This window comes from Cyanobacteria bacterium FACHB-DQ100, assembly GCA_014695195.1.
GTDB lineage: Bacteria > Cyanobacteriota > Cyanobacteriia > Leptolyngbyales > Leptolyngbyaceae > Leptolyngbya.
This window is the reverse complement of sequence record JACJNW010000025.1, coordinates 1-57671: the sequence shown is the minus strand read 5'-3', so window position 1 is coordinate 57671 and position 57671 is coordinate 1. Positions and strand designations below refer to the sequence as shown.

At 48.4% G+C, this 57671-nt stretch carries 54 protein-coding genes, 3 tRNA genes and 1 pseudogene (1 of these 58 running past the window's edge); 35 read left to right on the top strand and 23 right to left on the bottom strand.

Annotation, left to right across the window (positions count from 1 at the left end; all coding sequences use genetic code 11):
* Positions 1-595 carry the 3' portion of a metalloregulator ArsR/SmtB family transcription factor gene (locus H6F51_10170; protein ID MBD1822856.1) on the top strand. 278 nt of this gene lie to the left of the window's left edge, so the window shows 595 of its 873 coding nt (coding positions 279-873); its start codon lies beyond the left edge, outside the window; the stop codon is at positions 593-595.
* A gap of 316 nt (positions 596-911) precedes the next feature.
* On the opposite strand, the gene H6F51_10165 is transcribed toward H6F51_10170, so the two are convergent.
* From H6F51_10165 to H6F51_10155, 3 genes are all read right to left on the bottom strand, one after another.
* A complete protein-coding gene (locus tag H6F51_10165; GenBank protein MBD1822855.1) occupies positions 912-1655 on the bottom strand; it encodes a hypothetical protein in 744 nt (247 codons plus the stop codon).
* A gap of 106 nt (positions 1656-1761) precedes the next feature.
* Positions 1762-1953 (bottom strand): hypothetical protein, encoded by a 192-nt coding sequence (locus tag H6F51_10160; protein MBD1822854.1) that lies wholly within the window; start codon positions 1951-1953, stop codon positions 1762-1764.
* Between the two features lie 14 nt (positions 1954-1967).
* A complete protein-coding gene (locus tag H6F51_10155) occupies positions 1968-2447 on the bottom strand; it encodes a hypothetical protein (GenBank protein MBD1822853.1) in 480 nt (159 codons plus the stop codon).
* A 787-nt stretch (positions 2448-3234) separates the two neighbouring features.
* Between H6F51_10155 and H6F51_10150 the strand changes: the two genes are divergently transcribed.
* The 4 genes and pseudogenes from H6F51_10150 (at position 3235) to H6F51_10135 (ending at position 6897) form a co-directional block, all read left to right on the top strand.
* Positions 3235-5103 (top strand): Mu transposase C-terminal domain-containing protein, encoded by a 1869-nt coding sequence (locus H6F51_10150; GenBank protein ID MBD1822852.1) that lies wholly within the window; start codon positions 3235-3237, stop codon positions 5101-5103.
* A 3-nt stretch (positions 5104-5106) separates the two neighbouring features.
* A complete protein-coding gene (locus tag H6F51_10145) occupies positions 5107-5955 on the top strand; it encodes an ATP-binding protein (GenBank protein MBD1822851.1) in 849 nt (282 codons plus the stop codon).
* Positions 5956-6002: 47 nt separating this feature from the next.
* Positions 6003-6532 (top strand): annotated as a pseudogene (locus H6F51_10140) (TniQ family protein).
* Between the two features lie 44 nt (positions 6533-6576).
* On the top strand, positions 6577-6897 hold the full coding sequence (locus H6F51_10135; protein MBD1822850.1) for a restriction endonuclease: 321 nt from the start codon (positions 6577-6579) through the stop codon (positions 6895-6897).
* Positions 6898-6900: 3 nt separating this feature from the next.
* Here H6F51_10135 and H6F51_10130 read toward each other — a convergent pair whose 3' ends face one another.
* Both H6F51_10130 and H6F51_10125 read right to left on the bottom strand, forming a co-directional pair.
* Complete coding sequence (locus tag H6F51_10130) at positions 6901-7560, bottom strand: PD-(D/E)XK nuclease family protein (GenBank protein MBD1822849.1); 660 nt, start codon at positions 7558-7560, stop codon at positions 6901-6903.
* Positions 7561-7695: 135 nt separating this feature from the next.
* Positions 7696-7947 (bottom strand): hypothetical protein, encoded by a 252-nt coding sequence (locus tag H6F51_10125; GenBank protein ID MBD1822848.1) that lies wholly within the window; start codon positions 7945-7947, stop codon positions 7696-7698.
* A gap of 203 nt (positions 7948-8150) precedes the next feature.
* On the opposite strand from H6F51_10125, the gene H6F51_10120 reads away from it, so the two are divergent.
* Positions 8151-10082: a hypothetical protein gene (locus H6F51_10120; GenBank protein MBD1822847.1), complete on the top strand. Its 1932-nt coding sequence runs from the start codon at positions 8151-8153 to the stop codon at positions 10080-10082.
* Positions 10083-10167: 85 nt separating this feature from the next.
* The gene (locus H6F51_10115) at positions 10168-10557 is read left to right on the top strand and encodes a hypothetical protein (GenBank protein ID MBD1822846.1); all 390 of its coding nucleotides are present in this window, start codon (positions 10168-10170) and stop codon (positions 10555-10557) included.
* 820 nt (positions 10558-11377) lie between these two features.
* Here H6F51_10115 and H6F51_10110 read toward each other — a convergent pair.
* Positions 11378-11450 (bottom strand) — tRNA-Thr (locus tag H6F51_10110).
* 191 nt (positions 11451-11641) lie between these two features.
* Between H6F51_10110 and H6F51_10105 the strand changes: the two genes are divergently transcribed.
* The gene (locus H6F51_10105; protein MBD1822845.1) at positions 11642-12382 is read left to right on the top strand and encodes a hypothetical protein; all 741 of its coding nucleotides are present in this window, start codon (positions 11642-11644) and stop codon (positions 12380-12382) included.
* Between the two features lies 1 nt (position 12383).
* Here H6F51_10105 and H6F51_10100 read toward each other — a convergent pair whose 3' ends face one another.
* Complete coding sequence (locus H6F51_10100; GenBank protein MBD1822844.1) at positions 12384-13850, bottom strand: hypothetical protein; 1467 nt, start codon at positions 13848-13850, stop codon at positions 12384-12386.
* 112 nt (positions 13851-13962) lie between these two features.
* Here H6F51_10100 and H6F51_10095 point away from each other — a divergent pair, with 112 nt between their 5' ends.
* Positions 13963-15012, top strand: a complete 1050-nt coding sequence (locus H6F51_10095; protein MBD1822843.1) for a WD40 repeat domain-containing protein — start codon at positions 13963-13965, stop codon at positions 15010-15012.
* 99 nt (positions 15013-15111) lie between these two features.
* Positions 15112-15732: a fasciclin domain-containing protein gene (locus tag H6F51_10090; GenBank protein ID MBD1822842.1), complete on the top strand. Its 621-nt coding sequence runs from the start codon at positions 15112-15114 to the stop codon at positions 15730-15732.
* Between the two features lie 83 nt (positions 15733-15815).
* Here H6F51_10090 and H6F51_10085 read toward each other — a convergent pair whose 3' ends face one another.
* Both H6F51_10085 and H6F51_10080 read right to left on the bottom strand, forming a co-directional pair.
* On the bottom strand, positions 15816-16355 hold the full coding sequence (locus tag H6F51_10085) for an SH3 domain-containing protein (protein ID MBD1822841.1): 540 nt from the start codon (positions 16353-16355) through the stop codon (positions 15816-15818).
* A gap of 120 nt (positions 16356-16475) precedes the next feature.
* Positions 16476-16546: transfer RNA gene (locus H6F51_10080), tRNA-Gly, on the bottom strand.
* Positions 16547-16694: 148 nt separating this feature from the next.
* On the opposite strand from H6F51_10080, the gene rplI reads away from it, so the two are divergent.
* The 11 genes from rplI (at position 16695) to H6F51_10025 (ending at position 30839) form a co-directional block, all read left to right on the top strand.
* Positions 16695-17153: a 50S ribosomal protein L9 gene (gene rplI / locus H6F51_10075; GenBank protein MBD1822840.1), complete on the top strand. Its 459-nt coding sequence runs from the start codon at positions 16695-16697 to the stop codon at positions 17151-17153.
* A 111-nt stretch (positions 17154-17264) separates the two neighbouring features.
* Positions 17265-18626: a replicative DNA helicase gene (gene dnaB, locus H6F51_10070; protein ID MBD1822839.1), complete on the top strand. Its 1362-nt coding sequence runs from the start codon at positions 17265-17267 to the stop codon at positions 18624-18626.
* Between the two features lie 74 nt (positions 18627-18700).
* Positions 18701-19462, top strand: coding sequence for a M48 family metallopeptidase (locus H6F51_10065; GenBank protein MBD1822838.1), 762 nt, complete (start codon positions 18701-18703; stop codon positions 19460-19462).
* A 68-nt stretch (positions 19463-19530) separates the two neighbouring features.
* Positions 19531-19731 (top strand): hypothetical protein, encoded by a 201-nt coding sequence (locus H6F51_10060; GenBank protein ID MBD1822837.1) that lies wholly within the window; start codon positions 19531-19533, stop codon positions 19729-19731.
* A gap of 329 nt (positions 19732-20060) precedes the next feature.
* Entirely contained in the window at positions 20061-21149 is a 1089-nt protein-coding gene (locus H6F51_10055; GenBank protein ID MBD1822836.1) for a glycosyltransferase, read from the top strand.
* Positions 21150-21205: 56 nt separating this feature from the next.
* Positions 21206-23422: a polysaccharide biosynthesis tyrosine autokinase gene (locus H6F51_10050; protein ID MBD1822835.1), complete on the top strand. Its 2217-nt coding sequence runs from the start codon at positions 21206-21208 to the stop codon at positions 23420-23422.
* A gap of 658 nt (positions 23423-24080) precedes the next feature.
* Entirely contained in the window at positions 24081-25031 is a 951-nt protein-coding gene (locus H6F51_10045; GenBank protein ID MBD1822834.1) for a sugar transferase, read from the top strand.
* 19 nt (positions 25032-25050) lie between these two features.
* The gene (locus tag H6F51_10040) at positions 25051-26883 is read left to right on the top strand and encodes an ABC transporter ATP-binding protein (protein ID MBD1822833.1); all 1833 of its coding nucleotides are present in this window, start codon (positions 25051-25053) and stop codon (positions 26881-26883) included.
* Between the two features lie 11 nt (positions 26884-26894).
* Entirely contained in the window at positions 26895-28058 is a 1164-nt protein-coding gene (locus tag H6F51_10035; protein MBD1822832.1) for a glycosyltransferase family 4 protein, read from the top strand.
* A 17-nt stretch (positions 28059-28075) separates the two neighbouring features.
* Positions 28076-29215 (top strand): glycosyltransferase family 4 protein, encoded by a 1140-nt coding sequence (locus tag H6F51_10030; protein MBD1822831.1) that lies wholly within the window; start codon positions 28076-28078, stop codon positions 29213-29215.
* A 196-nt stretch (positions 29216-29411) separates the two neighbouring features.
* Entirely contained in the window at positions 29412-30839 is a 1428-nt protein-coding gene (locus tag H6F51_10025; GenBank protein MBD1822830.1) for an O-antigen ligase domain-containing protein, read from the top strand.
* Here the strand turns inward: H6F51_10025 and H6F51_10020 are convergent.
* Complete coding sequence (locus H6F51_10020; protein ID MBD1822829.1) at positions 30820-31971, bottom strand: alanine--glyoxylate aminotransferase family protein; 1152 nt, start codon at positions 31969-31971, stop codon at positions 30820-30822. The genes H6F51_10025 and H6F51_10020 overlap by 20 nt on opposite strands.
* 170 nt (positions 31972-32141) lie before the next feature.
* Between H6F51_10020 and H6F51_10015 the strand changes: the two genes are divergently transcribed.
* Entirely contained in the window at positions 32142-32402 is a 261-nt protein-coding gene (locus tag H6F51_10015) for a ParB N-terminal domain-containing protein (protein MBD1822828.1), read from the top strand.
* Between the two features lie 82 nt (positions 32403-32484).
* Positions 32485-32961, top strand: a complete 477-nt coding sequence (locus tag H6F51_10010; protein MBD1822827.1) for a DNA starvation/stationary phase protection protein — start codon at positions 32485-32487, stop codon at positions 32959-32961.
* Positions 32962-33013: 52 nt separating this feature from the next.
* Here H6F51_10010 and H6F51_10005 read toward each other — a convergent pair whose 3' ends face one another.
* A complete protein-coding gene (locus tag H6F51_10005; GenBank protein MBD1822826.1) occupies positions 33014-33658 on the bottom strand; it encodes a response regulator transcription factor in 645 nt (214 codons plus the stop codon).
* A 66-nt stretch (positions 33659-33724) separates the two neighbouring features.
* On the bottom strand, positions 33725-34162 hold the full coding sequence (locus H6F51_10000; protein ID MBD1822825.1) for a dTDP-4-dehydrorhamnose 3,5-epimerase: 438 nt from the start codon (positions 34160-34162) through the stop codon (positions 33725-33727).
* Between the two features lie 202 nt (positions 34163-34364).
* Here H6F51_10000 and H6F51_09995 point away from each other — a divergent pair, with 202 nt between their 5' ends.
* From H6F51_09995 to H6F51_09975, 5 genes are all read left to right on the top strand, one after another.
* Positions 34365-35237, top strand: a complete 873-nt coding sequence (locus H6F51_09995; protein MBD1822824.1) for a hypothetical protein — start codon at positions 34365-34367, stop codon at positions 35235-35237.
* Positions 35234-35629, top strand: a complete 396-nt coding sequence (locus H6F51_09990; GenBank protein ID MBD1822823.1) for a hypothetical protein — start codon at positions 35234-35236, stop codon at positions 35627-35629. Before H6F51_09995 ends, H6F51_09990 begins: the two co-directional genes overlap by 4 nt.
* 7 nt (positions 35630-35636) lie before the next feature.
* Complete coding sequence (locus tag H6F51_09985; protein ID MBD1822822.1) at positions 35637-36059, top strand: hypothetical protein; 423 nt, start codon at positions 35637-35639, stop codon at positions 36057-36059.
* Positions 36056-37012, top strand: coding sequence for a hypothetical protein (locus H6F51_09980; protein MBD1822821.1), 957 nt, complete (start codon positions 36056-36058; stop codon positions 37010-37012). Before H6F51_09985 ends, H6F51_09980 begins: the two co-directional genes overlap by 4 nt.
* 128 nt (positions 37013-37140) lie before the next feature.
* Positions 37141-37377 (top strand): Calvin cycle protein CP12, encoded by a 237-nt coding sequence (locus H6F51_09975; GenBank protein MBD1822820.1) that lies wholly within the window; start codon positions 37141-37143, stop codon positions 37375-37377.
* A 245-nt stretch (positions 37378-37622) separates the two neighbouring features.
* Here the strand turns inward: H6F51_09975 and H6F51_09970 are convergent, their stop codons facing one another.
* Both H6F51_09970 and H6F51_09965 read right to left on the bottom strand, forming a co-directional pair.
* Positions 37623-40817, bottom strand: a complete 3195-nt coding sequence (locus H6F51_09970) for an MFS transporter (GenBank protein MBD1822819.1) — start codon at positions 40815-40817, stop codon at positions 37623-37625.
* Positions 40818-41002: 185 nt separating this feature from the next.
* The gene (locus H6F51_09965; protein MBD1822818.1) at positions 41003-42340 is read right to left on the bottom strand and encodes a UDP-N-acetylmuramoyl-tripeptide--D-alanyl-D-alanine ligase; all 1338 of its coding nucleotides are present in this window, start codon (positions 42338-42340) and stop codon (positions 41003-41005) included.
* 137 nt (positions 42341-42477) lie between these two features.
* Between H6F51_09965 and H6F51_09960 the strand changes: the two genes are divergently transcribed.
* Positions 42478-42558, top strand: a tRNA-Leu gene (locus H6F51_09960).
* 505 nt (positions 42559-43063) lie between these two features.
* Here H6F51_09960 and H6F51_09955 read toward each other — a convergent pair.
* Positions 43064-43528 carry a DoxX family protein gene (locus H6F51_09955; GenBank protein MBD1822817.1) on the bottom strand — a complete coding sequence of 155 codons (465 nt, stop codon included), beginning with the start codon at positions 43526-43528 and terminating at the stop codon, positions 43064-43066.
* 244 nt (positions 43529-43772) lie between these two features.
* Between H6F51_09955 and H6F51_09950 the strand changes: the two genes are divergently transcribed.
* Complete coding sequence (locus H6F51_09950; GenBank protein MBD1822816.1) at positions 43773-44129, top strand: DUF1257 domain-containing protein; 357 nt, start codon at positions 43773-43775, stop codon at positions 44127-44129.
* A 66-nt stretch (positions 44130-44195) separates the two neighbouring features.
* Here H6F51_09950 and H6F51_09945 read toward each other — a convergent pair whose 3' ends face one another.
* Complete coding sequence (locus H6F51_09945; GenBank protein MBD1822815.1) at positions 44196-44936, bottom strand: hypothetical protein; 741 nt, start codon at positions 44934-44936, stop codon at positions 44196-44198.
* Between the two features lie 151 nt (positions 44937-45087).
* Here H6F51_09945 and clpP point away from each other — a divergent pair, with 151 nt between their 5' ends.
* Entirely contained in the window at positions 45088-45693 is a 606-nt protein-coding gene (gene clpP, locus H6F51_09940; GenBank protein MBD1822814.1) for an ATP-dependent Clp endopeptidase proteolytic subunit ClpP, read from the top strand.
* Between the two features lie 58 nt (positions 45694-45751).
* Here the strand turns inward: clpP and H6F51_09935 are convergent, their stop codons facing one another.
* Positions 45752-47230: an amidophosphoribosyltransferase gene (locus tag H6F51_09935; GenBank protein ID MBD1822813.1), complete on the bottom strand. Its 1479-nt coding sequence runs from the start codon at positions 47228-47230 to the stop codon at positions 45752-45754.
* A 104-nt stretch (positions 47231-47334) separates the two neighbouring features.
* Positions 47335-49668, bottom strand: a complete 2334-nt coding sequence (gene purL / locus H6F51_09930; protein ID MBD1822812.1) for a phosphoribosylformylglycinamidine synthase subunit PurL — start codon at positions 49666-49668, stop codon at positions 47335-47337.
* Positions 49669-49837: 169 nt separating this feature from the next.
* Between purL and H6F51_09925 the strand changes: the two genes are divergently transcribed.
* Positions 49838-50794: an asparaginase gene (locus H6F51_09925; protein MBD1822811.1), complete on the top strand. Its 957-nt coding sequence runs from the start codon at positions 49838-49840 to the stop codon at positions 50792-50794.
* An 87-nt stretch (positions 50795-50881) separates the two neighbouring features.
* Complete coding sequence (locus H6F51_09920) at positions 50882-52771, top strand: ABC transporter ATP-binding protein (protein ID MBD1822810.1); 1890 nt, start codon at positions 50882-50884, stop codon at positions 52769-52771.
* Here H6F51_09920 and H6F51_09915 read toward each other — a convergent pair.
* From H6F51_09915 to H6F51_09900, 4 genes are all read right to left on the bottom strand, one after another.
* On the bottom strand, positions 52768-53319 hold the full coding sequence (locus H6F51_09915) for a Uma2 family endonuclease (protein ID MBD1822809.1): 552 nt from the start codon (positions 53317-53319) through the stop codon (positions 52768-52770). The genes H6F51_09920 and H6F51_09915 overlap by 4 nt on opposite strands.
* A 3-nt stretch (positions 53320-53322) precedes the next feature.
* Entirely contained in the window at positions 53323-53691 is a 369-nt protein-coding gene (locus H6F51_09910; GenBank protein ID MBD1822808.1) for a 2Fe-2S iron-sulfur cluster binding domain-containing protein, read from the bottom strand.
* 79 nt (positions 53692-53770) lie between these two features.
* Positions 53771-55429, bottom strand: coding sequence for a hypothetical protein (locus H6F51_09905; protein ID MBD1822807.1), 1659 nt, complete (start codon positions 55427-55429; stop codon positions 53771-53773).
* 75 nt (positions 55430-55504) lie between these two features.
* The gene (locus H6F51_09900) at positions 55505-55693 is read right to left on the bottom strand and encodes a helix-turn-helix domain-containing protein (protein MBD1822806.1); all 189 of its coding nucleotides are present in this window, start codon (positions 55691-55693) and stop codon (positions 55505-55507) included.
* 202 nt (positions 55694-55895) lie between these two features.
* On the opposite strand from H6F51_09900, the gene H6F51_09895 reads away from it, so the two are divergent.
* Positions 55896-56111, top strand: a complete 216-nt coding sequence (locus H6F51_09895; protein MBD1822805.1) for a hypothetical protein — start codon at positions 55896-55898, stop codon at positions 56109-56111.
* Positions 56112-56310: 199 nt separating this feature from the next.
* A complete protein-coding gene (locus H6F51_09890; GenBank protein MBD1822804.1) occupies positions 56311-57372 on the top strand; it encodes a fatty acid desaturase in 1062 nt (353 codons plus the stop codon).
* Positions 57373-57418: 46 nt separating this feature from the next.
* Here H6F51_09890 and H6F51_09885 read toward each other — a convergent pair.
* A partial coding sequence (locus H6F51_09885) for a hypothetical protein (protein MBD1822803.1) occupies positions 57419-57671 on the bottom strand: 253 nt, incomplete at its 5' end.

Here is a 57671-nt window from a genome sequence, read left to right as displayed (position 1 = left end):
AATTCGGCAGCCCGCTTCTCAACAGGAGCAAGCTTATCAACGGCTAGAGCTAGAAGTCGAAACGATTCCATCGCGGGAAAAATTTATGTTTGAGAATTTTTTACCTTCAGTCCAAACCTTTTTGAGCAATTGGTTTGGGCGAGTTGCATTGCCAGTCGGGTTTGAGCGATTTACTCAGAAAGCCATTCAAGCTATCTTTCTTGCTCAGAATGAGTCGCGCCGCTTGCAGCATCAGTATGTTGGCACCGAGCAGCTTCTAGTGGGCTTGCTGTCAGAAGAAACGGGCATTGCGGCTCAGGTTCTTAGCGCCGCAGGAGTTAGGTTGGATGCTGTGAAGCCTGTGATCGAGCTCCAAATTGGGCGCGGTCATAGCACTCGGAATGAGGTTCCCTTTACGCCGAGAGCGAAAACCACTCTGAATATTGCCCTCAACCAATCCCGTGAGTTGGAACACTCTTATATTAGCACCGAACATCTGCTCCTGGGTATTTTGGTCGAAGGGCAAGGATTGGGTGCGATCGTTTTAGAGCAGTTAGGCTTTAGTTGCACACTGCTAGAACAACAGGTGCGAACTGCTTTAGATCAAGCGAATTGATCGAATCGCATTGAAGTCACTGTTTCAATTTGTCTCTGTCCAGCAGACCATTCTGTCGCTTTATCCCTTGTGTCATGGTTCAACTCCGACAGCGATTCCTTCAGCCCTCTTGGTTGCTCTTGGTCACCTACGTTATCCTGCTACATCTTGCCTAGATTATGACTTGGTTACTGTTTATCAGACTCAAAACCACTGTATTTCCACAGCTAAACCAAGAGGCAGTTGCAGCAGTCTGGTGGTTTATGGCACATTTTGTTGTCTGGCTTCCACCAGTCTTTGCTTATATCTATTGGATTGAGCGCAAAAATCCGCTTGTCTATCTGCTCCCCGCTTTCAACACGAGACATTGGGGAATTGCAGGGACTTGGGAATGATTGAACTTTGACCAAACCTCAGCTTCCCACAGTTCTTGAGCAGTTAGCGGAAGTACACCGAGTCCCATGCGAATCGTGAGTTGCTGCTTCCAATACAGATAGCCTGCCTTGAAACCTTGCGTCAGCACATGCTGATAGCGAAGTTCTTGAAGTTGGTCTCTTCGCCCCTTCAAGGCTTCGTAATGCTCGACTAACCAAGCGATCGCCCGCTCGATCTGATCATGAGTTTGGGCCTTTCCGGGTGCGATCGTGTAGGTTATGAATAATACAATCTCTTTCGGTTGCCAGAGTCCTTGCTCGGTCAACTCACGAGTCACTCGTTGCTCACTAAAGAGCAAAAACTGAAGCTCAGGAATCGTGGTTGCTTGCGCTAATTCTTCTAGTTCTTGCTGCCGATCAGAATCTTTAGCAAAGGAGCGAAAATGAATGCGAAGGCCTTCACCTTGCGGGAGTCCTCGTAAACCTTCCTCTAGTCGTCTCAAGACCGCTTCAATTTGGTCAAAGGACATCAGCGGATGAATGCCCGTGAACCGAAAGCCAAAGCGCAAGCAGTAGCGATCGCCCTCACGCAGCAGAAATCCGCCAATCTCCTCTTCTGGCGTAACGATGCGAAACGGACATTCTAGATGGGATTCATTTTCAAACGGCTTAAAGGCGAGTTTTTCAATGCTGAGTTTTTGGGGCATGGGACGCTCCTGACAATAAGCGTTGATACGGTCGAAACTTGCACGTCCATTGAGGGACGGACACAAATTTGTTGAGCAATTTCCAGTTCTTGTCTCCGGTCAAAATCTACCAGCTTGCAGATCCCCAAAGGGCAAACAAAGCAACCCAAGTGAGTCCCCCACCAAGCAGTAGTTCAAAGACCAGATAAGAGACTCCGATGCTGATACCAATCGGGAAAAGCTGACCAACGGGAATCGGACCAAAGCTAGGGGTATGACCCAAGCTGGGATTGATACGACGAAACTTCTTGTCTGACATAACTTTGCAAAGCTCTATCGAGTTGTTGTCGTGGTTGCAGTTGTAGAGAGGAACAAGGTAGACATCCCTTCAACCAAAACAACCACCATCAGCACCGCGAAAGCATTCCAGGCAAAGGGCTGCCAGTTCTCACCGTGTCTTGCTTTTTCTAGTGCTAGTAACACAAATGCGGCTCCCAGAGTGAACGCACTAATTCTAAGAAAGCCAAAGATCAGGGTGATCATAGCGCTATCGATGTACATACCAAAAATCTGAGTAGTGTACTTCTCAGCCGTATCAAAGATCGCTGCCTGTGCAGGAGTGACGATAAGGGCAAATAAGCTAATTCCAGAGATCGCACATAACCACTTCCAGCATTGGGCAAGCTGAAGTAGTTCTGGTAGCAACCGCATTGCCAACGGTGCTAAAAGAACATAGGCAGCAACGAGATTGAATGCGATTAGCGCAAAGCGCAACTCCGAAGGAACCGCACATCCTGGAACTTTTGTCGCCATGATGCTCGTCACTATTAGCAGCACTGTGGATAGCACAATGATTGAACGGGAGGATATCGAAAGTAGTTTTGAAGAACTGCGCGATCCTTCAGAGCTTCGCGGAGCGAATCGATCCTTAGACGAGTTCTTGTGAGTATGGGAATGATTGAAAGGCATCTGATGTTTTGTAATTTGTGCAGGTCGATCTGAGCCAAAGTTCTGCCATCTCAAGTGATGCAAGATGACATAGAACCGCCACAAATTAAGCAGAAAGTCTGACCGAGTTTAGCGAATCAGATCGATGTGATCCCTCATTTGTTACTTTGGGAGAAGCAAAAGCTGAAAGCTCTGCTGTACCTGCGTTTTGCTCTTTTGTCATTTTCGAGCCGTCAAAATAGGGCACTCGCGCTGTAGCTGTGTTTCAGAGTTTGTTTCAGCGAGAGTGACAAATGAGGGATGATCATGCTCATCCGCGAAAACCTCAACATCGATGTTTATCACTAGAACTGAGCGGTGAACCAATCTCGTTCAGTTGCATCAAGCTGTGATGCGATGAGCTGCAAGATCGGTCACTGTGGTGATCAGTTGAATTTGAAACGAAGATCGTGAGCCTGATTATCTAGCGAAGGTTTACAAACAAACGTACTCAAGGCAGACGCTAATGAGGATAATTTTGAAAATGCGGCTTTGCGATCGCTCTGACCAATCTTCTCTCCATTTCTCGTAAGTTTTATGTCGCATTATCTAGCCATCTTGAAGAAATAGTGGTACTTTTTTACCATTCAAGCCAGAAATGCGACAATCCCCTATGGATAAAAGTCAAGTTTCATTAGATGCCGACTCACAAACTTTCGATGAAATTCTGCTGAGCGATCGTGCCTTCGATACAGACCTATTCCCAATCTTGATCGAGTCTTCAGATCCCCATAAATTACGGTTTCGGCTCATCGAGTGGTTGGCGCAGTCACCTAGCCGAAAAGTGAAGACGGAGCGGAAACAAGCGATCGCCAAAACTCTGAATGTATCGCCTCGTCAGGTAGAGCGATTACTCAACCAATACAACGAGGATCGGCTGCGCGAAACCGTTGGGATTGAGCGCTCCGACAAAGGGCAACATCGAATTCATGAGTATTGGGTGGACTACATTCGGCAAGTTTACGAGCAAAGCCTGAAGGATAAGCATCGGCTCAAGCCTGCTGATGTCGTGCGCGAAGTCCAGCGGCATGCTGTGATCGATTTGCGACATGAAGAAGGTGACTATCCCCACCCAGCAACTATTTATCGAATATTGAAGCCCTTGGTTGAACGCCAGAAACGGACACAGAAAATTCGCAATCCAGGGTCTGGTTCCTGGGTAGCGGTGGAAACGCGGGATGGGAAGTTGCTAAAAGCGGATTTCAGCAATCAGATTATCCAGTGCGATCACACGAAACTTGATATTCGGATTGTCGACAAGGCGGGCAAAGTTCTTCCCTGGAGACCTTGGCTGACCACCGTTGTCGATACCTTCTCAAGCTGCGTCATTGGCTACCACCTGTGGCACAAACAGCCAGGAGCACATGAAGTGGCGCTAACGCTCAGGCATGCAATCTTGCCTAAGCAGTACCCACTCGAGTATGAGCTTGAAGAAGTTTTGGGTCAGTCGAATATTTATGGCGCACCGCTCCAATACTTCTTCACTGATGGAGGCAAGGATTTGAGCCGATCTAAGCTCATCCAATCCATCGGGAAAAAGTTGGGATTTCAGTGTGAACTCCGCGATCGTCCGATTCAGGGGGGAATTCAAGAGCGGCTCTTCAAAACGATCAACACCAAAGTCTTAGCTCCCCTACCAGGCTACATCTCCAAGGAGGAGGATGGGGCAGAACGTGCGGAGAAGGAAGCGTGCCTTACCTTTGAGGATATCGACCTAATCTTAGCCGTGTACTTCTTCCGCGACTATAATCACGAGCCCTATCCGAAAGATCCACTTGATACCCGCTTTGTGCGCTGGTTTAAAGGTATGGGAAAGAAACTGCCTGAGCCGTTGAATGAACGTGACTTAGACCCCTGCTTAATGAAAGCGGAGCAACGTGTGGTGCAGGCGCATGGGTCTGTCTACTTTGAAAACCTGACTTACCGCTGTGAAGAGCTGCGATCGCTGCAAGGCGAATATGTGACGTTACAGTATGACCCTGACCACATTTTGACCTTGTATGTATATCGCCAAGAGACGGGTGACGAGGCAGGAGAGTTTATTGGCTATGCCCATGCAATTAATATGGACGCGCAAGATTTGAGCCTGGAGGAACTCAAGCATCTGAACAAAGTCCGCAGTCATGCCAAGCGAGAACATTCAAACTACGATGCACTCTTAGCGCTGGATCAGCGGCAAAAACTTGTCGAGCAACGTAAGCAGGAGAAAAGAGAACGGCAGCGCACTGAGCAGAAAAAACTGAGAGGAAAGAGCAAGCAGAACTCGAAAGTCGTTGAATTACGGAAAGAACGAGCAGGCAAATCTGCTAGCCCCACTGAATTGATCGATCTGTTGCCAGAAAGGGTGACTTCCGAGCAGATGAAACCTCCGTCTCCTGTTTCTCCTTCGCAACCTGTTGAACCTGCTGCTTCGACACCTCCACCTGAAGAACGGCATTCAATCGTGATCCCCAAAAATCAATCATTGAAAAGGATTTGGTAGGATATGGCACAATCCCAGCTTGCAACCCAAGTTCCGGTCGAGATTCTTGCTCCTCAGCTTGATTTGACTGATGTCCTAGTCAAAACGGCAGCGATCGAGGAGCTATTCCAGACGGCTTTTATTCCGACCGATCGCGCTTCGCAATATTTCCGATGGCTCGATGAATTGCGATTACTGAAACAGTGCGGACGGGTCATTGGAGCGAGGGAGGTCGGCAAGAGTCGATCGTCCACACATTACCGCCAAGAAGATAGAAAACGAGTTTCCTGTGTTAAAGCTTGGTCAAATTCAAGCTCTAAGCGGCTGTTTTCACAAATTCTCAAAGATATTAACCATGCGGCTCCGAGGGGAAGACGACAAGATTTACGCGCTCGATTAGCTGGATGCTTGGAGCCGTTTGGGATCGAGCTTTTGATCATTGATAATGCCGATAATCTACAACGGGAAGCCTTGATTGACCTGAAGCAGCTTCATGAGGAATCAGGCGTGCCGATCGTTCTCATTGGTAGGCAGGATCTAGACAGTACATTGCAGAATTTCGACTTGTTGCCCTGCTTTCCCTCCCTGTTTGAATTCGATCGACTAGACTATGAAGACTTCCAGAAAACACTGCGGACGATCGAGCATGACATTCTGGCGCTTCCGCAAGCTTCTAACTTGTCAGAAGGCAAGCTATTTGAGATTTTGGCAGCCAGCACCCAAGCTCACATGGGCAGTTTGATCAAGATTTTGACGAGGGCGGTATTGCATTCGCTCAAGAAAGGGCATGGGAAGGTGGATGAGGCAATTCTGTCCAACATCGCCAACCGTTATGGCAAACCCTATATCCCGCCAGAGGCGAGAAGAAACTAGGAGTTAAGCGAGGATTGAGATGAATATTTTGTAAGGAAAAATCTGTCATGAGTCAGCCTGACGAGAATGCGCCTCGGCTCGGTTATGTGGAACCCTTGAAGTATGAAAGTATCAGTCACTACCTAGGACGGTTGAGGCACTTCAAGGCGAATCATCTGCCTTCAGCTTATGCATTAGGGCAAGCGGCGGGTATTGGTGCAGTGACAGCCCGTTGGGAAAAGCTCTACTTTAACCCGTTTCCACTGAAGAAGAGTTGGGCGCGATCTCCCGCCTCATCGGTTTAGATCCTTCGCGCTTCCAAGCGATGTTGCCTCACCAGGGAATGACGTTGCAGCCTCGCCCCATTCGACTATGTGGAGCCTGTTATGCTGAAGTACCCTGTCATCGGATGGTGTGGCAGCACAAGGATATAGTTGCCGTTTGCACACGTCACAACTTGCGATTGTTAGAGCGATGCCCCAGTTGTAAGCGCCCCTTCCAGATTCCAGCATTATGGACAGATGGGAGATGTCATCACTGTGGGCTGCGCTTTACAGCAATGGTCAAATATCAGGAGAGAGGCAAGAAAGATGGTTGAGCACAGCGATCGCAGCGAAATAGCGCTTCTTTGTAAAAACGGGCGTGAATGAATACAAACTAGGACGGGATGTGATCTACATTCAAGCCAAACACTGGAAAAGCTCAGTGGGTCGAGAAAAAATTCAAGCCTTTCAAGGAGCTTTAGCAGGTGTCGGTGCTCGCAAAGGTGTTTTCATCACCACTTCCACCTACACTCAGCAGGCAATTACCTACGCATTCCAACTGCGAGACAGCAAAATCATCCTGATCGATGGACAGAAATTAGCCCAACTGATGATCGAACATGATGTCGGTGTCAATATCAAGGAAACATTGCACATCAAGCGGATTGACGAAGACTTCTTCTCGAATGTCGATTTCTAGCCATTAGAAAAGGTCATGGGTTTCCATACCCTGATTGGGTGCATTCTCTACTCGCTCTGGACAGCAACACGATGGAATATCGCAGAAACGGCATTCGTGCAAGCTCGGAACCTTACGAGTTGGGGTCGGATTGCTGAGAGTTGAGATCGCAGCCCGAAATTGCGTTCTGAAATCCTCATTTACCTGAACTGCCTGAATTTCCACAATTTCATCCCGGTAAATCAATCGACCTTGTAGGGGTAATCCTTGACAGGGAGCTAAGCTTACGGGAAGCAACAGCAAGTAAATCAGCATCTGGTAGAAATCTGCGTTCTTCCGTTGCCCAGTCTTGCAATCTTCAACCCAAGCTTCACCGCCTTTAATCGCCACAATATCTGGTTTCCCTGCAACTCTAATCAGATGATCCCTGCCTAAGACTTCAAATCGATTCTCTCCTTCAACATAAACGGTGTACCCTGCCGCATCTAGAAGGTTTATGCGATCGTTCACTAAAGTCCGATGGTTAGCGTTCCATTTTGCAGAGTCAAAATTTGTCTTGAGCTTTTCATACTTAAAGTGCGTCCGAAACCAGATTGACCAAACACACTGCGTTTCATCTGCCATTAATCGTGACAGCCAAGTGACCCAAATCGAGGGGATGGCTTTCTGTTCATAGATACTCACGGCTTCTCATTCAAGTGGATTACATCTCGTTGTCAGCGATTCGCAAAGGATTGCTGTTTCGCAAACGTAGGCTATGTGTAAAAGTACACTTGAACTAAATAAACTGACAAGAAAAGCTTGCCATATGGCAAGCTCCTATTTTTCCTGCCTTCGCCGCTGTTTCGTGTGATACATCTGTCGCAACGTCTTCAAATATTCTGGTTCAGATTCGATTGTCACCCAAATATGATGAGCGAGTGCCAGCTTCTGCTGATGCTTTTCACTCGGAAATCTGCGGTGCTCTCCCTGAGAAAACCAGTGATTGACAGTAGTGAGTGAGCAGTCGCAGATGAACGCCAGCTCCTCCCGTGAGACATCCCAAATCCGCAAAAACTCCTCAAGTTCCATCAATTCGTCGTGCGCCCATTGCAGATAAAGCTGTAACGCACACCAGTGTGTATGAGAGGGGATTCGGGGAGCAAGTGCCATATTAATTAGATTGCCATCCTGACAATTCTTCGGTATGATACCTCTACAAGAAATAGTACGCAAAAACTATTTCAGAGTGCTTCACATTTATCAGCAACCTACTCAATGGAGTCGTGCGATCAATGAGCCTCAAAACGATTCACTGTCGCCTAATCGCTTCCGAGCCTGTACGCCGTCATCTCTGGCAGCTTATGACTAACAGCAATACCCCGCTTGTAAACGACCTGCTCCAACGAGTCAGCCAGCATGAGGATTTTGAGACTTGGCAGCGCAGGAGCACTGTCGCCTATAGCTCTGTTAAAGAGCTTTGCGACTCGCTCAAGGCAGTCTACCCAGGTCAGCCTGGACGCTTCTATGCTTCTGCCAACCAGATGGTGACCTACACCTACCAATCCTGGCTGGCGCTCCAGCAAACCCGTCACCGCCGTCTGGATGGCAAACGGCGTTGGCTAAATGTAGTCAAGAGTGATGCAGAACTGCTTGAACTTAGCGGTTCCACGCTTGAGGCCATTCGGCATCAGGCGCGAGCGATTCTGGACCAGGTCAAGGCAGAAGATATAGATCCACCCAATTCACCTGCAAAGAAGCGCAAGCGGGCACAAGGGCAAACCCAATCCGCCAATGAGGGCAGCCTCATGGATCGATTGTTTAAGGCTTATGACGCTACAGACGATATTTTGTCCCGATGTGCCATTGCCTATCTCCTCAAAAATGACTGTGAGGTTCCCACCACTGAAGAGGATTCAGAAAAGTTTGCCCACCGCACTCATCGTAAACAGAAGGAGATTGAGCAGCTGGAAGCCCAACTCCAGGCTCGTCTCCCAAAGGGGCGAGATTTAGCAGGGGAAACCTTTCTAGAAACATTGACGATTGCGACACAACAACTGTCTGAAACAGTTGCTCAAGCACAGGAGTGGCAAGCTAAACTGCTAACCCGCCCTGCGTCTCTCCCTTATCCCATCATTTACGGCAGTGCGACCGATGTTTATTGGGGCAAGACAGCAACAGGGAGAATCACTGTCACCTTTAATGGAATGAACCAGTATCTCAGTGCAGCTGATCCTGACATCAAGCAGTGGTTCAAGATCGATAAAGAGTATCCATTTCGTTTATCTTGCGATCAACGGCAACTGCCTTTCTTCCAACGCTTCTTAGAAGACTGTCAGGCTTATCAAGCGAATAAAGATACTTATCCGGCAGGCTTACTCACCCTCAGTTCAGCCTTTCTAGGCTGGAGAGAAGGCGAAGGCAAGGGTGACCCTTGGAACGTGAACCATCTTGTCCTTTTTTGCACCTTCGATACTCGTCTAATGACCGCAGAAGGCACGCTAGAAGTCCAGCAGGAGAAGGTTGCGAAAGCCCGTAAGAAACTGACCTATGCCAACCCAGATCCTCGCAATCATTCGACGCTCGATCGCTTGCAGAACTTACCCGAACGCCCTAGCCGGACTCCCCGTGTAGGCAATCCCGAAATTCTAGTTGGAATCAGTATTGGGTTGGCTGACCCGATTACAGTGGCGGTTGTCAACGGCAGAACTGGAGAGATACTCACCTATCGTACCCCTCGTGCACTGCTCGGTGAGCAATACCACTTGCTGAACCGTCACCGCAACCAGCAGCAGCAAAACCGCTTGCAACGCCACAAAAATCAACAACGTGGAGCCGCATCCCAACCCTCAGAATCAGAACTGGGGCAATATGTAGATCGGCTGTTAGCAAAGGCGGTCATTGAACTTGCTCAAACTTATCAAGCAGGCAGCATTGTAGTACCCAACCTGAAGCACATGCGAGAGCTGCTCGACAGTGAGATTCAAGCAAGAGCGGAACAGAAGTGCCCAGGATCAATTGCAGCTCAAAAGCAATACGCTAAAGCGTATCGTCAGGCGATACATCAATGGGGGTACAACAGACTGATTGAAGCTATCTGTAGTCAAGCCACTCAACTGGGTATCACCGTTGAAGTCGGATTTCAGCCACTCAAAGGTAGCCCTCAAGAGCTGGCAAAAGATATTGCGATCTCGGCTTACCATGCTCGTGCGATCACGGCAAAATAGTCTGACCTTACAGTACTTCCGAACCAAGACAAGTTAAGATGTGAATCAACAGCGCCGCAGTTCAAGCTCTCTCAGCCGCTGAACTGTGAAAAATGAGGGTCAGTTTGGTCGTTGTGAGACGACTGTACTTTCCGACCCTGGTGGCTGTCCGCTCACTAACTGCCATCCTGGTGTAGATTTCGATTTGAGATTTGTATGGGGATGGGAAAGCTGTAGTTGTGGAGTTCGTTCTTCAACTGTAGCGCAGGTGCGCACCCAGCAGAAGTGGGTCAAGCCTTCACAATGTGGGGGTACAGGGGCGTTATTGCATCAAGCGATTGATGTCGATGATGTGACTGAAGTGGCGGCTACTGAATCGCCTCCGAGCAAGGAGGAGTCCTCCAATTCTTTTTGGCAAACCGCAGCAAGGGCAAAATTGCTGGGAGGTTCGCCAAAATTCCAAGCTTCCCTGCTGGCAAAGCTTTCATTCAACTGAAGATTGCCGGAGTAAGCTTTCACAAAAGTCAAAAGAGTACTTTTTAGCCAGGTTTGCCAAAAGCAAACTTAGAAAGCTTGCAGGAGAAGGATTCTAGTGCTGGGAGTCGCAATCGCCCTCTCAGTAATGGGTAGGCTGAAAGTGCGTCGGACATTTCTATTCTCCTTGTACTGGCTAAAGTCGCAATCGCCCTCTCAGTAATGGGTAGGCTGAAAGGTTTTTTGATATGGTTTGACAACGATTCTTAAGGAGTCGCAATCGCCCTCTCAGTAATGGGTAGGCTGAAAGATTGTCATCGTCTTAGCTTGCTGAAATATTCGTTGAATGCTGCTGGTCGCAATCGCCCTCTCAGTAATGGGTGGGCTGAAAGCACCCCAACAATGCCGAACAGCGGAACGCCGATGAAGTCGCAATCGCCCTCTCAGTAATGGGTGGGCTGAAAGCTATTTCTGGAAGCATTATAGATTTACGTCCACGTGTCGCAATCGCCCTCTCAGTAATGGGTGGGCTGAAAAGTATTTTGCTGTCTAAATATAGAGAGGATTAATTATCACCAGGTTTCTAAGAATCAAGTTTTTAAGAATAATGTTGAGGACTGAAAGGAGCAGCTGATTTGTAAACCTGAATTCAACTGCTGTTTAGTCTGTGGTCGTTAATATATTCGCAGCCCTAATCCAAAAGCGACATTAATTTGCGAACAGCAAGTTTATACTGTTTAGCGACACTAATCTGCGAAACCACAGATGAAATGGCAAAAATCGCGAGAAGCGACATTAATTTGCGAATCGCGACATTTAATTTGCGAACGTACATTCCTGAAAGCTGGTGACAAGACTCGAACTTGCGACCGGCTGATTACAAATCAGCTGCTCTACCAACTGAGCTACACCAGCAGATTTCTGAAGTATTCTATCAGACAATTCCGCGATCGCGCTACTTTCTCCTCTTGCTGTATTTCCACCAAACCTCTCTTTCAGTGGAGCAAACTCTGCCCAAGAACGCCTCTCTTGATAGAGAACGATTATTGTTAAAAATTCTAAACTTTTAGTTAAATCGCAGCAGTTTTATGGATTAGAGCAATAATATGGTCGCTAATGCTATTCAGGTTAAACCCCTCAGCCAACTTACCACCGAAGAACTCAAGGCTGAACTTTTGACGCTCGTTCGCGATCGCGATACTGAGCCGCTGAATCAAAAAGTGGCATATGCCAAAAACGAATTGGCTCCCTACTTTGAGGAACTCCAGCAGCGTAACCCGCATCCAGCAGTTGAATCGCAAGTTCCGATCGTTCTAGGCGTGTGGACACCTGTTTGGTCTACCATCCCATTTCATGATGTGTTACCAGGGCGGCTGCATGATTGTTCTTACCAAATTTTTCTAGAAAATGGCTACTACGCGAATATTGCAAGGTATGCACCGGGATCAAAATCAAAGCTGATTGAGAAACTCTCTCCGATTCTTGCGGCTTACGATTTTATGGTGATGCAGAAGTTTGAGATTCGCGAAGGGGAGTGGTTCATTCAGAACATAGCGATCAACCAGACGCTGAGATGGAGAGCGATTCCCTTAACGATCGAGAAAGCAGAAGCATGGTTCCATAAAGTGCTGGAGTCCCGCTGGGATGAATTTACTCAGAAAACAGCTCTACCTCAGCAACTCAAGCTCAACAATGTAGATAAAACAACATTGAAGAAGCTAGAAAAGACTTACCATGCCACACCCAAATTTGAGCATGTTTATGTCGATGAAACTCTGCGGATTGTGAAAACGCAGCGCGAAGCAAAGCAGCGCCCGTCTTATACGATCGCCGTTCGCCGCAAGTAAGCTAGTTCAATTCAGCCGCCGCATCTGAGCCTGTCAACCGTTCGATCGGTTGGGGTGCTTCAGGCGGCGGCGTGTGCTTTGAGCGCAGTATGATTGCACCAATGATTAGCGCTAGGATCGGAATTCCAATTGAGATTAGGCTTTTTAAGCTACTATTCAGTCCAAAGAAATACTGAGCGCTGCTAGAGAACGCGAATGCTAATGTTGTTAGACCAAAAAGTCGCGCTTGTGGAACTAACGCGGCGAAGGTAATCAAAATTGAGCAATACCACGGCATTAACCAGGAGGTTGCAAACAGCATCAGCACTAGTGTTGTCCAGCCCATATCTTCTAGCAGCATTTGGGGGGTCTGATTCCAGCGTTTGTCGCTGCGCCAAAGTTGCCAGCAGTAAAAGCCAAAAAAACCAAGCAGTGCTGCGCTGGAAAGTTTTGCGAGCATCGCTTGCTGTTGTAGCAGCGTGAGTTGTTCTGGCTTGAAAATCCGAATCAGATCGAGGGCAAATTTCGAGATTGCCATTAGCGAGGATTGATACTGTCCTGCCACGCCAGGATTAAGGATACTCTGCCAAGCTGCCAGATTGGGCATCACGGTAAACGAAAGCCCAGTCATAATCGCACCTGAGCCAAGGATCATTGCAATCAACCATTTCCAATGTCCTTGGCGCAGCAGCGTTACAGCAACCCAAGGTGCCCAAATAATCGGGAGCGTTTTTCCAAGAAAGCCACCCCACAACGCTGCAAAAGTGATCCAGAAGCGTTGTCTGGCAAAGGATAGTGCAAAAATGATCAAGCTGGTTGAGACTAAAATGTCCACGTGGGCTGAGCTAACTTGTTCCATCAGTAACAGCGGATGTAGCAAGTAAGCGATCGTAATCCTGCTGCGCTCTGGAACTGGAAGCCACCGCCAAATCAGATAGCTATTTAATAGGTGTAATAGTAAGCAGATTAGCTTAAACACATAGAGCGCTACGATCGGACTAATCGTGATAAAAACTGCGGAAAAAGTGAAGAGGACTTGGGAGAGCATCCCATAGGTTGAAGTCTGTCCCCAATCCACATAGGGGGATAGCTGTGTAATGTAAGAAGCGGCACGAATCAGATAAGGATTAGCTCCGCTGAGATTCATCAATCCCGCGTGGAGATAAAGGTAAGTATCATTCCCAAGCGGGTAGGCAATAAACGCCGAGATCCAGAAAAAGGAAGTTCTAAGCAGGATCGTGCGGAAACTCCAGGTTGAATGCATCCATGAGGAGCTGAGCAGATTAGCTATCCAGATGAGGTAGACGATCGACAACAGGAGGTAGCTTCCTCCGATCGCCAACTGCGTTCTCAGATCTGGGAAAGTGGCAAACTTTCGCCCTCCTGCGAGAACGTAGTAAAATTTATCGACTCCTAAATAAAGTAGAACAACGCTCAAAAACGTTGTTAGCATCAGAGCGATCGTGATTAATCCGCGATTTTTGTTCACTTAACTTTAGAATGAATAAATTCTTCTCAATATAACATCGGGTCTTTCTGATGGAATCGAGTTGATGAGAGAATAATCTGGCAGGATCAGTAAGCGTGGAGCAGAAATAAACATGGCTCAAAACCGCTTCATTCAGAATTTATGGCTTGGGGGCGCTGCGATCGTCGCGCTCTTGGTTGCAATTTTTCTTGTGCTTGAGCCTGCTACCTCTTCTCGCACGGCTCAGAAGGTGTGTATCCCCCTCTATGCGGCGGATATTTTATGTTTTGGAAAATCGGAGCAATTGTCTCCCGATAAGCCAACAGCGCTTGCCATCAGTTCGAGCGGCACTCTGCTTGCAGCAGGACAAGAGAATGGAATTGCACTCTGGGATCTCAAGACGCGCAGACTCCTTACTACTTTGCGCGACCATACGCAATTAATTACCGCGATCGCCATTAGCGCAGATGAAAAGATTCTCGCCAGCAGCAGCTTAGACGGCACGATCAAACTCTGGGATTTACCCAACCGTCGGCTTGTTTCAACGCTGAGAGCAGGCAGAGCGTCTAATCTGGCGTTCAGTCCAGATAGCCGTATTCTGGCTAGTTCCAGCCGCGCCAGACGTTGGGCAGATGGCGAATTTAGTCCGGTTGGGGTTCAAATCTGGGACATTGCAACTCGCCGCCGCATCTATAGCCTCGGAGAACAGCCGATTCGAGCGATCGAGTTTAGTCCAGACGGAACCTTATTAGCGACGGGAGATGGTACGAAAACCGAAATTTGGAAAGTCCAGGATGGCGATCGTCTTAGAACCCTAGATTCGGGGGAGGTAACTGGATTACTCTTTTGCCAGGATGGGCAGACCTTGATCACAGGAAGTAGCCGGATTAAGAGTTGGGACCTTAGAAACGGAGAGCTGTTAAAAACGTTCAGTGCAGGCGCTTCCGCTCTGGCTTTGAGTCCAGATGGACAGACGTTAGCCACTGCCGCAGGAGGAGCAGTTCACCTATGGCATTTACTGAATGAACAATCCCTGGGATCACTGCCAGCAACGCCTTTTAGTAATCTGTCTGTGAAATTTGCGCTGCAAGGACAAGCCATTATTGCAGGCGGGAGCGATGGTATCCACATCTGGAGCGATCCTAACCCGACGCTGCAATCATTCTCAAGTCCAGCGTCATAGAGCTATTCTTAACTAGAGTCGTCAAAACCTAGAGATGTTGAAAATATTTGATGGACGTATTAGCTTAACGGTAGCTTTTACTCAAAGGATAGGGTTTCAATGTTCGATCGATTCGGATCTCAGTTTCGTAAAGTTGCTTCGATGATGGCGATCGCTGCCGCTTGCAGTGTGGTGTCGCATTCAGGTGCAATTGCTCAGTCACCCACACCCTCGGCAAGCCCCACACCCTCGGCAAGTCCCACGCCAGCAGCATCTCCGGCTCCGGTGAATACTCGCAACTTGACGGTAACTCAGCTACTTCAACAGGCATCTAGTGCAGGTCAGTTCACTACCCTTGCTGCCGCAATCAAAGCAGCAGGCGTTGGTAATGCCCTTCAAAAAGGTCAAAGAGTGACGATTTTTGCGCCCACGAATGCCGCATTTGCCGGTCTGCCTGCGGGAACCGTAGAAAAGCTAGTGCAACCCCGAAATCGTGCACTGCTGGCGCGGATTCTGGCATACCACGTTGTCCCTGGTGAGTTAACCGCGAAACAACTCAGAAATGGCAATCTTAAAACTTTGGGAGGTGGTGTTTCGATCGATGTCACACCCTCGCGTGTGATTGTGAATGATGCCCGTGTCGTACAAGCGGATCTCCTAGCGTCGAATGGCGTAATCCATGCTGTGAATCGAATTATCATCCCGCGTGAGATTCGCAACCAGTTAGGTTCGCTGAAGTAACGCTCAGAAATCTATCAAAAAAAGAAGCTTGTAGCTGCATTAGTAAAATGCTACAAGCTTCTCATTGTCTTGATTGTGTGTCTTTATTGGCAATACACCAAATTGGTTCCGGGAGTATTCTGGAACCCGTTAGAAATCCAGCCTGACAGTGGTTTTGCAATATTGACCCAAATCCGACCGCCACTGATGCCAGTCGTTGCAGGGTTCGTTGTCAGAAATACCTGTGAGTTAAACGCTACGTTGCCCACGATCGGGGAATTAATATCCGCGCGTTGACGCACGATTAACCCTTGCGTTTGGCTCACTCGGCGACACGTTCCTTGGGGATTTGGCTGCGGCGGGCAAAGTTTCAGAGTTGCAGTCTGAACGAAGCCTGCTGTGGGAGCGCTCACACCAATGAATCCGTTTTGTGCGGCATTCTCACTCAATGTCACAGACTGGTTTTCAGCTAGAGTACGAACGACCGCGCTCGTTGACGATCGTTGAGCAAAGATTGCCGTAGATTGTTTTGCACAGCGAGCTTGACCTGTTAGCTGTGCGGATGCAGGAAGCGAGATTACAGGAGCCGCAAGGGCTGCGATCGTGACCGCCGAAAGCGACTGTTGCCAAAGATTTTGTTTCATATATTCAACTCCTCACAAGGTAGAACCTTTACCAGTGGTCTACCAGGGAATTATCCCACGGATAATACAAAAACCTGCCTTTGTTACGGCAGGTTTTACGATTTAGCGTCAATTGACCAAAGCGGGCACCGGGAATCGAACCCGGATATCCTGCTTGGAAGGCAGGTGTTTTACCACTAAACTATGCCCGCGCTGCTTACCGCTTTGTTTTGCGCTTTCTTACAATAGCACCTTTCTCGCAAATTGATGCAGTTTGATTAAAAAAATCTTCTACCCCAGTTTTCGCACTCTCCGGTAAAATAGACTATTTGTGCGGAAACAATCGAGAATACTGAAATTATGGCGAAGCGGATTCAGCTAGTTCTGACTCAGAACGTAAGCAAATTAGGACGCATCGGGGACTTGGTGGAAGTCGCTCCCGGTTATGCAAGAAACTATCTTGTGCCCCAAGGCAAGGCAACGACGGTCAATCCTGGCATTCTCAAGCAGGTCGCCCGTCGGCGTGAACTTGAAGAGCAGCGCTTAGCTGAATTGAGACAGCAAGCGGTGCAAATTGCAGCAGAAATCGAAACGGCAGGCGGATTCGATATCGAAAAGCAAGCCGGCGAAAACGATGCGATTTTCGGAACGGTGACCAATCAGGATGTCGCAGAAGCAATCAAGGCAAAGACCAATCAAGAGGTCGATCGCCGCACGATTACGCTTCCCGATATTCACAAAATCGGAGAGTACAAGGCGCAAGTCAAGCTGCATCCCGAAGTAACGGCAACGGTGGTGGTTCGAGTCGTTGCAGCTTAGTACAAGCCTACTATAAACTGCTAAGATTGAAGTACCTGTAGGGGTTGAGTTCCGTAGTTTTGTGGGATTCAGCCCCTTTGATCCATTCTCGCAATATTGCCCCTCAGCATCATGGTTCAAGAGTTTAATTTTCAACCCATTAACGATCGCATTCCACCCCAAAATTTGGATGCTGAAGAAGCCATTTTAGGGGGAATTCTGCTTGATCCAGAGGCAATTACGCGAGTGCTGGACATTCTGCGCCCGGAAGCGTTTTACAGTAGCGCTCATCAGGAGATTTACAAGGCTTGTGTGGCGCTGCATTATCAAGGGTCTCCCACGGATTTGATGAGCGTTTCGACCTGGCTTAACGATCGCGGACTGTTGGAAAAACTCGGTGGACAATCAAAACTGGTGCAATTAGTCGATCGCACGGTGAGCGCAGTCAACATTGATCAATATGCACAGTTAGTTGTAGATAAGTATCTACGGCGAAAGTTAATCAGCACTGGACATCAGATTTCTCAGCTTGGACATGAAACGGCGAAAGACTTAGAGAAAGTTCTGGATGAAGCTGAGCAGAAAGTTTTTAGCATTACACAGGTGCGCCCAAATCAGGGATTGATTCCGACAGCGGACATTTTGACCAAGACGTTCTCTGAAATTGAAGAACGATCGGCAGGGATGGCTTTACCGGGATTGGCTTCTGGTTTTTATGATCTCGATGGCAAGACTCAGGGCTTTCAGCGATCGGACTTGATTATCGTGGCGGGTCGTCCGTCAATGGGGAAAACAGCCTTCTGTCTAGGTTTGGGGCGCAACATTTCAGCACAGTACAAGCTCCCGATCGCGGTGTTTAGCTTGGAAATGTCAAAAGAGCAGATTGTGCAGCGATTGTTAGCCAGTGAGGCGCGAATCGAGAGTGGACGACTTCGATCGGGACGCATTGCTTCTCAAGATTGGGAGCCACTGGGCAATGCGATCGCCCGATTGTCTGAACTGAAGATTTTTATCGATGACACCCCTAACATTAGTGTGGTTGAGATGCGATCGCGTGCCCGGAAGCTACAAGCCGAACAGGGCGGCGTACTCGGCATGATTTTAATCGACTATCTGCAACTGATGGAAGGAAGCGGCAGTGAAAACCGGGTGCAAGAACTAGCGCGAATTACGCGGGCATTGAAAGGGTTAGCGCGGGAGTTAAATGTGCCTGTGATCGCGCTGTCTCAACTTAGTCGGAGTGTAGAATCACGCGCTGACAAGCGTCCAATGATGTCAGACCTTCGTGAAAGTGGTTCGATCGAGCAAGATGCCGATCTGGTGATGATGCTTTATCGGGATGAATACTACAATGAGGACACCCCCGATCGCGGCATTGCTGAAGTGATCATCACAAAGCACCGCAACGGGCCAACAGGAACAATCAAACTCCTATTCGAGCCGCAATTTACGCGATTTCTGAATCTAGCGGCACCAAATCGGTTCGATTCGTAACCAAATTGCTGATCCAATCCTAGCTGAATCGAGTAATATAAATGACGGGTTTGGAATTGCAACGATGCGTACCAATGGTTGAGTCAAGACTGATTCAGGGTCAGCCTGTGGAACTCCCTCAGTATCGAGTTCGAGAAAGCATTAAAGCGAAACACGTCAGCTTAAAAATGACGGTTCAGGGCGGCTTAGAAGTCATTATCCCACGCGGATTTGACCAAAGCCGCATTCCAGAAATTTTGCACACCAAGCAAAGCTGGATCGAGCGCACGATCGAACGCCTTGAAGAACAGCGCCAACAACTGTCGATCGATGCCTCTGCTGCGCTACCTGAACAGTTGCTTCTCAGAGCGATCGACCAAACCTGGGCGATCGAATATCAGCCGACTGGATTTTCGCGGGCAACGCTCAGCGAGAAAGGTAAATCGAGGTTGATTCTGCGCGGCAACACTCACAACGAAGAACTTTGTCGTTCCCTGTTGCAGCAGTGGTTAACCCATAAAGCTTATCAGCGGCTCGTACCTTGGCTGTGGTCAGTGAGCCAAGAACTCAACTTACCGTTTCACAAAGCCTCCATTCGCGGACAGAAAACCCTCTGGGCAAGCTGTTCTCAGCAATGCAGCATCAGCCTTAACTTCAAACTGCTGTTTCTGCCCCCTGAATTGGTGCGCTATGTCTTTGTGCATGAGCTCTGTCACACCGTACATCTCAATCATTCGGCACAATTCTGGGGACTTGTGCAAGAAAAAGATCCAAACTACAAAGCGATCGACAAAGAACTGCGGCAATCGAGCCATTATGTTCCTGCGTGGCTTGAAATGAATGGGGTGAGAGATTAACTCATGCTTGCGATAGGGGAAGTCAGCGATCGGACTTTCTAGGATTTTTAAAAATTCTAGATAAAACCATGACAGAACCGACAGAACGCTTACCGAAAGCCACCGATGACTCTGCACCTAAAAACCAAAAGGTGGTTGATCCTAACGATTTAGTTTATAGCGGTGGCTATCAGGGAGACCCGCGAGAACTTGTTGAAAATCCGGCTGTCACACCAGAAATGCCAAACGAACCTGGCGATCTTAGAGCCGATGAATTGGATGAAGATTAACCCTTTTCCGTATATTTTGGCATAACTTATACCTGTTTCGCATCTCTGTCACCGGAGAGATGATAACTTCTTCATGGTAAATTTACAGTTGCTTCGGTAGAAATTCGTTTTAAGCTCGGAGTAAATACGGTTGACGAAGTTTATCCATTGGGCTTCGTTTCGATTGTTTTACTTGGTTCTTCGGTCACTTGACTTGGAGGCGCTTTTCCTGATTTTCGTTGCTGTCTCAATCGGCTCTAGACTCGCCTGAGTTTTCACATTCAGCGAGCGGGGTGTTTCTGCTCAGACAATTTGATCGAATCGAATTGTTGGTTCTCTATGGTCTTGTCATGAAAGTAGCCCTCGTCCATGACTATCTGACTCAGCGGGGTGGTGCAGAGCGCGTCTTTGAGATGCTCTGTCAGCGCTATCCCGATGCCGATATCTATACCTCCCTGTATGAACCCGCATCCTCGATCGACTTTGGCGATCGTGCGGTGTTCACGACCTATCTACAGCAGCTTCCACAAGCTTCACGCTACTTCAAGCTTCTAGCGCCGCTGTACTATTCAGCATTTCGGGCGCTGGACTTGCGCGAGTATGACTTGATTATTAGCAGCACCACGAGCTTTGCCAAAGCTGTAAGAAAGCGTCCTGATGCGAAACATATTTGTTTTTGTCACAACATCACGCGATTTCTCTGGGACACTCAGACTTATCTGCGTGAATACACTGCTTATCGGCGCTTTCTGCCCCTCATCGAGCAAATCTTTCGGGCAATGCGAAAAGCTGACCTTGCTTACGCCCAAGAACCAGATGTCTACATTGCCAACTCTCACACCGTAGCGCGGCGAATTCAAGAGATTTACAGCAAGCCGGCTCACGTCGCGAACTGTCCAGTCGATAGCGAACAGTTTGACTTCTCACCTCAGAAAGAAGATTTCTATCTTGCTTCGGCTCGCTTGATTAGCTACAAGCGGTTAGATGTGGTGGTAGAAGCGTTTAATTGGCTGGGCTGGAAGCTGTTGATTACAGGAGACGGCCCAGAGCGCGACACGCTAGAAGCGCGAGCGCGGCAGAACGTGCAATTTTTAGGGCATGTCAGCGATGCGGAGCGCAAACAACTGATGTCTAAATCGCGATCGGTGATCGTGATGGCGCTGGAAGATTACGGATTGGTTCCGGTTGAGGCAAACGTAAGCGGAACTCCGGTAATCGCCTATGGAGAAGGCGGCGTTCTGGATACTCAGATTCCGGGAGTGACAGGTGTGTTCTTCAATTCTCAAACGCCTCACGCCCTCTACCGCGCTCTGCTCAAAGCCAAAACGATCGACTGGAACTATCACCGAATTCGCGAACACGCAGTGAGTCGCTTTTCCAAAGATGCGTTTTTTCAGTCGATCGACTCGGTGATCGCAGAGGTCTGTGGCACTGGCTAATTTAGTAAATTCATTTTTCTAGCTTCCTGAAATTTAAAATCAACGGAGTAACGATCGTGTCGCAAGGTAATCTTCCCCTCCTCAATTCATTCCCGTCGCAAGAACCCGATCCAGGGTACGGGCAACTTCTGGGCGTGTTGATGCGGCGGAAAGCTTGGTTTCTGGGCGCAATTGCGGGAACCGTGGCGCTGGCTGCGATCGTGACCTCGATCATGCCCCCTACCTATCGCAGCACCATGCAAATGCTGGTCGAGTCAAACTACCGAGAACGTCGCGCTCCGGGTGATAATCGTCCTTCCTTTGCTGATCCCAACGTCGAAAGCGATACCGCAACGCAGGTCAATTTAATGCGAAGCACTCAACTGCTGCAACGGGCTGTAGATGATCTGAAGCCGCGCTACAGCGATATCAGCGTCGATCGCTTAAGGCGGCGGCTGAATATTGCCCAAGTGCAGGAGCAGCGCGGCAATGAGCGCGTCACTACCAACATCGTGGAAATGAGCTACATCGATCACGATCGGATCAAAACCCGCGAGGTACTTAAAGCGCTGCAAAAGGTTTATCAGGACTACAACTTAGAACAGCAGCGCAATCGTTTGGCAAAGGGATTATCGTTCATTGACGGACAGATTCCGCAGGTGCAGGCGAAAGTAGATAAAGCCGAAGCCGCTTTAGAGCGGTTTCGCAAATCTGCGAACCTGATCGATCCCGAATTGCAATCAAAGGCGGTCGTAGAATCGCTGCGGGAATTGCAGAAAAATCAGCAAGCGAATCGCAGCGATCTTGCCAGTGCTCAGGCACGGTTTTACGCGCTCCAGCAGCAGTTAGCCCGATCGCCGCAGCAAGTCGCGATCGCGGCAAAACTTAGCCAATCTAAGCAATATCAAGCCTTACTGGGTGAAATTCAAAAAACTGAAGTTGCCTTAGCTCAGCAGCAAACGCGCTTTACCAGTAAAACTCCGTTTGTGCAGCAGCTTTTGGAGCAGCGTCAGCGCCAGCTTGGGTTGCTTCAGCAGGAGGCGCAGCGGGTCTTAGGCGCGAATGCGGGCGCGGTTGCAGGATCAAGCGATGCCCTGCTTTCCGCCGGACAGTTAGGGGATAACGATCTAAAATTTGCCAGCGACTTAACTCAGGCTCAGGTGGAGTTCTTTTCGGCGCAGGCGCGGGATCAAACGCTGGCAACAGAATCCCAGCGGCTCCAATCTCAACTCCAGCGATTTCCAGGTTTCTTATCGGAATACAACCGCCTCCAGCCTGCGGTGAAGCTGAACCGGGACACGCTGGATGAACTGCAAAAAGCGCGGCAAGATTTGGGTCTGGAAATTGCGCGGGGTGGTTTTGATTGGCAGGCGGTAGAGCAGCCAAAGTTTGGTCGGCAAGTTGGTCCAAATTGGTTACGCAATTTGCTGATTGGAGGTGCGGCGGGAGTCATGCTGGGGAGTGTAGCGGCGTTCCTGCGCGAATCGGCAGATAAATCGATTCGGACTTCCGAAGACTTAACCAAGCAGGCATCAATTCCGCTGATTGGGATGGTGCCGGAATTGCCGATGACCGAGATCATGCCAGTGACCAGTTTTGCGACTCATCGATCGCGCCTCGCCGGAGACATTGTCATGCCGCAAGTGCTGCATTGGGCACCGTTCCGCGAATCGCTGGATTTGATTTACAAGAATCTGCAACTGATGACCGATGGGAATCCGCTGCGATCGCTGGTGGTCACTTCAGCGTTAGCGGGTGAAGGCAAGTCAACTGTGGCGCTGGGCTTGGCGATTAGTGCAGCACGGCTGCATCAGCGCGTCCTGTTAATCGATGCTGATTTACGTCGTCCTGGACTGCATGAGCAATTGCAGCTCCCGAACGATCACGGGCTTTCGACATTGTTGACGAGCGATCGGGCGCTGTCGCAAGCCGCGATTCAGCCTGCGAGCATTTACAGCGATCTGCCAATCTCAGTATTAACTGCTGGCCCCACTCCTAGCGATTCCGTGCAGTTGCTCAGCTCCAAACGGATGCGCGATTTGATCACAGTGTTTGAGCAGCATTACGATCTGGTGATTTTAGATGCGCCACCCGTGTTGGGAATTGTGGATGCCTTATTGGCAGCTTCTTTCTGTGATGGAGCGCTGTTAGTCGGTCGGATGGGGCAGGTCAATCGGGATGAAGTGACGCAGGCAGTGGGGATGCTGAATCGGTTAAATCTCGTGGGTGTGGTTGCAAATTGTGCTGAAAGTGGAAATAGTTACTATTACCGCTCAACGACAACAACGCCTTAGAATTAATTCACAAATTGCAATTAAAAAAGAAGGCAATCAGATTTGCTTGGCTTGATTTGTCCTCTTTTTTTGATGCTAATTTCTAATCATTTTGGAAATTTCGACAGATTAAGAGATAATGCTTTCTATTACAGATTGATTCAGCAATAATCGAGTAGTTTTGACACAAGAGTTTAGGGCAACATCAACTACGATCGCTTGCTTTTTCTAAGTTGAATATCAAATATACTTTAGGACTAATGAGGGGCAACATGACGATCTGGGCATCACCAATTCGCACTCTAAAGTCAAGCGCCGACAGCGGTATTGCCGCTCGGCAGACGGGCGAAAGTAGAGCGGCTTCTTCATCGATTAAGCGGAGAAGAAGTATAAAATTATACTTACATAAGACAAGATCAAGTGATATGAATTGTTCAGTTCAGCTCAATTCTAGAATATGCACTTTTTCAGAATCAAAAATCATCACATTCTAACTTTTAGCAGATTTATCTTTGAGCGAATGAACTAGGATACAAAAAGCCAAAATAAATCTAGACTCGCTGTGATTCTAGACTGAAAATTAAAGTTTTACTAAAGTGATCCTGCTCGATTGATACCAGATTGACCGTTTAAATTCTCCATAGAAGATTCGATTTTCCGCGACTTTACCGGATACCTTATGACAACTTTTAATCCGCTAATTTTGCAAGAAACCTCAAGCTCAACTTGCGAAAAATTTCAGCAGAATAGCCGACGGTGTTTTCTGTACTGGCGGCAACGGCAGCTTCTGGTCTTACAATTTGCATCTCCAACTTCTAGCAGTAATGAAAAACAGCCTCCGCTGCCACCCCTGAGCGATCCAGGCTGGCTTTTAGACTGCTTGCAGCGATCGCCCATTCAGCGGGTTCGCATCGATCCAGGCTTAGGAGAAGCCACCGTTAAACAATGGGCAGATGTTTGCGAACAAGCCGGGAAAGACATTTATCTGCGCTTACCTTCTGCGGCACAGTTGCCGCAGAAGTGTAGAAGCATTCTCTGGGGCTGGAAACGAGCGCTTGATTGGGCTGTCGCTGCATTGCTTTTGGTTGTACTCAGTCCACTGCTCGTGGGGATTGCGATCGCGATTGCGCTTTCCTCTCCGGGAGCGGTAGTTTTCAGCCAGTGGCGCGTCGGTCAGCGCGGCAAACTATTTCGAGTACTGAAGTTTCGCACAATGGTTGCAGATGCAGAGCAAGCCCATCACGGCATTATGGCGAATCAAGGCGCGGGCTGTCTGCACAAGCGCGAAGACGATCCGAGAATTACCCCCTTGGGCAAATGGTTGCGCCGCTATAGCTTGGATGAATTGCCGCAGCTAATTAATGTGTTGCGGGGTGAAATGAGCCTAGTCGGACCGCGACCCTGGGCGCTGTATGATGCGGTGCGAATTCGTCCAGAAATGCAGGAGCGATTGAACGCGCTACCGGGAATTACGGGAGCATGGCAGGTTGAAGCCCGATCAACGCTGCTGGATCTTGATGCGGTCAATCGTAGAGATTTAGAATATTTGAAAAATTGGTCATTGGGAGGAGATTTCAAGATTCTATTGCAGACCGTTCCCAAAGTTTTATCGGGCTTTGGAGCGTTTTAGAGCTTCCCCCAGAGGAAAGATGAGTGTCGCACAACGCATTAAGCGATCGTTGAGAGCAACTCGGTTTTGGCAAGAAAATGCCTTTATTTTGCGAGAATTCAACTCTTTTCCTCGAATTGCGATCGCAGCAATTTTGTTTGCCGTCGCATCTGCGACCTTTGAAGGATTTGGGCTGGGATTTCTGCTGGCATTTCTACAAAGTCTGATTAGTCCGAATCTTGAACCGTTCAGAACAGGAATTCACTGGTTTGATCTTTTCATTCTTGGCATCGATCGCAGTGCGACTGAGCGACTCTTGCGGGTATCGAGTTTGATTTTGCTATCAGTTTGGGTTCGGGCTGGGTTTAACTATTTGACTCAGGTTTATACCGAACTGACGCAGCAAACGTTAGTCGATCGATTGCGGAAGCGGATCTTTGAGCAATTGCAAGCGGTGAGTTTAAGCTACTTCAATCAGACTGCTGCAGGTGAATTGATCAATACAATCACTAGCGAAATCGGTCGGCTTAATTATGCTTGTACATTAGTTGCTTTTATCATCACTAAGCTATTAGCCTTGGTACTGTATTTCGTATTGCTGTTTACGATCTCCTGGAAATTCACGATCGTTTCTCTGGTGTTGTTTAGCTTGATTGGAGTTGTATTGTCGCAAGTTAACAGTCGGGTGAGAGCGAGGAGTCTTGCTGTTTCCGCAGCGAATGAAGGGTTTACCAGTAGAGCGCTAGAATTTATCACAGGAATTCGGACGGTGCAAGCCTTTGCGACTCAGGACTATGAGCGTCAGCGGTTTTATGCTGCAAGTTCGCAAGTTGTTCGAGCGGGAATGCGATCGGTGCGCCAATCGGCGATCGTGCGTCCTTTAGCAGAAGGACTGGCAACTACGGTACTGATTTTGATGATCATTCTTGCGATCGCGGTTTTTGTGCAAAACGGATCGCTTCAGACTGCATCGCTCCTCACGTTTTTGTTTGTGTTGTTTCGGTTGGTTCCTGTCGTTTACGAAGCGAACTCGACTCGCGTTCAACTCACGGCTGTCACTGGCTCGATTCGGAATCTGCGCGAGCTGCTGCGGCGCGATAACAAGCCCTATTTGCAGGAGGGCGATCGGATCTTTGACGGATTGAAGCACTCGATCGAATTTCAGGCGGTCGATTTTGGCTACGATCCGCAGCAGCTTGTGCTAAAGGAAGTCTCGTTGTGCATTGCGAAAGGAAAAACGACTGCGATCGTGGGCGGTTCTGGCGCGGGAAAAACGACGCTGGTGGATTTGATTCCGCGATTTTATGATCCGACGGCTGGCAAGGTTTTATTTGATGGCGAGGATGTCCGACGCTTTGCGATTCAGTCGCTGCGGCGCAGAATTGCGATCGTCAGTCAGGATACGTTTATTTTTAATACGTCGGTACGCGAGAACATTGCTTACGGATTGAATGATGTCAGCGATCAAGAAGTTTGGCAAGTTGCCGAGCAAGCGAATGCTTTGAAGTTCATTCTGGAACTGCCGGAGCAATTTGAAACGGTGTTGGGCGATCGCGGGGTGCGGCTATCTGGCGGACAGCGACAACGGCTAGCGATCGCACGAGCGTTGCTACGCGATCCAGAGATTCTCATTCTCGATGAAGCGACGAGCGCACTAGATTCGGAATCAGAACGGTTGATTCAGCAATCTTTGGAGCGATTATCGCAGGGGCGAACGGTGATCACGATCGCGCATCGGCTTTCGACCATTATCAAAGCGGATCAAGTTGTGGTAATGGAGCAGGGGCGGGTGGTTGAGCAGGGGAGTTATCAGGCGTTGTTAGCGCAGCAGGGAAGACTTTGGCACTATCACCGCATTCAGCATGAAGCGTGAGCGATTTAAAGATGAATTTAATTGTGCTGGAGAATCACGTTACCCGTCAGCGTGGGGGGCAAGAATTGAACTTGCTAGAAATTTGTCGCGGCTTGTTTCAACGGGGGCATCGGATTACTTTGCTGTATCTGAAAGCCGGTGATTTACTGCCGCAGTATCAGTCTTTTTGCGATCGCACCATTCAAATTAGCGCTTATGGCTTTGATTGGCGAAGCTTCAGGAGTACGCTGCAATTTTTGCCAGGTTTGATCAAGCTAGGGCAAATGGCGATCGCGCCTAATTCGATCGTTTTCTGTAACGATTATCACTTCTCATTATTTGCTTCTGCGCTGTCGTTTTTCCATCAATTGCCGTATGTGTGCTATTTACAACTTCCGCCGATTAACTTAAATCGTCAGCGTAAATTTGGATTGCGTCGAGTGGATCGATTTATCGCAGTTTCACAGCAAACAAAGCAAGATTGGGTCGCATTTGGGATTGAGCACGATCGAATTCAAGTAGTTTACAACGGGGTTGATTTAGAGAAGTTCAAGCCTACTGAGAATTTGGTGCAAATTCGGCAACAATGGCAGGTTTCTGATGATACAAAGATCATCTCCTACATCGGTAGAATTGACCGAGAAAAAGGACTAGAAACGCTAATCAAAGCGGCAGCAATCTTAATCAAGAAAGGAAGAAGAATTAGAGTTTTGATTGCTGGAAAACCTGTTGTGCATTACAGTTTTGCCAGGAAACGTGAGTGCGAAGATGAAGGAATGGACTATCTACGATCGCTCAATCAACTCGTTGAGGCACAAGGAATTTCTCATCAAGTTCAGTTTGTTGGACATCTCGCAAATCCAGTGTCTCTGTATCAAGCTAGCGATGTCAACGTTTTACCGAGTGTATGGAGCGAACCTTGTAGTTTAGGCTTGTTTGAATCGTTATCCTGCGGCGTTCCTAAAATTGCCAGCCGGATCGGTGGAAATCCCGAAATTCTTACCGGATTTGCGGATTTCCTGTTTATTCCAGGCGATGAGAATGATTTAGCAAATTGTCTCGATCGAGTTCTGGATTGGCGGGAAAAAGATCCCTCTTTGGAGACAAGATGTCGGCAACACGTTTTAGATTATTTTAGCTACAAGAAAATGATTGACGGTATCGAAAAGAACTTGCTTGAACTGCATTGTGTGTGACCCTCGCTTAATTTTTTATGAAAACACTTTTTACGTTTCACTATCCTGCTGATCCTAATGCGGGTGGCCCTGGTGTTACTTGGCGCTTGGGTCAGGAATACGAAAAACTGGGGCATCAAACTGAGTTTTATTCACTCGATGATCTGCCGAAACAATTACCGCCGCTATTGAAATTTGTCTTCTTTCCAGAATTTACAACCGCAAAAATTCTACGATCGCTCTCTTCGATCGATGTGATTGATGCTTCGACAGCAGATGCTTGGATTTGGGGGTTGATTCTGCAAAAGTTTCACAAATCGCGTCCGCTACTCGTCTGCCGTTGCCACGGGCTAGAACATATCGAGCACCTGGAATATCTCGAAGAAGCACAGCGCGGAAACCTCAAACTCGAATGGAAATACCTGCTCTATCGCGCCAGTATTCGCCTTTGGGAAGTCGCAACCTCAATGCGACAGTCTGATTTGGTGCTGTTGCTGAATCATCGCGATCGGGATTACGTGGTCGAGAAATTGGGGGTTCATCCCGATCGTGCTCATGTTGTCGCCAATGGGATTCCAGAAGCGATGTTGAATCTGGCGTTTGAGCCAACCCCTTCAGAAAATGAGCCGATCAAAATTGCTCAAGTGAGTAGCTACATCGTTCGTAAAGGCATTCAATACGGTACACCTGCGCTCAATGCCATTCTCAAGCGCTATCCGAAAGTAGAAGTGAGTCTATTCGGAACCGAGTGCCCCGCTGAGCAGGTGTATTCTGATTTCGATCCAGAAGTGCGCGATCGGGTGACTGTGATTCCGTATTATGAAAATCACCAACTCCCGGAGCTGCTTAAAGGACATCACATCAAAGTGCTACCGACCATTTCAGAAGGATTCGGGGTGGCGCTGGTAGAAGCCATGGCGTGTGGATTGGCTCCTGTCACTACAACGGCTCCCGGCCCCTTGGAAATTGTGCGCGATGGTGAAACTGGACTGATCGTACCTTGTCGCGATCGTGAAGCCTTTGAGCAAGCGGTTGAAACGCTGATTCTCGATCGTTCCATGCTCGATCGTCTGCGGCAAAATGCTTATCGAGCAGCACAGCGCTACAGTTGGAAAAATATCGCTCAAGACAATCTCACGCTCTACGATGCCGCTTGGCGAATGCGATCGACATCCTGAATCTCAATCCGGCAAAATTCGCTTCGATGCTGAATCCAGGTCGCCCTAAATTCCCCACAAGCGGGGGACTTCAGCCAATAATTCAAAGTCCCTCACTCGTAAGGGATTTAGGGAGCAAGAAGCCGCCCAAACCAGAGCAAAAATCTCCTCTTCCTACATTCCACCTCTACTAGCCCAGACTCACCCCACCGACTTTATGTACAGCACCCAACCCCAACCCAAATCCCCGCAACTCTCTGAACCCTGGCTTCTGATTGGGGGATTGATTGCGTTTACGGTGCTGTGTCTTGCGGTTAACGTTGCCTCAATTCTTAGACTTGCTTTTCCTATCGGAAGTTTAGCAGTGGGAGCGCTGCTATTTTTTCGCTACCCAATGTTCTACATTGGCTTTACCTGGTGGCTTTGGTTTCTCACACCCTTTGTCCGACGCCTGATCGATTGGGAGGTTGGATGGCTTGATCCTAATCCAGTTTTACTAGCTCCGTTTCTAGTGTCATTATTATCGACGCTAACATTGCTGATTCAATTGCCCAAAGCAATTCGAGGGAATGGTTTACCGTTTGTCCTATCTACGATCGCAGTGTTATACGGAGCGTTTATCGGACTAATGGAATATCAGATCCAAACGGTGATCGTTGCGCTGTTAAACTGGCTGACTCCGATCGTGTTTGGCTATTACTTATTTTCTCACTGGCGACGATTTCCAGAACTCAAGCGCGTTACAGAGCGAGTATTTCTCTGGGGAACACTGGTGATGGGCGTTTACGGTGTCATTCAGTTCCTAGTTGCGCCTTTGTGGGATCAGTATTGGCTACAAAATCTGATTAACGTTCTGATGATTTATTCATTTGGAACACCGAACCCGTTATCGATTCGAGTCTTTAGCACGATGCACTCTCCACAGCCGTTCGCCGCAACGATGGTGGCGGGTGTCTTATTACTGTTTGCGATTAAGAGTCCGTTGAAGCTTGTATCATCAGGATTCGGATATCTTGCATTGCTGCTAACGTTGGTGAGAACCGCTTGGTTAAGCTGGCTCATCGGATTGATTGTCTATCTCCCATCGTTGAAACCCAGGCTGCAAATGCGACTGATCGTCACGTTGATGCTGATGTCGCTGGCTGTGTTGCCCTTAACGATGGTTGAGCCATTCTCAACGGTGATCAATTCGCGGCTACAAACATTCTTTGCAGGGCAGCAGGATGGCAGCTTTATCGATCGCAGTATCGGTTATACCAATCTTCTCAACGATGCCCTCAGCGAATTTGAAGGGCGTGGGTTAGGATACGTGATTCGAGATTCAAATATTGGGGGAAACGATAGCGGTATTCTTACGTTATTCCTCAATTTAGGCTGGGTTGGCACCATTCCTTATGTTGCAGGAATGGCACTGCTGGTGTTTGGAGCGCTGCAAGTCCGGCAAGCTTCGAGCGATCCATTTGTCGGAGCCTGTCGCGCTATTGTAATTGCGATCGTGTCGCAAATCAGTCTCAATACCGTCATGCTGATTCCGTTTGGCATGGTGCTATGGGGATTTATGGGGTTAACTGCTGCGGCTCGATTGTATGAAACGCAGCAAGCAGCAAACCCCATTGCGATCGTCCCTAACCTGCCAAAACTTTAGCCGCCGCCGCAATTCCTGCGCCAGGCGTAAAGCCATCGTAGCCAAGTTCTTGCAGGGTTGCTTCGAGCGCAGAAATCGCTGTGAGAATGTCGCGATCGCTAACAAATCCCAGGTGTCCAATGCGGAAAATCTGACCCTTGAGGTGATCTTGTCCGCCTGCCAGCGCAATATCAAACCGTTTCCGCATGATGCTACGAATTTTTTCTGCATCAACTCCGTTCGGCATTACCGCAGTAATCGCCGGACTGCTGCATTCATCTGCTGCAAACAAGGGCATTCCCAGCCCTTGAACCGCCGCACGGGTAGCTTGCCGATGCCGTTCATGTCGCGCAAAGATGTTTTCTAATCCTTCTGCCTGCATCATTCTCAATGCGGCTTGCATTGCGTAGAACAAGTTAATCGCAGGGGTGAATGGAGTGGTATCTTTGGCACTCGACTTGCGATATTTGCCCAAATCCAAATAGTAGCGGGGAAGTTTTGCCGTTTTGTACGCTTCCCAAGCTTTTGGGCTCACAGCAACAAAGCCTAATCCGGGTGGAATCATATAGCCTTTTTGCGATCCGGATGCAACCACATCTAAACCCCATTCATCGACAGGAACGCTGGTTGCTCCTAAGCTCGTCACCGTATCAACAATGATTAACGCTTCGCCGTGGGCTTTAACGTGGCGATTGATCGCTTCGAGATCGTTGATCACTCCGGTCGAGGTTTCGCTGTGCGTGATAATCACCGCTTTGATTTGCTTATCGCGATCGCTCTCCAACTTCTCGCGAAACACTTCGGGGTCAAGCGGTTTACCCCATTCTGCCGTGACGCGCTCGGTTTGCAGTCCATAAGCATCGGTGACTTCTGCCCAGCGCTCTCCAAACTTACCGTTTGATCCGACTAACACGCGATCGCCCGGACTGAGAAAGTTAATAATTCCGGCTTCCATTGCGCCTGTCCCACTGGCAGCCAGGATGAGTAAATCATTTTGCGTTTGGTGCAGCCATTTGAGATTTTGGGTGACTTCTGCCACAATTTTGCCAAAATCACCGCTCCGGTGTCCGATCGGATGTTTTGCCATTGCCGATAAGACCTGCTCCGGCACCGGAGTTGGTCCCGGAATCATGAGCATCAGCTTGTCGTCCATGTTGGGTTCCCTTAGAAAGCTAGAACAATTTGTGCATGATCCAGGATTACACAGATGGTTGAGAATGCGGAATTTGACGCGTTGAATTTAATGTCAGCAAACCTGCAAAAACAACTTGCAAGTCGTAGTCATTATGAGTATGATATAGAGGTTGGATGAAGAGAAGATGCATGAGAGTTCAAGAAATCCCAATCAATCAGATTCGCCGCCCGTTATTTCGGCAGAACGATCAAGAGAAGGTTAAAGATCTCATGGCTTCAATTTCGGAGATTGGACTCCAAGAGCCGATCGACGTTTTAGAAGTGGATGAACAGTATTACGGATTTTCGGGCTGTCATCGCTACGAAGCCTGTAGCCGACTGGGACACGAAACGATTTTGTGTAATGTGCGACGCGCACCCAGAGCCGTTCTTAAGCAACATTTAGCTTAATTTTCAGGTTGGCTGCGGGATAATAGCCAGCAAGACGGTTTGGACTACTCACTCTTTTTTAGAAATTTAGTAGGAGAAGACTATGGTTAGTCAAGTTGCCATTGGCATCGAAGATAACAAGCGTCAAGAAATTGCAGAAGGCTTGTCGCGTTTACTAGCAGATACTTACACGCTGTATTTGAAAACGCACAATTTCCATTGGAATGTCACAGGCCCAATGTTTCAAACGTTGCACACGATGTTTGAGACACAATACACTGAGCTTGCTTTAGCAGTGGATTCGATCGCAGAACGCATCCGAGCACTGGGCTACCCGGCTCCAGGAACTTACAACGAATATGCGAAGCTAAGTTCGATCGCCGAAACGCCGGGAGTTCCGAAAGCAGAAGAAATGATCAAGCTCCTAGTCGAAGGACAAGAAGCGGTGGTGAGAACGGCGCGATCGTTGTTCCCCTTAGTGGATGAAGCCAACGACGAACCGACTGCTGATCTACTGACTCAACGGATGCAGATTCATGAGAAGACGGCTTGGATGCTGCGGAGCTTGTTGGAATCGTAGGATTTTAAGTCATAAAGCTATAAAAAACCGCCGGATATACTCCGGCGGTTTTTTATAGCACTAAATGATGCTCCATTGCGAATCGCACCAATTCAGCCCGATTGCTCGTGTCTGTTTTTCTTAGCAAACTACTAACATGCTTCTCCACGGTGCGCGAACTCAGATGCAATCGATCTCCAATCTGATTATTCGATAATCCATCGCTCAGCAGCGTCAAAACCTCTTGTTCGCGATCGGTAAAAGCAATGTTGATATCTGGTTTTTCCCGCTCTGCTTCTGCGGCTACTTCAAACTCTTGCCGCGATCGCCAACTGGATTCGATCATCTGGCTGCGATCGAGGAGATTCCGCACGACTGCACCCAATTCTGGAAGCTCAAACGGTTTTGCAAGATAAACATCACAGCCAAGCTGATACCCCCGTACCCGCTCGTCGGTATCCGTGCGTCCGGTGAGAAATACGATCGGTAACAAACGCAGCGCCGGTCGTCGCCGCACTTGGCGCACAAATTCATACCCATCCATCAGCGGCATCGAAACATCGGTCACGATCAAATGCGGCTGATGCGTTTCGAGCAGGGCGATCGCATCTTTACCGTTTTCTGCTGAGACCACAGAATAACCAGAACATTCGAGATAGTCGCAAATCGAGAGGCGGGTTCCTAAATCATCTTCTGCAACAAGAATTGTGAGCGGCATGAAACACAGGGGAAAGAGAATTAGATGCCAGTTATGAGTGGCATATTCAAGCTTAAATAAAATTCACTAAGCATGGCTAGAAGAATGAATTTTTTGTAATTGGTGAGCCATATTCATATCGTAGGGGATTGGTCGGCGCATTGGGCGATAATCTCGATCAATAGGAGTGCTATGTCTTAACACGGCGTTCACCAACACACAGGCTGAGCCGCTGAGATTAATGGCTCCATGCGGTACTCCCGGCGGAATTTTTACCACCTGCGGCTTCATTTCGCTTAACGAAATGTATTGATACCTACGATTTTGTAATACAACCAGAATAAAACTGCCGCGCACGACTAGCAGTTGATCGGTCTGAGTGCGATGAACGAACAGATCGTCGATCGTCTGAGCCGGAATATTCACCAGCATGGTTTCATGGCTCGATTGCGGCGTGTAAAACTCCGCCATGCCGCCCTTGATGGATTCAAGTGGGAAAATTTCAACCTGTGTCTTTAACCCCATACCGACCTCCCAGATTCGCTTTCTCCCCAATCTAATTGAGGCAAAATTAAACTTTTGTACCTGTTATCACAAAAGTTCACGCTTTATGGTATGTCGCTTTTTTCGGGATGAATTCGATCGATATGATTGACATTTGAGCGGTAGCACATTAATACTAATATAGTACGAAGGTACTAAAGACTCACTTGCCCCAGGAGCCGCGATGACAGAACTGAAATCAGAAAGCCAGTCAACCCGGATCACTCAGACTCAGCCAGGCACAAAACGGCAGCTTGCGAAACCGATCGCTGATCCCCTGAGCGCGAGTGAATCGAACCCGGAGTCCGCTGCAAGCAGTGATGAGTCTACCACTGATGCGACCTCTCCGAAAAAACGCCGCACCACGAAAACTGAAAAAGCACCAACTGCAAAAGCTGCTAGCACAAAAATCTCCGCCTCCAAGCGCCAGGCGACCCATAAAGCAGCGAATCAAGCCGCTTCCACGCGAGTAAAGCTCACCTGGGAAGCGTCCCCCTCCCTCGAAGCTGTGCTGGCCCAATTTAACGAGCAACTGAACGCAACTTGGATTGCGATCGATGAGCTTAAGTCCACGGTCGAACATATGCAGGCACAAGAGCGCACCCGCTCTGCTCATCCAGCGCCGCCTCAACCTAGCTCTGTGCGCTTGCCGCTTGAACCCGCTCCCGTTCGCGCTCCACAATTTACTCGCAGACCGCCTCAAACCGAGATTCCGCCCTTCCGCCCGACGAGTGGGATGAATGGGATTCACCCCACTCGTATCCGTCGCCGCAAGCCTCTATACCGCCTGTTGCAGCGCTGCCTCAAACTACCCGAACAGAATGCTGCACTTGCGATCGATGCTGCCGTTTGGATATTAGCAGCAGCAGGGCTGCGAATTGGGCTGAAATACTGGGTTGCAGCAATGCCATTTCTCAACATTCCAGTGATTGTGTTGATGTGTATTCCGGCATTGTTAGCCGCTTACGCCGCTTTCTTTATTCCTCAAGCCAATCGGATTGGGATTTACCGACTGTTGCTGGTGACTTTGGGATTGTTCGTCGGAGGCAAACTATGACTGAAAAAATTACCTCTAACCAAGGGTTAGCAGGGGTTGCAGGTATCTTAGCGTTGGGCATCTTCTTTCAAGCGATGGGACTCCCTTCATTTGGAAGCAAAGATGCAGGGCTAGACTGTCAAGGATCAGTACGATCGCAGCAAACCGTTTCTGAAGACCAGATTGCAAAGCTGATCACGCTGAAAAACGGAGACCCGAAAGATGCAGTCCGCAAAGCCTTAAAAGAGCCTTACTGCACCCTTCCTGCACTCTCGCTCCGGACTGGAACACAGACTGAGCGTGAAGCCTATCGAGTAGCATCTGATGCGCTAGAACGATCGACTTCTCAAACGTTTATTGTGGTTTCGTATGAAGGGAATCAATATCTGGGATATAAGTTCTGGATTCGTTAAGGCTGGATTGATTCTGCTTTTAATGTCTAGCTGTTCTGCTTCCCCCCACAGTCAGAACCTGATTTCAGAACCCAAGCTCTATCAAAGCTGGCAACTCAAGCCGGGAGATGAGATTGCAGGCGCAAAAGTGACGGGCGGACTCGGAGATATTTCGATCGCTCTGAACGGTCAGTCGGTGTATGCTCCCTCAGACGGAGATGCGTACATCGACAAACGCGGCTGTGTGTACTTTGCAGGTGCAGATACACCCGCCTATTTGTTCCGCCTGTGTGGATTAGATCGTCCGAAGCTTGGAACCCTGAAAGCTGGAGACGCGATCGCCACCGGAACCATTCTGCAATTTGCCACCTTACTCAAGCAAGCCGACGAAAGCTGGGCACTCGTCGAACCCGATAAAAGCTTACTGCAACGAACTCTAAAGCCACGATGAAAAAACTTGCTTCTTTGATGGTCAGCCTCATCGTCTTGACGCTGAGCGGAATGCGATCGGCGCAAGCTCAAGGACTGCTCACCTTTAGCCCACCCACCTCTAAAGCAAATCCAGTCACTTCTCAATCTAAAATCACATCATCTGTCACTGGAACCAGCCCGAAGAAATCCGCCGCGATCGGCTTTCAAGCTCCTGCTCGTCCTGCTCAATCTCCTGAAACTGAAGGAGTAAAGCGCCCGAAAGCATTACCTCAAGCCAGTGTTGCAACCAATAATGCTCTGCTAGACGTGTGTAGGAATTGTGGCAATGATCAAAATGGTCAATCCGCCGCTCAATCGGACGATCGCTTAGTTGCAGTTGCACCCGATGAACTGTTTGAAGGTGGTTCAGACTCCCTGGTTGCTAAGGCAGTCGGAAGCGCGGAAGGAACTCGTACTCCCGATGGCGGCAAAACCTGGGCGTACAAGGGGCACATCGATCCAGGTAACGGGGTGTGGAACGTGGGCAGCTTCTCTTATCAACATGGCGCGGATTCTCCCGATGATGCCGATCGTCGTCAACTTGCCCGCCTGCGGAATCAGTATGCTGCGATCGAGCGGCATGCCATTTCTGCGGGACTGCGGCTTGGACTCGAAGAACAGCTAAATGGCATTGATTTGGCAAACCAAGCGCCGCTCGCAGCACTCGAAGAGGGTGGATATGTCGATCGTCTCCGGCAAGCCTATACAGAGGGTTTACGCGGCTCGGAAGCAGTTCTCCACGCTCGTACCTACTCGTATCTTGATCCTCGGACGAATCAATGGGATGCTCCTGGTCTTGGCAACAATTACTACAGCATCAAGCGCGATCAAGCGCGACGGCAAGATGCGATTTACCAGGCAATTCAAAGTCATCAGCAAATGGCACGATCGCTCAAACGTAGCGATGATATCCGAGTCAGCCGAAATAACTAAAGTTGTGATAGATGGTCTTAGGGATAGGAGGTGAATTGTTAAATTAAAGGTAGAAGACCACACAAGGCTGAAATCTAGAGGCAAACTGAAAGTAATCGCCCAATCTTCACTACACCAGGGGTAAGGTTATGACTGAAGCAAAAGAAGGCATTACGATCGAACAACGCCTCACCAAACTTGTTGATCAAGCGCGTGATGCTTGCGGTACGAATGGAACGATGTCGGATGAATGTGCAACCGCTTGGGATGCAGTCGAAGAAGTTCAAGCTGAAATCTCGCACCGTCGATCGGATGGAAAAGGGTCATTAGCTGCTTATTGCGACGATAATCCTGATGCGGCTGAATGTCGCATTTACGATGTTTAATTTGACGTTTAATTTGACAGCGCGTAAGCTACGGAGTTTTTAGTTTTGAGCGGATAGCTGCCCCCAAATTTCTCGCTAAGAAGCTTTGAGACCAACAGATTGGAGCGGTGTCAAAGCTTCTTGCTTTAGAGATTTGGGGGGCTAACGGTGTTTACCAGTTTTGCAATTTAGCTTTAAAAAAGTCAGCCCTCCGCTTTTGAGTAGTGGAGGGCTGACTTTTATTCGCTAGGCTAAACGCGAGTCAATTAGAGACCACCGACCGCGATCGCGCCTGCAAGAGCCGATGCGCCTGCCGAGATTAACGCGGTTCCAAACAACCACCAAGCTGCTGTTTCTGCCGCTTTGCGGGTTTCTTCGGCTTGCTTTTTGGCTTGTCGCTTGACTTCTTCAAGCCGATGTTGGGTTTCGGTTTGAATCCGTTCTGCACGTCGCAGAACTGAAGTTCTCGCGTGTTCCACTTGATCGACAATTCGGTTTGCTTCAGCTTCCGAGATGTCCTCGCGGGATGAGAGCAGCGCTACAACCGTCTCGCGGTTAAAGCTACCTAAACGATCGCGCAACGCATCAAAGCCCGCTTGCGGATCATGGAACAGCGTCCGCAGATCAGTCCGAATGCCTTCATAGTTCAGCTCCGGGCGATCTAGCGAATTCAAGTAATTGCGAATGCGATCGAGAATGCCGTCGATTACGCCTTGAATCCGGTTCTGGATCGCTTGGATCTGTGCCATGAACTGTTCACGCACCGAAAGCACTTGATCAACCACGCGGTTCGCTTCTTCCTCGGTCATGTCGTTTCGTTGAGCTAGAAGCGCCACGATCGTCGAGCGATCCATGTGGGATAAGCGATCGCCGAAGCTACCAAATCCAGCCTTTGGATCGCGCAGTAGCAATTGCAGATCGCGCTTGATGCCGTCGGGATTGAGTTCTTCTTTCTGCGTATTCCGCAGATAGTTCTCAAATGCCGATTGGAAGTTGAGCACCCGCTGTTGGGTTCTCGATGCCAAGCGACGCGGCGATCGCGCCACACTCCGAATGGATGACAGCACTTGATCGACCATCTGATTGGCTTGCGCTTCCGTCAGATCGGGACGTTGTGCTAACAGTTTGACGATCGTGTCGCGATCGACTTGCGACAGTCTTCTTCTCAAGCGAGAACCGCCTGTTTTCGGATCGCTCAGCAACGCATTTAGATCGCTCTTGATGCCATCCGGATCAAGTTCAGAGAGATGCGTGTTGCGGAGATAGCGTTCGATCGTGCTGATGACGTAATCGATTTGATCTTGCGCTTTGTGAACGGCGATTTGCGGCGCGTGCATCACCGTGTTTCGCACATCTTCAAGCTGACCGATGATCCGATCGGCTTCTTCCGGCGCGAGGTCTTGACGCTGCGATAGCAATTGAACGAGCGTATCGCGATCGAACTGGCTCAGGCGTGCCCGCAGTGCAGAAGATCCAGCTTGCGGATCGTCAAGCAACAAGCGGAAATCGCGCTTAATACCTTCCGGATCGAGTTCGGATTTGTTGGTGTTTCGCAGATAAGATTCGACTCTGAGCCGCAGGGCTTCGGCTTCAGAACGAACGCGGTTTTGCGCTTCTTGAGCTGAATTGAGGACACGATCGCGCGTGCTTTCAAAGCGAGTAATAATGCGATCGGACTCTTCCGGGGTGAGATCCTGACGCTGCGATAACAACTGCGTCAGGGTATCGCGATCGAAATGGCTCAAGCGATTCTTCAGCGCGTCGTAGCCTGCTTCGGGGTCTTCGAGCAGTAGCGACACTTCCCGCTCGATCGCGTCGGGGTCGAGTTCATCTTTGTTCGTCGATCGCAAGTAGTTCTCAACGCGACTGCGAAGATCGGTCGTTTCGTGATGGTCTTCAGCCGTTTGAACTTGGCTCAGAGTCGCTGCCCGAATTGTTTCAAGCTGATCGGCAATCTCAGCAACTCGTGCTGCCGGTAAATCTCCACGTTGAGTTAAGAGATTGACGAAATCGCCACGATTTAGCCGTTCGAGTTCGCGTCTCACCGCACCCGGATCGGCTTCCGGATCGTGAAGCAATTCGCGGAATTCGCTGTCTAAGGTTTCCCGATTGAAGTGCCAGGAATAGGTATTTAGCAGATAGTTCTCAACATCGGCTTTAATCGGACTAAAGCCCGACGAAACCTGACTCGTGGCTTTTTGTGCGCCCGACATCACCTTATCGCGAGCCGATTGAATCTGTCCGATGATCTTTTCAACATCGAGATCCTTCAGGTCTGTCCGCCCCATCACGGTTCCCATCAGAGTTGAGAAACCGAATTGCATCGCTCGATCGACAAGGCTCGCTTGGTCTTGTTTTCCACCTTGCTGCGCCAAGGACGAGAACGCATCGCGCATTCCCGACATTTGATCTTGCTGCGTGTTTTGCAACGTCTGACCTTGACGGCGCAGTTCTTCGGTGAGCTGATCCAAACGACGATTGAGATCGTTCATGTTGACTTGTCCGGATTGAACAGTCTTCAGATATTCCACCAACTCTTGCGTCGGATCTTTGCGCTGATGGCGACCGATCGTATCTTTCCAAACTGCATCAAGCTGATCGATCAAACGGTTTGCATCTTGTTTCGATAAATCCGTGCGATCGCTAATCAATTTCGCAAACGTATTGCGATCGATATGGCGCAGCCGATCCATCACCTCGACCGCAGAGCCACTACCCATCACGCTTTGCAGTTCTGGATCATTCACCAACGTTTCGAGTTCACGCCGCACCCGACCAAAATCCAATTGTGCAGGACGAAGCCGTTCGATGTAGTCTTCGAGAGAATCCCGAATATTGGCAGGATCGATCGCCGAACCCAATTCTCGCCGGACTGCTGCGGCTGCCGCTTCTGCGGTCGAGACGACTTGCTGATTAACGGCTCTTGCTCCGAGTGCAGCCGTTGCCGTTCCGACGATCGATTGGAATCCAGCCGTTGCAGTATTGACCACTGAACCGACCAGCGATCCCACTGTCGTAGAACTCACCCAAACGAGCAGGGTAAAGTATGCCGCCCAGATCACCAGACCGACGATCGCACCCAGCGCTGCGGTCGTTAATAAACTGAGTTTCACCGCCAGCAAGCAAGCGATAAACAGCGAAATGGTGACGGTGATTAGTGTCCAGAGACCGACAGCAGTACCGATTTTGCGAATCGTGCCGCCACCACCGCTAGAGTGCGAATGATGCGAATCATGATCATCCGAAGAATGTCCGAGGTAAGAAATTCCGGCAGCAACGGATAAATTTGTAAACAGTAATTGGAATGCAAATGCTAATACAATTCCCGAAATTAGAGCAACAAAAAATCGAGGGCCTGAAAATACCAAAGCCGCTTGCTCCGGTGTTGTGACTCCTCGATCGATTGGAACTTGTGCCAGGATCTGACCGAGTTCCCAAGTTAAATTTGTGACTTGACTCATAGAAATTCCCTCATCAGACTTCGCCCAACACAAGAGATGTGTCAGTGAGGCTGCAATTTTGAACTACCTTTGATGTCAGAATCGCTGAGGCGAGAGCGGATAAGCATCTTTCTCAAGTGATAGACCCCTCAACTGAAAGGAGTAAATCAACTGTTTTAGCTTGGGGATCAGTCGATAGGAGGTGTTTACTTGGATGGAACGATGGCAGCTACGACGAGATCGAGTCCCACCGCTCTTGATGCTTTAAATAGAAGTCGATCGCCCGATCGAATCAATTCATTCAACCGCGATATTACTTCTGTATGCGTTGTGAAAGTCTCGGACGGAACGGGAGAAGCCGCGATCGCCATGGCTTGCGCTTCATCCGGGTCAGCCAGAATCAACAATTGATCAAGCTGCAAATTTCTCACTTGTTCACCGACTTGCTGATGGTACTGAACCGACCAGTCACCAAGTTCTTTCATCGTGCCAAGCACAGCAATTCTACGATCGCCCTCAGTCTGAGCTAACAGCTTTAGAGATGCCAGCATCGACTCTAAACCTGCGTTGTAGCTTTCATCGAGAATCACCACATCGTTGGGTAATTCGTAGCGTTTCGCTCTGCCACTGGGCAATTCAACTTCGACCCCTGCGGTTAGCCTTGCAGCATCGAGATTGAGAGTTTGCACAACGGCTAAAGCGGCTAAGAAGTTCAGCGCGTTATGTTCACCGGGGAGCGGTAATACAAACTTCAACTCACCGACCTGTAACGTTTCTGCATCAATGAGTTGTCCTTGTAAATCACCCCCCTGCAGTCCGTAGGTGATGGTTTGACCTTGCCAAACTTTCTCAGCCGTTTCGAGCAATAAAGCATTATCGTGATTCAGAATTGCAATGGCATCTTTGGGCATTTCTGCCAGCAGTTCACATTTCGCTTGAGCGATCGCTGCTCTCGATCCCAATCTTCCAATATGTGCGGTTCCTACATTCGTAATCACGCTAACATCCGGCTCTGCAATTTGTGATAACAATGCGATTTCCCCAGGCGCTCTCATTCCCATCTCAATCACAGCAAAATCGTGATCTGAAGTTAATTCTAGGAGTGTCTTCGGAACACCGATTTCATTGTTGTAATTTGCTTGCGTTTTGTGGACTTTGCCGTATTTCAATAAAACCGCTGCAATTAATTCCTTTGTTGTAGTCTTCCCGACTGATCCAGTAATTGCAATCACCGGGATTTTAAACTGTTTCCGCCACCAATGCCCGATCGTTTGATACGCCTGCAAGGTATCCGAAACCACGAGAACAGGTAAATCACCCGCTTCAAATTGAGCATCCACGATCGCCGCGACCGCACCTTGCTCGATTGCAGTCTTTACAAAATCATGCCCGTCAAACTTCTCACCCCGCAAGGCTAGAAAAATCTCACCCGATTGGATCGATCGCGAATCGGTTGTCAGACCGATCGCAGTTGCATCCGGTAAATTTTGAGCTGATGCTCCGAGGAGTGAAACCAGTTGATCTAGGGTTGCGTGAAACGACATGAGCAGTTGCGGGAGTCAGTAAGGTTTTGAGTGTACCGCTATCGGGGGTGCAAAAACTGCGATCGTGCCAATCCCACAAAATTTGAAAAAATTTGTCACGAAATTGCGATTTATCTGCTATTGTAGTTAAGGCTTAGGCGGATGTGGCGGAATTGGTATACGCGCACGCTTGAGGTGCGTGTGGCATTGCCTTGCGAGTTCGAGTCTCGCCATCCGCATGAAGTTGGAAGGGAGAAGTTTATCACTTCTCCCTTTTATTTTTGCAATGAAAACCAAATGCCGAGGAGACTGTTACAGACAGTAGAGATTTGATGATCGTCTCCGTCTAACTTCCCAGGGACAGGGGCAATCCGAGATTCTGCAATTCTCGAAGTTAATCAATCTAAAATACAATCTTGACAAGATTTAAGATTGTAAATAAATGTTTCAATAAGTAGCCCTATTCATGCCACTAAAGGTGTAGTTCGCTACGCTTTAGGATAGATGAAGGAGGAACAAATCAATGGTCACTGTGCCCGACAGCATTAGCTTAATCGACTTATCGAGAATTTGGATTCAGAAAGCGTTAGAAGAGATTACAGCCGAAAACGAGCCAGTTGAACAACCGATCGAAACCGAAGAGGAAGAATAATCCCTCACCCAAGTTTTTTAAAAAATGGTCTAGTCCTGTAGATTTCCAAAGCTGAAGCAGTTTTGCAGATTTACCGAGCTAGACCATTCGTTTTAGGAATTCGATCGTCCCCGCGACAACAGATGATCGATCGAGAAATTCCCGCCGCCCCCGACAGTAAACAAAAGATAAATCAGCATATACAGCGAAGCTGTTTCTACAGGCCCAACGTCTAATCCTGTTTTTTTCAGATGGAAATAAACCGCGATTAGCATTGTGAACGTTAAGGACAACGCACTGATTCGCGTGAAGAATCCGAAAATTAACAAAATTGAAGCAACAATTTCCGTATACGCTGCACAGTAGGTGAAAAATAATGGAAACGGGAAGCCAATCACGCTCATGACATTATCAACAAAGCCTTGAACATCAGCTAATTTACTAAAGCCATTGTGAATCATTAATACACCCACCAAAACGCGCACTCCTAACCAAACCGCTTGAAACGCTGGATTGGGGCTAAGGTCGGACTGCAAAATCGTTGAAAGGGGCGATCGCCCAGACGGAGTAACGGTCATTTGTTAGCTTCTCAAAAATGGTACTGGTTGCATCTTACCGAACCCAGATCAAAAATCGAAGCTTTACGTTACTGGAATCGTTACATAACTCAATCGTCTAAACGGCTGTCTACCCCAAGACTATTGTAAGCTTAAAAACATAAGCCTAAAAAAGAAGCCTTTAGGTAGACGATCGCTCGATTCTCCCACTGTTACTGTTAACAAAACAACTTACATACCACCCATTCAAGCAAGGACAAAATCTATGTCACACTTTAGTACACTCCGCAGTAAAATCACCGATGCAGAATTGCTTAAAGTTTCGTTGCGCGATCTGGGTTTCACAGTAGAAACCAACGCTGAAGTTCGGGGAATGGGCTGTCAGCGCGTTCACGCAGATATCGTCGCTGTTTTAGATGGTAGCTATGACATCGGCTGGGTACATAACGAAGATGGCACGTACAGCATTGTTGCAGACTTGTGGGGTGTTGCAAGAAAGCACAACCTTGCAGAACTGATGACCTCGGTAAACCAAAAGTATGCGGTACAGCAAACCCTTAGCGCAGTTGCAAAACGCCCTGGTTTGCAGAATGCAAACATTCAAGTGAAGGTTCGCGGCTAATTGCACGGTCGCTAGATCTCATAAATCCTTTACAGAGTCCTTGCTGCACCCTGTAAAGGATTTGTTTTATTTGGCGGCTCCGCTCAAAACTGCATTGCCATCTTGGAAGTTAATATCTTTTACGGTCAAGCCGCGTAGCTTCAGTTCGAGGTTGAGTTGGTCTTGCACTTTTTGAGGAGACACCCCTAAGCGGTTCGCCACTTCAGCGATCGTAAAGCTCATGTTTCCCACCTGAATTTTGGCGTTTTGATCGAAGTGTAACTTGCCGTTTTGGATCTCAGGCTTGCCCTCAATTCCGATGTAAACTTTGCGATCGCTCATCGGAATTTTTTCGGTAATTTGCGTTAACAATGCCTGATGTTGTGATCCGATTCCGCTATTCTGTAGCTCTTTAATATCCACAACCGCTCCAGTTTTTAGCTGGTCATTTTTCACTGAAGTGTGAAACCCTTTCACTGAATTGGGTAAACCTTTACCGCCACTTTTCTCAGTGATTTTGGTGACAAGCAAATCGTTTAATTCTTGAGAACTCAGTGCAACCTGAACAGGCTGAGAGGGCTGAGGCTCCGGGAAATTGGGCGTAATATTTGTACTGGCAGGCTGCGGATTGGTTTGAATTTGAGCGGCAATTTTTCTTTCGATCGCAGCACCGGATTCTTGAATTTGAGTATAAGTTCGAGGGCTAGACTGTTCCTTAGCGTACCAGTCTGGTAATTGGGTGAACTGTCGCCAAAAATAATAACCACCGGAGACTGCTGCCACTGCAATTCCTGTTAATGACAAAAGTAGAATCTTTGATCTTTTCACAGCTACCTCAAATCAACCTTTACATTCCTTGACGATAATTTAGTCCGTTTATTCAGGTTAGGCAAACTCTAGCGCATCCGTTGTGTACGGCAAACACCCCAACGACTGAGCGTTCATTCGCTAAAATGAAAAAAATTACTGGGCTGGATTCATGATTCCTACCGTTATTGAAACTTCCGGACGGGGCGAACGCGCCTTTGACATTTACTCCCGACTGTTGCGGGAACGAATCGTGTTCCTCGGTAGCGCGATCGATTCGGATGTTGCCAACCTCGTCGTTGCACAACTACTGTTCCTCGAAGCCGAAGATCCGGACAAGGATATCTATCTCTACATCAATTCCCCCGGCGGTTCGGTTTCCGCGGGAATGGGTATCTATGACACGATTAAGCAAATTCGCCCGCAGGTGTCTACAATTTGCGTCGGGTTTGCTGCCAGCATGGGTGCATTCTTGCTCAGCGCTGGAACTAAAGGAAAACGCATGAGCTTACCCCACTCGCGAATTATGATTCACCAGCCGCTAGGGGGCGCACAAGGACAAGCGACCGATATCGAAATTCAAGCGAGAGAAATTCTGTATCTCAAGCAGCGACTCAATTCGTATCTGGCAGATCACACCGGACAACCGCTCGATCGGATTGAACAAGATACTGAGCGCGATTTCTTCATGTCGGCTGAAGAAGCAAAAGAGTATGGATTGGTTGATCAAGTGATCGATCGTCGTCCGTCTGCGGCTCGTCCTGCGGTTGTGCAGTAGTTTAGCCGTTCGCTCTTAAGAAACATGCCCACCGAATCGGATTCGGTGGGCATGTTTGCTATTTCGCCGTTTTTTCTAGCATTAACTTCGATCGCTTCACCGTTTCAGGAATTGCGATCGGGTAATCTCCAGTAAAACAAGCCGAGCAGAATTCACCCGGATTTTCTCTAGTTGAATCTAGCATTCCTTCCCAACTGAGATATTGCAGCGAATCTACCTCAATCTGCTTCGCAATTTCCTCGATTGATTTTGTCGCTGCAATTAAGTGATCCTGACTGTCAGTATCAATGCCGTAGAAACAAGGATGCGTCACCGGAGGCGAAGAAATCCGCATATGAACTTCGATCGCGCCTGCATCGCGCAGTGCTCTCACGATCTTGCGGCTCGTCGTTCCACGCACGATCGAGTCATCGACAATAATCACACGCTTTCCAGCGAGTACATCTTTAAGCGGGTTAAGCTTCATCCGAATTCCCGCTTCTCGCATTCCTTGAGTCGGTTGAATGAAAGTACGACCGACATAGCGATTTTTGATCAAGCCTTCGGCATAAGGAATGCCCGAAGTTTGAGAAAACCCGATCGCAGCCGGAACGCCCGAATCTGGCACCGCAATCACGATATCTGCATCCACTGTCGATTCTTTCGCAAGCTGTCGTCCGATTCGCAGCCGATAGCTGTACAGCGTTTCATCGTGCATCATGCTATCAGGACGGGCGAAATAAATCATTTCAAAAATGCACAGTTTGCGAGCGGGTTGCTCTGCCCAGAAAATCGACTCGATGCCGTCCTTGGTAATCCACACCAGTTCACCCGGCTGAATGTCTCGAACGTAATCGGCTCCAATGATATCGAGTCCACAAGTTTCTGAGGCTAAAACATAGCGCAAAGGTGCAGCGTGCGATTCCTGCGCCAAAGTGCCCAAAACGAGCGGACGAACCCCATTCGGGTCGCGGGTTCCAATCATGCCGTCCGGAGTCCCGATCGCGAGACTAAACGCACCCTGACACCGCTTAAACGCCGCGATCGCGCCATTGACCCAATCATTTCCTCGATTGACTTCTTCTGCGATCGCCAGCGCGATCGCTTCAGAATCCGTTGTTGTCGCAAAATCGTGATTCGTTTCAGCTAATGCTTCACGGAGTTCACGAGTATTCACCAAGTTTCCGTTATGTGCTAACGCCAGCGTTCCTAAACGTGATTTTGCTAACGCAGGTTGAGCATTCACCACCCGGCTCGATCCGGTCGTCGAATAGCGAGTATGACCGATCGCTAAATCTCCGGGTAGCTCTTTGAGCTTTGCTTCGTTAAAGACTTGTGCTACCAAACCCATGTCTTTATGAAGGTGAACATAATCTCCTTCAAACGTGGCAATTCCCGCAGATTCTTGACCTCGATGCTGTAGGGCAAACAGTCCAAAATAAGCCAGATTAGCTACAGGTTCTCCCGGTGCGTAAACTCCAAACACCCCGCAGGCTTCTTCTGGTTTGTCAGGACGATGCTCAGCAGGATCTACAGAAAACTTGTCGTCAGGCAGCATAAGCTTGGTTTTGCGTAGTTAGACAGCAATCAGAACGTTGAGAACACGGGTCTTGTTGAACACAGAGTCTTAACATTCCCTTAATATCGCACACAACGGCAGAGCTATTCCGTTAGCCCCTTCTCGATCGCACTCGACCAACCTGTGAACAACTCTGCGATCGTAGCGTCGATTACATGAAATTGGGAGACCGAAATCTTTAGGGATTCCCCGCCGACGGTTCCCAATTTTTGCCAACGATCGCCGAGTTCCGCAGATAGAGTTGCCTCCCATTCTGCAACCGAGTCCGGTTTCACAGAAACAATGATCCGCGCTCCGCCTTCTGCAAAGAGAACTTCGTCCATTCGCGCCGCGCTATTTGGAATTTGAATTTCTGCCCCAAGCTGATGCCCGAAACAACATTCAGACAGCGCGATCGCGACTCCCCCTTCTGCACTATCATGCGCCGATTGAATAACACCGCTGCGAATTCCCGATCGACAAACCGCTTGGACTTTGCGTTCCAGTTCAAAGTCAACGATCGGCGGTTTTCCTGCCACAGTTTGATGCACTGTTGCCAGGTATTCTGATGCGCCCAAGGTTAAGGACGAATCCGACATCGGCAATCCTAAGAGGTAAATTACGTCTCCGCTTTGTTTCCAGCTTTGTCCGACGATGCGATCGAGCTGCGGAATAAATCCAACCATGCCCACAACCGGAGTCGGATAAATCGGCTCTGGCTTGCCTTCAGAATCTAGGGTTTCGTTGTATAGAGAAACATTTCCCCCTGTGACCGGAGTCGAGAATTCTCGACAAGCTTCGGACAGTCCGCGACACGCCTCAGAAAGTTGCCAATAGCCGATCGGCTTTTCTGGACTGCCAAAGTTTAAGTTATCGGTAATCGCAACCGGATCGGCACCGACACAGCTTAGATTCCGGGCGGCTTCTGCGACAGCGGCTTTTGCACCTTCATAGGGATGCAGGTACACATAACGAGGATTGCAATCAACCGTTGCGGCAACCCCTTTGTTTAATGAAGCTGAATCAGGAATGACAGAGGCGCTCTGAGCATCAGCAAGTGGGCGAACTCTCACGACTGCCGCATCTGCACCACCGGGAAGCAACACGGTATTGTTCTGGACTTGATGATCATATTGGCGATAGACCCAGCGTTTTGAGGCGATCGTTGGTGTATTCAACAAAGTTGCTAAAATCTCATTCCAGTTCCGATTAGCAATCCCGTTTTCATCACAGTTCGGTAAACTTTCGGCTGTCCATGCCCAAGCTTTTTGAGCATATTCGGGGGGGTCGCTGATCAGTTCACGATGATAAATCGGAGTGTTATCTGCTAAAGCGGTTGCGGGGATTTCAGCCGCGATCGCGCCTTGGAAGAGAATTCTCACGATCTCTTCTTCGATCACTTTCCCGGCAACAGTCGCATGAAGTCCCCACTTCTCAAAAATATCAATCAGTTCCTGTTCGCGTCCCTTTTCTGCCACAAACAGCATTCGCTCCTGTGATTCTGAAAGTAAATACTCATACGGAACCATCCCCGTTTCCCGCACTGGAATTAAATCCAAATCGAGTTCGATTCCGACTCCACCTTTTGCTGCCATTTCTGAAGTTGAACAGGTAATGCCTGCTGCGCCCATATCCTGGGCTGCAACGACTGCACCTGTTTTAAATGCTTCTAAACAAGCTTCGATCAAAGATTTTTCTAAGAACGGATCACCCACTTGCACCGCCGGACGATCGTCGATCGATTGATCGCTCAATTCCGCACTAGCAAAACTCGCACCGCCCATACCATCGCGTCCTGTGGTCGAGCCGACATACAGCACCGGATTTCCCAATCCTTTTGCGCCTGACTTCACGATTTCGGTCGTTTCCATCAATCCCAATGCCATCACATTCACCAAGGGATTGCCGGAATAAGCGCGATCGAAATACACTTCACCACCAACAGTGGGAACACCCACGCAATTTCCATAATGTGAGATTCCAGCCACAACGCCGTTTACAATCCGACGAGTCCGGGCATCATCGAGCGTTCCAAATCGCAGAGAATTGAGTAGCGCGATCGGTCGTGCCCCCATCGTAAAAATATCGCGCAAAATTCCGCCCACTCCGGTTGCTGCACCTTGAAACGGTTCTACAGCAGAAGGGTGATTGTGCGACTCGATCTTAAACGCTAATCGCAAGCCATCGCCCAAATCAATCACGCCTGCATTCTCACCAGGGCCAACTAAAATGCGATCGCCCTCAGTCGGAAACTGCTTTAACAAAGGTCGCGAATTTTTATAGCAGCAATGCTCCGACCACATCACACCGAACATTCCCAGTTCAGCCTTGTTTGGATGGCGACCTAAGCGGCGCACAATCTCCTCGTACTCTTCAGGCTTGATCCCTTCAGAAGCAATTTCGGTCTCAGAGAATGGTGCAGATGACAGGACAGACATAAACCCTAGCCCGGATAGAACAGGCACTTATTCTATCGAACAAAGCTCCGGGTTTAACGATCGATCCAATGTTTCTCACAGCAGCGATCGTTCAAGCATTCTAGATTAAGCATTTCGATTTTTAACGCAGGTGAACCGCCTCTGAAGCAGGTGTGTTACATTTCTACTCATGACAAGGGGAAGAAAAATTCAAGCCACCGCAGAACTCGAAGTCCGGTTACTGCGAGAAGGGATCACAGAGTCGGTTCATCACGCTCAAGCGGTCATTTGCGACGATCGCGGACGGTTGCTGCTGTGTGCAGGTAATCCTGAAACTGCCACATTTGCGCGATCCGTACTCAAGCCATTTCAAGCAATTGCAGTCACCGCATCTGGAACGCTAGAGCGGTTTAATTTGACCGATCGAGATCTGGCGATTATTTGCAGTTCGCACAAAGGAACGATCGAGCAAGTTCGCCAAGTCTTTAACATCTTGTGGCGAGCTGATGTTGATCCGACTGCGCTACAGTGCCCGACTCCCGAAGGCAAACAAAGTCCGCTGCAATACAACTGCTCTGGCAAACACGCTGGAATGCTAGCAGTTTCTCAGCAGCTTGGATATCCGATCAATAACTATCTGCACTACAATCATCCGGTTCAGCAGTTGATTCTAAGTAAGCTGGCAGAGTTTCTGAAAAATCCGGCTGAAGAGTTTATTCCGGCTCGTGATGACTGTGGCGCACCCACGTATTTTATGCAGCTTCGACAGTTGGCTTGGCTTTATGCTCAGCTTGCATCGGGTGCAAATTTGGACATGGAGCGGATTCTCAGAGCCATGACGCATCATCCTACGATGGTGGCGGGCGATGGCGAATTTGATACCGAACTGATGCGACTGACCCAAGGCGAACTCGTGAGCAAATCCGGCGCAGAAGGCGTTCAGTGTATTGGTCGAGTCGGTGAAGGCATGGGGCTTGCGATCAAAGTGATGGACGGGGCAAAACGAGCCAAGTACGCGATCGCGATTCACGTGCTGCGCCAAATGGGTTGGATTACGCCATCGATCGCAGAAAATCTGTCAGAAACCTACATCAACCTCGGACGCTACAAGCGCTTAGAAGTCGCAGGCGATCTCTCAATGCTTTAGTTCTGAATGCTTTAGTGCAGTGGGAACCTTACAGGGTGCGATCGCGTTGCTAAAATTAATCATTCCCCCATCGATCAGCCGAATCCTATGAGCGACACAATCCTGAATGTCCGTAACCTGCAAGTTCAATTCAAAACTGATGAACGATTGGTTAAAGCGGTAGACGGCATTTCGTTTCAAGTGCGACGGGGACGAACGCTCGGAATTGTGGGTGAATCAGGGTCAGGAAAATCGGTGACATCGCTGGCGGTGATGCGGCTGATTCCCAATCCGCCGGGACGAATTACGGACGGTGAGATCTTGTTTCAGGCGGCAGATGCTCCAGAACCGATCGATCTCTTGCGGTTAAGCGAAAAGCAAATGCAGTCTTATCGCGGCGAACAGATTTCGATGATTTTTCAGGAGCCGATGAGTTCGCTGAATCCGGTGTATACTTGCGGGTTTCAGCTTGTGGAAGCGATTCGGCAACACCAAAACATTTCGCAGTCAGAAGCACGTCGTCGAGCGGCTTTATTGCTGCAAGAAGTGCGGGTGCTGCCATCGGATGAAGAGTTAAAACAACGAGTTTTAGAAGAACGCAACCAAAAACCGCTCAGCGAACCGGAACTCGATCAAGAACTGAATCGCCAAAAAACCGCAATGCTCGATCGCTATCCGCATGAGCTATCTGGTGGGCAGTTGCAGCGAATCATGATTGCGATGGCGATCGCCTGTAATCCCACTTTGCTGATTGCTGACGAACCGACCACGGCGCTGGATGTGACAGTACAGGCGACGATTTTAGATCTGCTGCGGGAACTGCGCGATCGACGCGGGATGGCAATGATGTTTATCACCCACGATCTCGGCTTGATTGCAGAGATCGCCGATGATGTGGCGGTGATGTACGAAGGCAAAATCGTAGAATACGGCTCGGTTTTAGAGATTTTCTCGAATCCGAAGCATCCTTACACCAAAGGACTGCTCACTTGTCGTCCACAGCCCGATCGACGCTTGCGATTTTTGCCAACCGTTTCGGACTTTATGGAAGTGTCGCTGTTACCGTCCGGGGAGAAATTAATTCAGGCAAAACAGCGCGATGTGAATACGGCTCTAGCGGAAGCACAAGAAATCAGCGATGTGGAATTTGATCAGCGGCTCAAATCACTTCAGCAAAAACAGCCGCTGGTTTCGGTTCAAAATCTGCAAGTGGCGTTCCCAGTTCGGGGAGTATTTGGGCAGACGAAGCGCTACATGATGGCGGTGAATGATGTGTCGTTCGATGTCTATCCAGGTGAAACGCTGGGACTCGTAGGAGAATCAGGTTGTGGTAAATCGACGTTAGCGCGAACGCTGCTGAGGCTGATTGAACCGAAACAAGGAAAAATTTTCTTTGAAACCGAGGACATTCTGAAGCTTTCTAAGCATCGAGTGCGTCAACTGCGGCGCGATGCTCAAATTATTTTTCAGAATCCGTATAGTTCACTCGATCCGCGAATGAATATTGGTGATGCGGTGATGGAGCCGTTGCTAATTTACGGGCGTGGCAACCGGAAGCAATTTAAGGAACGAGTCGAGTATCTATTGCAGCGCGTGGGACTCGATCCGAAGTTCATAAATCGCTATCCGCACGAATTTTCTGGCGGACAACGGCAACGGATTTGTATTGCTCGATCGCTCGCCCTTAATCCGAAATTTATTATCTGCGATGAGTCGGTGTCTGCGCTCGATGTCTCAGTTCAAGCGCAGGTCTTGAATCTGCTGAAAGAATTGCAGTCTGAATTTGGGTTAACTTACATTTTCATTTCGCATGACTTAAGCGTTGTGAAGTTCATGAGTGATCGCATTATCGTAATGAATCGCGGCAAAATTGAAGAGATCGGAACCGCCGAGACGATTTACCGCAAACCGCAAACTTCTTACACTCGTCAGTTGATTTCGGCAATTCCGGTTGGTTCGCTCGATCGCATTCGGGAACGTCAACAGCGATCAGCTTAACTGTTGAGAATACGATCGACCGAAATCGAAATCTCTGGGAATGCGAGGGGTGCGATCGTGCCTGTGGTTAGCGTTGTTTCAGAACGGTAATCCCCATCCTGCGGATCGCGCAACACAATTAGCTGTAACCTTTTCAGATCCACAATCCAATACTCAGAAATTCCAACCTCCGCGTAAATTTTGCGTTTAATTCCAAGATCTTTGCTGGGGCTGGAATTTGAATACTCGATCAGCCAGAAAATATTTTCAGGATAAGGATGATGTTCGCGATATTCCCGTCCCAAATCTTGAACGATCGCAAGATCTGGTTCAGGCTCTGATTGGTTTGGTAATGTAATCGGCTTTGCACCCCGAACATCTGCTAAACCTTCTAGAAGGTTTAGCAGATACTTAAATGCTTGATTGGAATCAAACGCATGGGGCTCTCCTTCTGGCGGCATTTCGACAATTTCTCCTCGCAGCAATTCCACCCGCCGATCGTCTAAAATCCCCGCTTCGATCATGCGGTGATACTCCTCTAGTGTCCATTTCGCGATCGTCACGCTCATCGTTTAATCCTCGTCTAGCGGCAGTCCACGCTTGACCCGACCTTTGCCAAAATAGCGCCCAAACTGAAGCTCATACACTTCATCTTCATCCTGTGTTTCAACTTCGAGATCTGATTTGGCATAGCTCACACACAGCAGCGCATAGCCTTGTCGCTTTAATTCTGGCGACAATCCCACCGCTTCCAGTTGCTCTAAATGACCCGACAACACCCGTACCGCACAGGTTGTACAGGCTCCATTGCGACAAGAAAACGGCAGTTCGATTCCTTGAGTTTCGCCGGATTGGAGAATGTAGCGATCGTCCGGCACTTCAAAAGTGTAAAACTTGTCTTTTTGTCGGTGATAAACCCGGATTGTATGAAATTCAGTCATGATCGTTGTTTTGAATCTGCTCTTTCCACTCTAAGACTTTTTGGCGGCAGCAGTTGAGTGGCGGTAAACCGGAGTTGTACTATTTTGTGCGGCAAACCCAAAGATCATAAAATTTGCTGCTGGATTGGCGATCGTAGTGTGCTGCAAAGATTTTCCTAAATTCATCACTGAATAGTTTCTGAAGTGGCGGATAGTAGCTGTAGACCTGAAACGGTGGATTGCTTTTTGGAATTAACCAAATCTCTGTTTGGCAAGTTCTGATCGCATTGAGTGTACTTTCTGGCGTGTTGTTCATTCCAGATGCCTGCATTTCCATTAGAGACGCAGAATCGAGCCAGTAAGGATTACCCGCAAATACTAATTGAGGGCGATAAGTTGAAAGTTGATAGCTCACTGCACCATAACCCATGCCGATCGTGCGATTTGGATGGGTTGCCATGATGCGATCGAGATCTGCGATCACCTGATGTCCGGGAGCGGTAGTCATCCGATCAATGAATTTTATTTCAGTTGAGTAAACCGCTAAACAGAGCGATAACGTGAATGCGATCGCAGCACTCAAGTTGATTGGAGTGATAATTTTAGATCGCTTAGAATACGTTGGAATTTGGAATAGCTCGATCGCAAGATAAACGAGTAGCGGCACGAATGGCAGCATATTATTTTCTAAAGCACCGCGAGTTGCACTAATCACTGCATTGGCAACGATGCCAGCAATTAAAGTGATGCAATATAGGGAATGCTTAGATAGCCATCGTTTCAGTGAATCAAAATTAGTAAAAAGCGACTGTATGAAAGCGAGCGCTACAGGTAATGCTACAAATCCTGCCCATAAAAGATTCTTTGGAATCTGATCGGAATTAATCCCCTTGAGTCGAACTTGCTGTAGCCACGCCCAATAATTTGTGAATGAGATTTGGGAAAAAATAAAGTATGGTAATGCTGAAACAAACGCAGCAATACCAGATGAAATTAGTACAGAAATGAATCCGAATCGATATAGTAACAGAACATAAATTGGGATGAAATGCAGAAAGGCAGTGATTTTTAGATTCGTGCTAATGCCAAGTGCGATAGTGCTTCCAATTATCGCAATCGATTGCGATCCTCGTACAACCAGAAACAGTCCAAGCACGGTAAAAAATAACAGCAACGAATCAGGTCTGACCCAAAACGAAGACGTTAGCAACCCAGAAGCAGAAGTTTGCGCCAGAAAACAAAGTGAAACGATCGCGCTTCCAAAGATTCCAGCTTTCCAGCCCAAACGATCGCGAATCAACCAAAAGATCAGCCCCAAACTCGAAAGCCCTGCCAAACAACCTGCAATTTTTGTCGAAAAAATGCTCGGTTTTAGAACACTTAGAAATCCACTCTGAATCACATAAGAAAGAGCACCATAATTATTAATGTATCTTTCTGCTGCATCTAATTTTGGGTAAAGCGCTTGTCCTCGATGAAACAGCCATGAAACGATCGCAACATTCGCTTCAGCCGGATCAGCAAAATCCGCCCAAGTTGGATAAAGAACCACCAAGCCAACATAATTTAAGACAATCAAACTTGCGAGTAGGAGCAGAATCGAACGAGTGAATCGATCGACCTGATTTCGCAGTTGAAATATTACGAATGCTGGAATCAACCCAATTAAGAACAGTGCAAAAAAACCTTGAAAGATCAGTTCAATTTCTAATCTTTTGCTGCTCGAAATTGCTTGAATTATCGTCTCTAACGCTTGCATTGCTCGGCAAATTCTAGCAAAGGGATCACAGCGATCAAAGCATAAATTGTGTTCGATCGCATGGAAAATCGAAGGTTACTCTTCGGCATCTGGCACATATTGAATCAAATCCGCAGGCGTACAGTTCAGCGCATCGCAAAGTTTCGCCAGTGTTTCACCACCGATCGCAGGCATATCATCTGCATTCTTCAGCTTCGAGATGCTAACCGGGTGCATTCCAACAACTTGGGAAAGCGCTTGATTTGTTATTTTGCGGTCTGCCATGACCACCCGTAATCGCCAACGAATCTTTCCCACTTGCACTCAGACTAAATAGAGCTTGACCTAGAAAATTTGAAATTGTGTAAGCGATGGGCTATTTAGTCTTAGCGTTTTACGCTATAGTTAAAGCCTAAGAATCTAAGATTCAGTTGCAAGCCCCGCCAAGAGTCTGCAACTGCATTGCCCCAAATGAGGTAAATAAATCATGCCATACAACGCTGAGTTTGATGATTCTGCGGCACACGATCGTGTGTGTTCCTATAGAGAGCGATTTTTGACAAATCGGGCGGTGCCTTTGGCTCACGCGAACGTGTCCGTCTGCCTTTTGCCGAATATGCAGTGCGTGATTGTTGGACGATTCCGCACTCGCACCGATGCAGATGGACATTTACGAGTGTTGCGTCAGATGATGCCAAGGTGAGAATTCATTGTGGTGTTCGATCGTGAAGAAAGCGGAAGTTTTTCAAGCGTAGATTGCACGTAATTCGTAGTTTTGAGACATTAGCTCGTCTGTTTCTAATGCCTAGCTCTAGTCGCCTATTCTCGAAATATACTGTTACATTTGGCACGGTTAAACGGTAGAATAACCGGGCTACACATTGTTTCGTGAAAAGAATTACGTGCAAGTTTATCCGAATCCGTCTACCCCGGTGACAGACGCTTTTGTTCGTCAAGATCTACCCTTTACTCTCAAAGATGTACGATCGGCAATTCCCGATCGTTGCTTTCAACCTTCGACCGCTCGATCGCTAGCTTATTTCTTCCTCGATATCGGCATTATTGCAGGACTGATTGAGATCGCAGCTTACCTCGATTCTTGGCTATTTTTCCCGGTTTTTTGGTTTGCTCAAGGCACAATGTTTTGGGCGTTATTTGTGGTTGGGCATGACTGCGGACATGGCTCATTTTCTCAACACAAATGGCTGAATAATCTGATCGGGCATTTGTCACACTCTCCAATTTTGGTTCCGTTTCATGGTTGGAGAATTAGCCATCGCACTCACCATGCAAATACTGGCAACATTGATACTGACGAAAGCTGGTATCCGGTGACAGAAACGAAGTATGCAGAAATGGGATTTCCAGAAAAGCTAATGCGGTTTTATTTGCCGTTGTTGGCTTATCCCCTGTATTTGTTTCGCCGATCGCCCGGTAAACAAGGCTCTCACTTCATGCCAAGTAGCCCTTTGTTTAAGCCCTCTGAGCGCAATGATGTTCTTGTTAGTAGTGTTTGCTGGCTGTTGATGGTTGCATTTCTCGCAGCGTTAACCATTCAGTTTGGGTTTCTATTTCTGCTGAAATACTATCTTGGCGGTTACGTTGTATTTGTAATTTGGTTGGATCTAGTGACCTTCCTCCATCACACCGAAGATGATATTCCCTGGTATCGGGGTGAAGATTGGTACTTCCTTAAAGGTGCGTTGTCTACGATCGATCGTGATTACGGTATTTTTAATCCGATTCATCACGACATTGGCACGCATGTTGCTCACCATATCTTCTCAAATATGCCGCATTACCGCTTAAAAGAGGCAACAGAAGCCATTAAGCCTGTCCTCGGTGGATATTACCGCAAGTCAAATGAGCCGATTTGGAAAAGCTTTTTCAAATCCTACTTTGCTTGTCATTTTGTGGCTGACACCGGATCGAAAATCTACTACCAATCGCCACATAACCGATAAGTCAAGCCCTGCTTGAGAACTCCAGTTTTTCATAAAATTGGAGTTCTCAATCTTTTGTAGATTCATCCTCTTCGTTCATGTCGATTAAGCCTTCCTCAACGGCTGTTTCGAGCAAAAATCGTTTCGCAAGGCGATCGTACACTCCTGCCCCCACAAACTGCGGAAATTTGTGCGATCGACTGTAGACCCAAACTAAATTCCCTTTTTCAAAAATCCGAACGTCCTGAAACCACTTACACTCTGGCATCTTCAACTTTGCAAATTCGAGAGCATCAATCCAGCGATCAAACTCACGATCG

What these genes read in the sequence shown, in the direction of transcription:
- H6F51_10165 (MBD1822855.1), bottom strand. Translation starts at nt 1,655, where the DNA reads ATGCCCCAAAAACTCAGCATTGAAAAACTCGCCTTTAAGCCGTTTGAA.
- H6F51_10160 (MBD1822854.1), bottom strand. Translation starts at nt 1,953, where the DNA reads ATGTCAGACAAGAAGTTTCGTCGTATCAATCCCAGCTTGGGTCATACC.
- H6F51_10155 (MBD1822853.1), bottom strand. Translation starts at nt 2,447, where the DNA reads ATGGCGACAAAAGTTCCAGGATGTGCGGTTCCTTCGGAGTTGCGCTTT.
- H6F51_10150 (MBD1822852.1), top strand. Translation starts at nt 3,235, where the DNA reads ATGGATAAAAGTCAAGTTTCATTAGATGCCGACTCACAAACTTTCGAT.
- H6F51_10145 (MBD1822851.1), top strand. Translation starts at nt 5,107, where the DNA reads ATGGCACAATCCCAGCTTGCAACCCAAGTTCCGGTCGAGATTCTTGCT.
- H6F51_10125 (MBD1822848.1), bottom strand. Translation starts at nt 7,947, where the DNA reads ATGGAACTTGAGGAGTTTTTGCGGATTTGGGATGTCTCACGGGAGGAG.
- H6F51_10120 (MBD1822847.1), top strand. Translation starts at nt 8,151, where the DNA reads ATGAGCCTCAAAACGATTCACTGTCGCCTAATCGCTTCCGAGCCTGTA.
- H6F51_10105 (MBD1822845.1), top strand. Translation starts at nt 11,642, where the DNA reads ATGGTCGCTAATGCTATTCAGGTTAAACCCCTCAGCCAACTTACCACC.
- H6F51_10095 (MBD1822843.1), top strand. Translation starts at nt 13,963, where the DNA reads ATGGCTCAAAACCGCTTCATTCAGAATTTATGGCTTGGGGGCGCTGCG.
- H6F51_10090 (MBD1822842.1), top strand. Translation starts at nt 15,112, where the DNA reads ATGTTCGATCGATTCGGATCTCAGTTTCGTAAAGTTGCTTCGATGATG.
- H6F51_10085 (MBD1822841.1), bottom strand. Translation starts at nt 16,355, where the DNA reads ATGAAACAAAATCTTTGGCAACAGTCGCTTTCGGCGGTCACGATCGCA.
- rplI (MBD1822840.1), top strand. Translation starts at nt 16,695, where the DNA reads ATGGCGAAGCGGATTCAGCTAGTTCTGACTCAGAACGTAAGCAAATTA.
- dnaB (MBD1822839.1), top strand. Translation starts at nt 17,265, where the DNA reads ATGGTTCAAGAGTTTAATTTTCAACCCATTAACGATCGCATTCCACCC.
- H6F51_10065 (MBD1822838.1), top strand. Translation starts at nt 18,701, where the DNA reads ATGGTTGAGTCAAGACTGATTCAGGGTCAGCCTGTGGAACTCCCTCAG.
- H6F51_10060 (MBD1822837.1), top strand. Translation starts at nt 19,531, where the DNA reads ATGACAGAACCGACAGAACGCTTACCGAAAGCCACCGATGACTCTGCA.
- H6F51_10055 (MBD1822836.1), top strand. Translation starts at nt 20,061, where the DNA reads ATGAAAGTAGCCCTCGTCCATGACTATCTGACTCAGCGGGGTGGTGCA.
- H6F51_10045 (MBD1822834.1), top strand. Translation starts at nt 24,081, where the DNA reads ATGACAACTTTTAATCCGCTAATTTTGCAAGAAACCTCAAGCTCAACT.
- H6F51_10040 (MBD1822833.1), top strand. Translation starts at nt 25,051, where the DNA reads ATGAGTGTCGCACAACGCATTAAGCGATCGTTGAGAGCAACTCGGTTT.
- H6F51_10035 (MBD1822832.1), top strand. Translation starts at nt 26,895, where the DNA reads ATGAATTTAATTGTGCTGGAGAATCACGTTACCCGTCAGCGTGGGGGG.
- H6F51_10030 (MBD1822831.1), top strand. Translation starts at nt 28,076, where the DNA reads ATGAAAACACTTTTTACGTTTCACTATCCTGCTGATCCTAATGCGGGT.
- H6F51_10025 (MBD1822830.1), top strand. Translation starts at nt 29,412, where the DNA reads ATGTACAGCACCCAACCCCAACCCAAATCCCCGCAACTCTCTGAACCC.
- H6F51_10020 (MBD1822829.1), bottom strand. Translation starts at nt 31,971, where the DNA reads ATGGACGACAAGCTGATGCTCATGATTCCGGGACCAACTCCGGTGCCG.
- H6F51_10015 (MBD1822828.1), top strand. Translation starts at nt 32,142, where the DNA reads ATGAGAGTTCAAGAAATCCCAATCAATCAGATTCGCCGCCCGTTATTT.
- H6F51_10010 (MBD1822827.1), top strand. Translation starts at nt 32,485, where the DNA reads ATGGTTAGTCAAGTTGCCATTGGCATCGAAGATAACAAGCGTCAAGAA.
- H6F51_10005 (MBD1822826.1), bottom strand. Translation starts at nt 33,658, where the DNA reads ATGCCGCTCACAATTCTTGTTGCAGAAGATGATTTAGGAACCCGCCTC.
- H6F51_10000 (MBD1822825.1), bottom strand. Translation starts at nt 34,162, where the DNA reads ATGGGGTTAAAGACACAGGTTGAAATTTTCCCACTTGAATCCATCAAG.
- H6F51_09995 (MBD1822824.1), top strand. Translation starts at nt 34,365, where the DNA reads ATGACAGAACTGAAATCAGAAAGCCAGTCAACCCGGATCACTCAGACT.
- H6F51_09990 (MBD1822823.1), top strand. Translation starts at nt 35,234, where the DNA reads ATGACTGAAAAAATTACCTCTAACCAAGGGTTAGCAGGGGTTGCAGGT.
- H6F51_09980 (MBD1822821.1), top strand. Translation starts at nt 36,056, where the DNA reads ATGAAAAAACTTGCTTCTTTGATGGTCAGCCTCATCGTCTTGACGCTG.
- H6F51_09975 (MBD1822820.1), top strand. Translation starts at nt 37,141, where the DNA reads ATGACTGAAGCAAAAGAAGGCATTACGATCGAACAACGCCTCACCAAA.
- H6F51_09970 (MBD1822819.1), bottom strand. Translation starts at nt 40,817, where the DNA reads ATGAGTCAAGTCACAAATTTAACTTGGGAACTCGGTCAGATCCTGGCA.
- H6F51_09965 (MBD1822818.1), bottom strand. Translation starts at nt 42,340, where the DNA reads ATGTCGTTTCACGCAACCCTAGATCAACTGGTTTCACTCCTCGGAGCA.
- H6F51_09955 (MBD1822817.1), bottom strand. Translation starts at nt 43,528, where the DNA reads ATGACCGTTACTCCGTCTGGGCGATCGCCCCTTTCAACGATTTTGCAG.
- H6F51_09950 (MBD1822816.1), top strand. Translation starts at nt 43,773, where the DNA reads ATGTCACACTTTAGTACACTCCGCAGTAAAATCACCGATGCAGAATTG.
- clpP (MBD1822814.1), top strand. Translation starts at nt 45,088, where the DNA reads ATGATTCCTACCGTTATTGAAACTTCCGGACGGGGCGAACGCGCCTTT.
- H6F51_09935 (MBD1822813.1), bottom strand. Translation starts at nt 47,230, where the DNA reads ATGCTGCCTGACGACAAGTTTTCTGTAGATCCTGCTGAGCATCGTCCT.
- purL (MBD1822812.1), bottom strand. Translation starts at nt 49,668, where the DNA reads ATGTCTGTCCTGTCATCTGCACCATTCTCTGAGACCGAAATTGCTTCT.
- H6F51_09925 (MBD1822811.1), top strand. Translation starts at nt 49,838, where the DNA reads ATGACAAGGGGAAGAAAAATTCAAGCCACCGCAGAACTCGAAGTCCGG.
- H6F51_09920 (MBD1822810.1), top strand. Translation starts at nt 50,882, where the DNA reads ATGAGCGACACAATCCTGAATGTCCGTAACCTGCAAGTTCAATTCAAA.
- H6F51_09915 (MBD1822809.1), bottom strand. Translation starts at nt 53,319, where the DNA reads ATGAGCGTGACGATCGCGAAATGGACACTAGAGGAGTATCACCGCATG.
- H6F51_09910 (MBD1822808.1), bottom strand. Translation starts at nt 53,691, where the DNA reads ATGACTGAATTTCATACAATCCGGGTTTATCACCGACAAAAAGACAAG.
- H6F51_09905 (MBD1822807.1), bottom strand. Translation starts at nt 55,429, where the DNA reads ATGCAAGCGTTAGAGACGATAATTCAAGCAATTTCGAGCAGCAAAAGA.
- H6F51_09900 (MBD1822806.1), bottom strand. Translation starts at nt 55,693, where the DNA reads ATGGCAGACCGCAAAATAACAAATCAAGCGCTTTCCCAAGTTGTTGGA.
- H6F51_09895 (MBD1822805.1), top strand. Translation starts at nt 55,896, where the DNA reads ATGCCATACAACGCTGAGTTTGATGATTCTGCGGCACACGATCGTGTG.